The organism is Saccharicrinis aurantiacus (assembly GCF_947489045.1).
Lineage (GTDB): Bacteria > Bacteroidota > Bacteroidia > Bacteroidales > Marinilabiliaceae > Saccharicrinis > Saccharicrinis aurantiacus.
On sequence record NZ_CANLCN010000021.1, the window covers coordinates 1 to 57671 of the forward strand.

The window sequence follows — 57671 nt, forward strand, 5'->3', positions numbered from 1 at the left end:
AAGAAACCCTCTTTAAATATAGACATCATAGATAATGACCATATTAATAAGGCTGCTTAGATCGAACTCACGTTAATATTAGTATTAATCAGGAAGATATTGGCATAACGTTTTATTCGAGTTTTACGTCATATAAGGCATAATTGATTTGACTTTTCATACACGAAATTTCACATTATTAAAACAATTTTATATATAAAAACAAAGGGGATATCCGTTACCAGACCCCCCTTTGAAATCAGCATCAACAAATTATTAACTTATTATATATAACTTAATATACTATCAAGTTATTGTAAAATTCTAAAGATTATTCTGTTTTTAACGATATCGAAGTCGCTTTTAAACCTTCTGACGCAGCAGTAAGTTTTACTTTACCCATTTCGCCTTTTTTAGAACGAACAATGACCAAGGCCATGCCATTAAATACTTTTCGTTCCGAAGCTTGATAAGGCTCAAAACTTGTTGGGTCGCCATTACCTACAGCTAATATCTCAGCGGGACCAGAAATTGAAAATGTTACCTTATTGTGTGTTTTGGGAACCATTAATCCTTTTTTATCGCAGACTTCAACGGTAATAAATGATACATCTTCACCATCGGCATCAATGGTAGCTCTGTCAGCCTCTAATGCAATTTTAGCAGCTGCTCCTGCAGTTTTAACCACATCTGAAGCCCACTCTTTTCCATTTTTATATGAAACCACTTTTAACTCACCAGGTTGATAGGTAACATCATTCCAACGCAAACGGTACTCATACTGTGCTTTCTTTTTACGACCTAATGATTCTCCGTTTAAGAATAGCTCGGCCTCATCGCCAGAAGTATACACAAAAACAGGTGTTACTTCGCCTTCGCGACCTTCCCAATTCCAATGCGGTAAAATATGCGCCATTGGTAATTCAGGACGCCATTTGGCTTGGTACAAATAGTATCTGTCCTTTGGGAATCCACATAAATCAACAATCCCAAAATACGAACTACGTGGAGGAATTTTGTTCCCCAACTTCTTCATTTCCTCCTTAACACGTGCACGTTCCTTTGGATCGGCATAATTTAAAAGGTTGGTTTTATCTTTATTAAATGGAGTTGGCTCTCCAATATAATCAAAGCCTGTCCAAACAAACTCACCAATTATAAAATCGTGCTCATCTTGCGCTTTAAACTCCGTATCGGCAGGATAGCCATTTGGCGATGCATATAATCCATAATCACTTACATGAAACTGACCGCCTACACCCTCGCGTTGAACATCAGAAACAGGGAAGAAATATTCTCCACGTGAGCTAATACTCGATGTAGTTTCACTTGCATAGATAGGTAAGTCAGGGTACTTCTCTCTTAACTCAGCATATGCATGTGGTTTGTAATTGATACCTACCACATCGGCCATTTTAGCCCATCCGCTGAAAAGCGCTTCAGGACGGCTTAAACCAAAACTAGTTGGGCGTGTATCATCCTCTGATAAAACAATATCACGCAAGTGCAATGCTAATGGTGCATCTTGTATTTTTTGAAGTTCAATCATTTCGTTACCTGTACTCCACATCACCACACAAGGGTGATTACGATCGCGGCGTACCATATTGCGTAAATCGCGCTCGTGCCAAGCTCCAAAAAGATGGGCATAATCGTTATCCGCTTTCTTTTTTTGCCATACATCAAAGGCCTCAACTTGCACCATCACACCCATTTTATCACACAAATCTAAAAACTCTGGTGCCGGTGGATTATGTGCTGTACGAATGGCATTGGTTCCAAATTCCTTTAAAATTTCAATTTGGCGCTCCATGGCTCTCACATTAATAGCTGCTCCCAATGGTCCTAAATCGTGGTGTTGACAAACACCATTCATCTTAGTTTTCTTTCCATTTAAAAAGAAACCATCTTTGGTATATTTGATGGTTCTAACACCAAAAGTACTTTCGTTATTGTCAATTACTTTTCCATCCTCTAAAAGATTGGTTTTTAAAGTATATAAATGCGGATTATCTAAATCCCATAAAGTAGGATTTGCCAATGTAATGTTACAATCGCTATCTGCTTTTACTTTTGCACTAGCCACTTTATTGGCACCATCAAAAACCTCGTAAACCAATTGTAAATTATTGCCTTTTCCGTTTATTTCTGTTTTAATATTAACTGTTGCATTGGCATCGTTAACCTCAGGCGTAGTTACAAAAACGCCCCAATGCTCGATATAAGTTTTCTCAGTTGTAATTAACTTTACGTTACGGTAGATTCCACCACCAGGATACCAACGCGATGACTCTTCCTTGTTATCCAAACGAACAGCAATAGTATTTTCTTCGCCTGGTTTTAGGTAATGTGTAAGTTCCAATTGAAAAGAAGAATAACCATAAGGCCACTCGCCAACATATCCGCCATTAACCCATACTTGCGTTCCCGACATAGAGCCGTCGAACTCAATAAACGTTCGTTTATTAGCTGCTGCGGCATCCACCGTGAATGATTTACGGTACCAACCAATCCCAGCCCAAGGCAATTTACCAGTTCGGTTAGGTAAATCGTAACGGAAAGGCCCTTCAATACCCCAATCGTGCGGCAGGTTTAATTGGCGCCAATCGGAATCGTCGTAATCGGCTTCATCCATATTTTTAGGTTCCGCCTTTACTGATCCATCAGGCATTGCACCAAAGCGTGCAAACCTCCAATTGGCATTGAATTTTTTAATATCGCGAGCTGATGCACTAGATAGTACAAGCGTAATAGCGATAAGTGATAATATTAACTTTTTCATTTTTGTATGATTGTAATCTGTATTCTATTGAATAATAGCTTGGTTTATTGGCGCTTCGCCCAAACCCGACTTATGCTGAAACAATAATGAATACTCAATTCATGATTGCTCCGATGTTCTTGATGACAAAAACTAAGGAAAAAACAGCAAGGCTGCTTTTTAAAAACCTTTCTTATTTATAAAAAGAGGCCAGTTAAACGAGGTGCACAATTTGAATTGAATTATAATTAGTCCTCGCCCATAAATTGGTGGTACTCTTCGTTTACATCGGCACCTTTAAATTGTTTACGATCTTTCCAAAGTTCGTAAGTAGCTTTTAGCCGATTTGGATCTTCAGGATATTGACCTTTATCGTCGGTGGATTTAATCCATTTATCCATCATTTTACGGTGCTTTTTAAGTACACTTTGATATTCTGGATTCAGTGCCAAATTATCCATTTGATTAGGATCAGCAGCAATGTCATATAATTCTTCTACTGGTCTTTCATGAAACCAATGTTGCTCTTGGTATGGTGTTAAACGACCTGCCTCATGCTCTGCTCTCAATCCTTCAACAATAGGTTTTCCATCGCGATAGCTAGGTTGCATCATAGTGCGCTCATTTTTTAGGTTACGGATATAACGGTATTTTTCAGTACGTACGGTTCTAATTCTATCGATGGTAAAATCGCAACGGTCGCGTGCTCCAAATACTTCCTTAGCAGCTTTGTAATCTTTGGCAAATACATCCTGTCCATCGAAATATTTTGGTACTTCTAGTCCTGCTAAACCAAGAGTGGTTGCCGAAACATCAATTAAAGTAACCATATCGTCGATAACCGTTCCTGCTTTAATTGAAGGATGGTTACCAAATACCATTAGAGGCACGTGTAAACCGCCTTCGTAACAAAACTGCTTATGACGCAATGATGTTGGACTACCATGATCAGAAAAGAAGAATACAATTGTATTTTCTAATTCGCCATCAGCCTCAAGCTGATTTAAAATCAATTCTATTCTGGCATCAGATCCACGTGATGCATTATAATGATCTGTCCATGGTTTTTGCTGAGATGGAATATTTGGGTAATACGGAGGAAGAGGAACCGCATTAGGAGCTAAACGCTCGCCATCGCGTACATATTTGTAATCTTTTTTACCTCCCATAATCTGAACTTGTCCGAACCAAGGTTGGTCTTTGTCCTTACGTGCCGACCATACATCTTCTGTCCAGGATAAAAAATGCTCTGGATGATTTCCTTGCCAACCATTCATATGATATTTGTAATCGGGTTTTGTTCCAACTGTGTATAAAGCACGACGGTCGTAATCAAAATTATAATCGTCTTTTCCACCATTAAAAGTAAAGTAACCTGCTTTGCGCATTAACTCAGGTACTGTAGTGATATAATCTGGCAAATGAATTCTTAGTTCTTCTGGCACAATTTCACCATCGGTATATCTGCTTGAACGATGCTCGTGTGTACCTATGGTTGTTGAATATTTGCCGGTAATAAATGCAGAACGGCTAGCAGAACAAACTGGTGCCGTTGCATAGGCTCTTTTAAACAAAACACCATCGCTTGCCATCTTGTCAATAACAGGTGTGTGACCGATGTTAATAGTATCGCCATAGCAACCCATATTCGGATTTAAATCTTCGGCAATAATCCAAAGGATATTGGGTTTACGGTTTTGAGCTGAGCTCGATGCAAATGAAAAACTGCTTACGAGTAACACAATGGCTACTCTTAAAATTGTACACTTCATGCTGTTTATATTGTTTATCAATAATTGGATTTTCACTAAGGCTAAGGTAAGTGATTCAGAAAACCAAGGAGTACACAAGGGTACAATTAATGTTCTTTACTGTTCGAGTGGAGGTTAAAACTAGCTTATTAGCCTAATATCATTGAAATTCAGAAGGCTTTACGAACGCAATAAAAAATGCGCAATGCCTAAAAAAGGACATTGCGCATTCGCATATTTATTAGGGATTTATTACAAATTGTTATTTTAATTCTTCACTTAATTCGATATCAATAAAACGAAATAACCCGCATGGAACATCTACAGTTACATTGCTCGGATTAGAAACTTTAAAAGATTTCCCATCTAACAAATCAAGCATTTTAACTGGCTTCACTGTATTAAAAGTGATTTTAGCTTCTCTATCCTTAGGGTTTATATAACCACCATCAATTATCGTTAATCGTAAGTTTTTAGGACCTGTTTGAGCAACTACCCATGCTACATCACCTTCAACTGTTAACGGTAATTTTTGTGCGCCTTCTTCAATATCCTTCTGAATAACTTTATAATATTCGTCGGCAGAATAAGTCTTAGAACCATCGGCCGAATAATATTTGGCACCATCAGTAATGTACTCCTTGGTAATATTCTTATAAATTGGGTGTAACTGATTTACTAAAGCTTCGCGTTTTGCATCTTTCATGGCAAACTTACCTTCTTGCACCGGCGTCATTAACACCATACCATTTTTATAGTTTGGTAAAAAGTTTAATCGGCGATCTTTAACTCCTGCTGCATAGTTAGAGAAATCCCACTCCGTAACAGGAGCTCCGGGCCACGATCCATTCAGATGACTAAACACCATTGGATTGGCTTTCTCCTTTTTTTCATCGTAAAAGGTAAGCCATTTTACATTATGTCCTTCCTCAAGCATATGCTCATCGGGCGGTAACATACCTAAATGCACTGGCGATAAACTCAATAATTCGTTACGCTCAGGTACATATAAAACACCTTTGGCGATTAGTTCCCAAAACAAACTCATATATTCTTGATCAACTACAAAGTTGTTTAAATAACGAGACCCGCTGGCCACATTATATACCATCTGACGAAGGAAGTGGTTGGGAATATCTTGATGTGAGTGCTGACGCATACGATCAAAACTAGTATTATCACGCGCACAACGAGCTCCCCAAGAGTCAACAGCACCACTCATCCAATATCCCATACGTGCTGCAACGCTTAGCTCCATACTTTTATCGGTGGTTTCTTCCATACTTGGCACAAATACATCGGCAAACTCGCCAGATAGCATTCTGTTCCATTGTGGCATATATGCCGGTCCCTGCCAAAAAGTGTGCTTTGTTCTGATATAAATATTTGTATTTCTACCTTGTGCATACTCGGCAAGTGGATAGATATGGTTATTTAATACCCATTCAAAATCTTCGTCGTGCTTCTCTAACTCTGGGAAAATAAATACCGTTTTCTTTCCGTTGGCAGCATCAATAATCTCTTTTAGCGTTTCTAAACTATAGAAGTAAGGATCGTTTCCGTGCCCTCCCCACATAGCAATACCTGGCATTCCATCATATTTTTTAGTAATCTGTGAAACCAGTTCTTCTTGTGTTTTTGTGTACTTTTTGCGCTTATCGCGTTTCTCAACATATTTGGCATTCCCTAATTGGTCACGATTCCAATCCTTAGGATCTTGAGCAAATGGCGAAAAGTAATAATTTAAAAAGATGGGCGATTCATAATTTTTCTTGATATCAGCCACTATTTTTTCTGCTCCATCGAATTTACTATCTGATAGCATGTATACTGGTAATGGATCTCGTTCACTACTTGGCTTTTTATATTTACTTAATTGCTTACGTGCCGTTGCATGGTTATCAAGCATAGCTTGTACATTACCCGCAGGAACAAGTTTCTTGTATTCACTCTTCCATGATTTTGAGTTTAAGTCGATAATATGAATCCCATTACCACCACTCTGCGCACTAGCTAATACTAATTGATTGCTATTGGCATTATACCACATATCGTTATACGAACATTTACTAGCTAATACCTCTGCACTACCAGGTTTCATGTTTGTATCCATAAGAATGATGCGCGTACCAAAAAGTGATAAAAACTTAGTTTCTCCACCTAACTTAACTGCTGCAGTTTGAACCACACGGTAGCCAAAACGATCGAATTGCTTATGTAAAGGTTTAAAGTTGAAGTATTTTTGCGTGTTATCAACCGTATTATAAACTGTATAACCGGCATCTTGAATCATACTGGAAGGTCCAAATAACAACTCTTGATTTCCATCGTTATTAATATCGAAAGGCTCCATGTAACCTTGAGCCTTTTTTGACTTTATCTTTTTTGTACTGTAGGGTTTATCTGCCAATACATCGAACATATACAAGCTACCTGTAGTTTGCATACTATTGTTGGTACCTAAAACAGCCAATTTCACTGAACCATCGGCCAATTTAACCTTGCGCAAAAAGTTTGCAATATGCGTATTTTTTGGCGGCATCTTAATTTCAGTGGCATCGCCAAAGGTTTTCTCTTTTGAGTATGTTGATGACTTAATTTCCTTTACTTTTTTCCCTTTAGCATCTAAATAGAAAATAGAATTTGAATAATCGCCACAAACCACATAAGGTGTACCCTCTTTATGCACCACTGCAATGGCGTACATAGGCGTTTCTGAGTTTTTAAATTGCCACAATACCTTTCCTTTGGCATCTAAACAATACAAGTTTCCATCGGCATTAGCGGCAAAAACTTCATCTTTACCATCACCTGTAATATCTTCGGCCCAAAGCTCGTGATTCATATAACCCGAAAGTTCATTCTCCCATAGCATTTTGCCTTTATAATCGTAGGCAAGTACTTGCCCATCGTAAGCACTAGCTACAATAAACTCTTTATTGCCACCGTTGGCAATTCTTACTTTTGTAATGGTATAGTCTGTTGTAATGCTTTTTATGGCAAAGGTATTTATTGCACTTAGCACTAATATAACAGCTAAAAACACAAGCTTCTTCATTGATATAAATTTATGTTGATAACATTATTACTTATTTAAAACAAAGGTTAGACTTTCTGTTAATAATTAATATCCTTAGCGTTTATAGCATTTACTCCCGAGTAAAATTACGGATGAGTATAGGTATTTGACTAGCTCTTACGTTTTAAACAATAGGATTACTCAGTTCGGTATTTGACTACAAAGTACATTATTGTGGAACATACCTTGAAATCGCATTTTGCAAGGCGATAACACAGTACCTAGAGATTACTTCTTCAATAACTTAAAGCTTTTTACCCAATTGCCATTGTTCACTTTTACAATATAATTTCCATGTGCGAGATAGCTTGGCAAACTGTAGGTAATTTGATTAACAGAAGTGTAGTTTTTACTTTCGATAAGTGATCCACTCATATTGTAAATACTCACAGAAGTATTGCGCTGCATATCTGAGAATTCTATATAGAACTGTCCTGTAGTTGGATTAGGATGAAGCGACACCTTAGTTTCTCCTTTTCCTCTTACACCATCTCCAATAGTTGTGAGATCTTCCTCATCCATTACCTCCACAAAAAATACTTCGTAAGGCTCAAGCGTAGGATTATGCGAAACATAAACCCCATTGAGTACATCTTTACAAGCTGTTCCGACTGAAGCATTTTTTAGCGTAATATTTAGTTCGGCATTGCTTTTACCCACATTTACAACAGAAAGTAAATTGTTTCCGGCATGGTTCTTAATAACCTTCCATATGCATCCTTTATGCCCGCCAGTATTGGTCTCCTCTACAGTAATTTCTGGTTTACTATCCGCATCTAGCTGATCCATGGCTGCAGTATGTATGGCCTCTACTGTACTTTTGTAAATAAGTTTGCCCGTTCCGCTGCTTAAGCTCGATGCCAAATCTCGTTTATACTCATCCTTTTTAAAGGATACCTCATCAATAATAACCGTACCTCCATTATTCAGATAGCTTTGTAAAGCATCAAATTCCGATTGTTTAACAAACTCCGTTTTGTACACTAAAATTGCATCCCACAAACTATTATTTTGCTTGGTGATGATGTTTTCGGTAGCAAAACCGATGGGCACACCTTCAAAAACCATATCCTCATACAACTCAAAAACATCATCCATATGAGTAGGTTTATTTAAGGCAGATGTTTCTGAATGAAAAATACGAAGTGGTTTACGCTGGCGCTGATAGGCCATAACCTCTTCACCATAACTATTTAAATCGAGTACGGTTGATTCTAATTCGTTGGTAACTCTCGGCTGCTGATTGTTAGATCCGCCATAACCTTTTTCAGTTTCCGATTTGGGCGATCCATCCTCGCGACGACACCAAAACCAAGTTTGACTTACTGTTAACCCTTGCGTGTAAGCCAACCAATAGCATGCACGTGCATAGATCGGGTTCATGTATAAATCGCGCGATTTAACGGTTGATAAGTAGTGCGATTCTGAATTAATTACTCCCTTCTCGGGACTGACGGATTTCATAAAATCATAACTCATACTCATTTCGCGCCATTCAAAAGCATAATGCTCTTGCCACTCTGGTGTTGAACCCCACATTTGGTTGTAGGCAGCACCTGCATCATTACCGCAAAACTCGCTCAACTCAGTTAATTGTTCCAAGTTTATGCCGTGCCCACGTTTGTTCTCGCTCCAAAGGTTTGGCATAATTTTAATATGCACCTTGGCATCGGCATCGCTTTTGCGAATTTCGTTCTTCATCCAGGTATACCAATCGGTAACACGGTATTGGTTAAAACTTACCCAATCGAACCACTTTGCAGTTCCTTGCTCAGAATTATCAATAGGAATCTCAATTGTAACATCGTTAAAACTAGTAAAACTACTCCCCCATAATGCATTTAAATCGGCAATACTAGCATGTTTATTACTCAACCATGATCTGAACTTATCTATGGTATACTGCGTAACTGTAGAACTAGCCCAATCGTATTTATCGCCAGTTTTAGTAGTATAAAAATGAGGTTCGTTACACAGTAAGTAACCCAACTCGGAGTATTTTTGCCCAGCCATGTACGGAACTGTTCCATCAAGTAACATTCCCATCATTTCTTTGGCACCCGGGTTATCAATATCGTATTCGGTATAACGAACATCCTTACCCAGATTAAAATCATCGCCATATTTATCAACTGCCCATTGAGGCACATTTTTATGGTTGATAAAATTAAAACCTAAAGTACCACTCTCTTTGCTTGTAAGATCGTTTAAAATCCATTTTTTAATGGTTCCTTCCTCATCTTCAACGTGCGCTGGAGAAATAAAAAAACCATCTAACTGACCATAGTAGTCGCGCAAATTGTGCTCCCCTGCTGTTGCTAGCTTCCAAGTATAATCCGATAAAAATACAGGTTGCCCATTGTAGGTTATTTCATCGCCATTGTGCTCGGCTATTGACCAATCGAAATCAACAAATTCTTTGCGTGTGACTTTACCATTTATTAAATCCTCAGCATAAGCTATTCCGTTATCTAACAGTTTTATAATATCGCCTCGTTCCCATTCTGGCAAATCATTGGCCATTTGCTGGGCCTTATCTTGGTATGCGGCAACAAGCTCAAACATGTTTTTATTAATCGCCACATTCGCTTCATCCCAATCGGAATAGAAAAGAAAAACCTCTGAAGTTCGAATGGCTAGTTTCTCTTTGTGCATATCCAAGCCTTTGGATTCTCCTTGCGTAATTAGAGTTTGTAATTCGTGAATTTTACTTTGTATTTGCTCGGTAAGTGTTTGAGCAGCCATAGTAAAAGGCAATACCATAAATAGAATTAAAAGTGTTTTGTGATGTGTAGTTTTTTGCATGACTATAATTTAGTTTGTGTCAAATATATAGGATGCCTTACATGCATTTATACTCATTAGTTTATTGTGTATACTTACTCGTAAAAATTACGCTCCAATTAAAATAAATCAGTACGACTCTTTATGTATTTAATATAATTAGGGTTAGTTTTGCTCCCCTCATTTTAAACCTCTCAATTATGATTAAACTTTTAACTAATCGCACACTCTATTTCTACCTCCTCCTATCCATTAACGTTTTCACCTCTTTTAATGTTAAATCGCAAGAAACTGCAAATGGCTTTAAAGGTTTATGGTATGCACTGGGGCAGTATGGACCATACGGTGATAAATATTCGGGTGGTTTAGGAACTTATACTGCCAAGCACATTCCACTGGCTATATACTCAGAGGTGGCTGATAGAACTTTCTTCACCTATGCAGGTACAACAGCAGAATCAGAATCTAATCTGCTCATTATGATTTCTTACTTCGATCATAAAACCGGACTATTAGCAAAACCAACTGTAGTTCATAATAAACTAGGAATCACTGATGCGCACGATAACTCAACTATTCAGATAGATTCGGATGGATTTATCTGGGTTTTCATTAGCGGCAGGTATTCTTATAGAAATGGCTATATATACCGAAGTGATATGCCATATAATATCTCTAACTTCACAAAAATAGACGAAAGTTCATTTAATTATCCGCAACCAAAATTTATAAAGGATAAAGGTTTTGCTTTATTATTGACTAACTACATTGGTGGCCGAAAGTTATTTATACGCACAAGTAATGATGGGTATACATGGTCGGCTGACACCAAATTAGTTGACTTTGATGGCCATTATCAAATATCAGCTAATACAGATGATAAAATAGGTTTTTTCTACAATTGGCATAAAAACAAAAATGTTGATAATAGAACTAACTTATACTACATGGAATCATATGACATGGGTAAAACATGGGTTGATATCAATAATAATCCACTAACTATTCCCTTAAGCTCAGTAAGCAACTCTTCACTTGTTAAAGATTATAATGCCTTAGGTTTAAACGTATACTTAAAAGACATTAGATATAACGAAGAGGGTTATCCAATGATACTGTACATTACCTCGCCAATACACATTTCAGGGCCTTCAAATCCTGACCGAAAATGGTTAATTACACAATGGAACGGCACCGATTGGGTACATGCTGAAGTTACAAAAGCCTATCATAATTATGATATGGGCAGTTTATATATTGAAGACGATGGTAGCTATAGAATTGTTGCTCCAACGGAGGTAGGCCCTCAAGAGTGGGGAACTGGCGGTGAAATGGCAATATGGGAGAGTTTTGACAAAGGGATTACCTGGACAAAGTTTTTTGACATAACCAACAGCAGTGCTCGTAACCACACCTATGCAAGGCGACCTTTTTTTACCGACCCTGATTTCTATGCCTTTTGGGCAGATGGAAATACAAAGGCATTTTCAAAATCGTGCTTGTATTACACTAATAAATTTGGCGATGTTTATCAGATGCCCTATGAATCAGAAGACGATTTTCAAACTCCGATTCCTATCGAGGATATAGAAGAAAGCTATCCTCAAATTTATAGTGAAAGTAATTCTGAGTTAAATTCGCCATCACTTAAGATTCTTGATAATGATAAAGTTAATTCAGGGTGGAAAGCCATATACTTCCCTCAAAATGTAATCATTGATTATGGTGAGCAAAAATACTTTAACACCTCGCAATTGATCCCTTACGAAAACCGATCGTATAATTATACCGTTGAACTCTCTACTACTCCCGATTTTTCCGATAGCAATTTCACTGTTGATCGCAGGTCGAACTCTGATAATTTAAATATAGACCATTTTAATACCACATTAGGAAGGTATGCTAAACTAACCATTACGGGTCAAAACCAACTTACCGATAGGGCTATTAAAATTTCGGAGTTCATTCTTGAAGAGAATAACTCTACTAAATCGGCTGATGAATCGGAATCTATTGTTAGCATATTCCCTAACCCTGTATATCAAGATTTCTTTACAATTAAAGGAATAAAACCCGACTCTAACATTACTATTTACACAGCCAATGGTACAAAAATATTCTCCACTAAATCAAATGCAAATAGCATGCGCATTAATTGTTCTGATTATAAAGCAGGAGTTTATTTAGTAGAAATTACTGTTAATCTTCAATCGCACACGCAAAAAGTGATCATCCAAAAATAAGTTCTGAAAATAATTAAGCGGGATGAATCACTTCATCCCGCTTATATCAACTGTATTATTTTTTTCGAATTACTTATCTAACACCTCAACAAAATAAAGCTCATTAGGCTTTAATGTTGGCGTGGTGCTGGCATCAATACCATCAATTAAATTAAAACACTTGGTGCCTTTTTTAGCATTCTTCAATGTAATATTTAAAGTAGCATCCGTTTTACCAACATTAATAATTGATAATACATTATTTCCTTTGGCATTTTTTATACACTTCCAAGTACAGGTTTTTATACCCTGCTCGTTAGTTTCGGTAATGGCAACCTCAGGTGCAAAACCTTTTTCTTCAACTAGCTCCATGGCTTTATCTGCCATTTCTTTAACTGAGTTTACTCTAATTAATCGGCCTTTCCCCTTTAATTTCTTAGTATGTAGCTGACCATACTGGTTGTATTTAAGACTAGCCCAATCAGAAATAATCACACCCCCATTATCAATATAACTCTGTAAAGCATCAATCTCGGCTTCAGTAACCCTTGCGGCACTCTGAATTAAAATACACTCCCACGATTTATTATCCTGATTTTTAATAATTTTTTCAGTGGCAAAACCCAAAGGCACACCATTAAAGAACAGGCTTTCGTAAACACTAAATACTTTATCCATGTATTTACCATTATTTATGGCCGAAGTTTCCGATTGGAATATACGTATTGGCTTAGCCTGACGCTGCATGGCCATTATCTCTTCTCCAAACGAATTTAAATCAATAACTGTTGAGTGTACTTCGTTTACAATACGTGGCTGTTGCATGTTTGAACCCGCATAACCCTTACCTGCCTTCACACTAACCGAACCGTCCTCTTTACGTGGCCAATACCAAATCTGACTTACATCTAACCCCTGTGTAGTGGCTAACCATTGCGTAGCTCTTGCATATTCTGGCTGTAAGTATAAATCGCGCGAACGAACTGTTGATAAGTAGTGCGCCTCGGTATTATACGATATTTTATTCGGGCTAACCGATTTCATAAAATCAAAGCTCATTGCCATTTCTCTCCATTCAAAAGCATAATGCTCCATCCACTTATGTGGCTTTCCCCACATTTGCGAATGAGCTGCCCCTGCATCGTTACCAATAATACCACTTAACATGGTTAAATCTTCAAGGTTTATACCATGTCCACGCTTATTCTCAGTCCAAAGATTTGGCATAATTTTCAAGTGCACTTTAGCATTCGGGTCGTGTTGTTGAATTCTACCCTTCATCCACGCATACCAATCGGTAACACGCTCTTGGTTAAACGATACCCAATCGAACCACATAGGAGTACCTTGCTTTTTAATATTGATAGGAATATCAATGGTAACATCATCAAAACTCGTAAAATTGCTTTCCCACAAAGCATTTAAATCTTCAATAGAAGCATGTTTCTCGCTCAAATACTTTCTGAATTTTGCAAAAGTATACTCCGATACAGGCCCACTTGCCCAATCTAATTTTTTATCGGTACGCGTAGTATAAAAATGAGGCTCGTTACAAAGCATATAACCCAGCTCTGTATACTTTTTACCTTTCATTATTGGTACGGTAGCATCAATTATATAGCCATACATTTCGCGGGCACCCGGATTGTCAATATCGTAAGCCGTATACGTATCCTCACGCATTACAAATCCATCGCCATATTTTTTAGCCGCCCACTTAGGAGAGTTTTTATGATTGTAGAAAATAAAACCCAATTGTCCATCAGGCTTAGCATTCAGCTCTTTCATTACACGTGGCTGAATGGTTCCATCGGCCTTAACAACATGCGGAGGCATTAAAAAATAACCATCTTGCTGACCATGGTATTCCATTAACTCCGGAGTACGGGGCTTCCAAGTATAATCAGCTAAAAACACCGGACGATTATTAAAAGTAATCTGATCACCCTCAACATGCGCCTTGCTCCAATCAACAAGCGGACTAGGCGTACGTTTTACCTTACCCGAAATTAATTTTTCAATATAAGCCGTAGCCTCATCAAGCATAATATTTACCTCACTACGCTCAAAATCAGGAATCATTTTAGCACACTGCGCTGCCGAATCTTCATAGATTGATGTTTGTTTAAACAGTTCAATATTTTCTTCAGGATGGGCCTCATCCCACTTGGCATATTTCAGAAAAAGCTCGGCAGTACGCACCGTCATTTTTTCTTTCTGCACATCAATTTTCTTCTTTTCGGCTTTCTTTATAAGCTTCTCAAGTTTGGTGATTTTTTGTTTTGCATCTTGCTCTAAATTTTGTGCTAAGGTGGTAAAACCAAAGGCCAAAATCCCAATTAACAAAAACAGACTTACTTTCATATAATTCATAAATAGTTGTGTAAATGATTATTTTTTTTCAGAAGCAAATGTTTTCATTTCGCGCCTATTCAACGTACCTAATAGTAAATATAGTGGGTCTATAAATTAATTGTTTGCTGTTTTTTTCAATTTCAAACCATTGCAACAATTTACAAATTTATATGGCGCTAGTCCTGCTATCCGTTAAAGCCTTTATGCTTTGGTTTAAGTTTAGCTAAGCCATGCGTGTGCTCCTATGGTCGCAGCCGCTAGCTAAGCTTCACTATAACCAAAGCACAAAGGGCTACCACTCCTATCAGGGCGCTAAACAACTAAATATAAAACAGAATAAAAGCAGGCAAATCCCTTGCATAAAAAAAGCAGGTCACCTTTGAACGCCAATTTGACTTGCATAAAAAAATAATCCCTCCTCTGAGCTCAAATACAGCTTGCATAAAAAAAGCAGGTCACCTCTGAACGCCAATTTGGCTTGCATAAAAAAATAATCTCCTCTCTGAACTCAAATATAGCTTGCATAAAAAAAGCAGAGCGCCTCTGATCGCCATTTCGACTTGCATAAAAAAATAATCCCTTCTCAGAACTCAAATAGAGCTTGCATAAAAAAAGGTGCCTGTTCCCAAGATTAATTTGGCTTGCATAAAAATATTGTTGCCCAATATTTACATGCGCGAAGTTTTATTCATAGAAGTTGTTTAAAGTTGTCTGGAAATTTCGAGAGTGACATATTGGTTTTCAGTGACAAGGCTCAATTTTTCTTGCATAGCCTTAGCTACGGAATAAAAATTAGCTGAAGTCAATAAAATCAAGATGTTACTCGCAGTTTTTCAGCACAACTTTAAACAACTTCATGGTATAACCTACAACAAAAATGCAACAAAAAACCCCAAGCGACAGAATCACTTGGGGTACAAAATGTGTAATACTATGATTTGATTCTACTTAAATCCTTTATTGCCCTTTACTTTAAGGGTTTTGGCCGATTTTTCATCAGCTTTAACAGCTTCTTTGTAATCGCCTTCGTACTTGTTTTTGATGATTTGCACATCTTTACAATTATCTAACTGAAATAATGGTGCATCAGGGTATAATTGCTCTTGTGTTCCATTCTTTTTAATGGTGTTGTTACGGATGATTAAGCCTTCAGCTCTATCGGCCCACACAATACGGTTATCAAATGTTTCAATAATATTATCTTCAAAAACAATGTTTCTGTCGTAACACTCTGTCTGATCAAATGCCTTACCCAAACGCGGTGTAATATACATTACAGCATGCTCGCTTCCGCTATAGGCCACATAATCAAAGTGGTTGTTGCGGATGGTAACGTCTTCTACAATTCCCGACTCGTACCAATAGAATGTTTCGCCACGGAATAAAATGGCCGACATCATTGATGAAAAATAGTTATCCTCAATCACCGTTTTCAATGGCGTTTTAAGTACTATGTTACGCGCACGGTGGTTTTGAATGGTACAACCCTTTAATGTGAAGGTTGGATTCCAGGTTTTATTCTCAAGGATATCGCCTTTTTTAAGGTTCGCAGGTAATTTATTCTCGAAAGTAATATCAGCAAAATGGTCGTTGATAATTTTTACTGATGCTACTGTGTTTACTTCCTTTTTAGCAGGACTAGGCGTGTGAATAAACCACATCTCATCTCCTTTATCAGCAAATTTAAACCCATACTGCTGGAAGTGCTTTAACTGGTAACGAAGCGTATACTCATCAATCACTTTGTTCACCTCAACATAAGTTCCGTGTACGTTTGTTCCGTCATCAAGCATTTGCTCAAAACGACAATTCTCTACCAGAATATGTCCTTTACAGTTACAAAAGTGCGTTGCATCCGCAATAATAGATACCACGCGCTCTGAACCTTCGCGCACATAAATTCCGCTATTAGAAATAGTTCCCGTATCACAACGCTCTAACAAAAAGCCCATTCCTAAAGCATGGTGAATTGTTATGTGGTCGAAGTGAATGTTGTTACTTGAGCTACAGTGAAATGCCGGAGCATATCTATTTTCACCTTTTGGTCCTTTAAAATTCTCAATATTACCAACCGTTGGAAATTGGTTTTTATGCTCGTAAATACGAAGAACTCCGTTCGGGCGCTTCTCTACTTTACTAGGTCTGCTTGAAAAATCGTAAGCACCATGTGCCACTCGTTTTGGATCTTTTTCAAACTCTAAGTTACTTCCTAATGATGAAAACTTGAACTCATCTATATTCGGAAAAGTAACTCTACCACGTTGTAACTTCCATGAAAAACCTTCTGTAGCTGGCTTAATATCTCTCCAACCCTCTTTGGCATTAACAGCCATTACTTCCCCTTGAAAAAGGAATGGGATATCCCAATCAATGGTGAAATTTTGTGCTTTAACGCTATTGCAGTTTTCAAATACAAATGGAGCAACTTGTCCGTGAAAAATAAACTCAGATCCGTTACCTTCTACCTCAACAGAGTTAAAATCAAAAAACGGAAAAATAATACGTTTGTAACCATTCTCATGATTGGTGATAAAACAATATTTACTGAATGCATAATCAGGCATAAATTTATAGTCTCCCTTTTCGAAAACTAACTTAATATCCTTCTCTTTGGCATTTTCTATGGCTGCACGCACTATGGGAGTCATATCCTTAGTACTATGTTTGATATTGATTACTTCGGTAGCCAGCACCGATGTAAAACCAAATACAGTAAGCATTACTGCCACACTGATTAAAAATTTCAATTTATTCATTTGTCTATTATTTTCTATTTCTTCAATAATCTGTTGATATACCTTTCACTTAGCTTAGTATCTCAAGCTTTTTTTAAGAGCCAACTATAGGTTAACTCCAGTTCCTTGCATAGAATTATCGTGATCCCACATAATAACCCAAGGATCGCGCGTTTTAAGTTGAAATGCTTTTAGTGATTCTTGCATATCTTTTAGCACTAAAGCATATTCTTTATTATCAGCTAGATTAACAGACTCCAATGGATCGTTATCTAAATTATACAACTCAAATTCAGCTCTAAATAGGTAATCTTCTACTTTACGTTTTCCGAAATACTCAATATCATTTCGATAGATTGATTGCCATGTTGACGATGCCCATAAATCAGATGCAAATGGGTATTCTAAACGCCACGCAGTATTCCAAATTAATTTGAAATTGTCTTTACGGTAGGCACGCATCGGGTAATACATGGTAATTTCATGGAAGGTATGTGAAGCATAAATCTCATTCCAACCTTCAGCTTCAGTATCAGTTAATATGTTTTTAAACGATCTGCCATGGAACGATTCGTTGGTTTTAGCACCTGCCATATCTAAAATAGTTGGTGTTAAATCGGCCCACGATATCATGGTATTATTCACAATTCCCTTGGCATCTTGCGTTGGATCTTTTACAATACATGGCAAGCAAATACCCGGCTCATAAACTGTGGTTTTAGCACCTGGAAAAGCCATTCCATTATCTGATATATATATTACTATGGTATTATCAGCCTTACCCGATTCTTTCAAGTAAGTCATTAGCTTACCAAAACCTTGATCGATACGAGAAATACTTTGGTAGTATTGTGCAATCTCTTCACGGGTTTCTTTATTGTCTGGCAAATACTCTGGCACATAAACATCCTTAGGATCGTAAACCACAGTCTCAACACCCGGATAGCCCTCTGGTTTATTACCAAAATTATTAGGCATATCCCAACGCTCAGGCTTAAACGGATTACCACGGTGCGGATCGCTAGTACAGAAATATAAAAAGAATGGGGCTTCTGAATTAATCACATCAACACACTTATCAGCCATTTCAACGGTGTTGCGCTCATCAGCTTCAAGCACAGTATTAAAATGGTATACCGATTCGGGTGCCAAGTGGTATTTTCCGATGCGAGCGGTATAATATCCGTTTGCTTCTAATAAAACAGGAAGCGATTTTACAGTATCAAAAGTACTAAAGTGGTGGTAATCGTGCGTATGTCCGTACGAACCTGTGGCATGACCGAACTTACCAGTCAAGATAACCGAACGACTGGCAGCACAACTAGCACTGGTACAATAGGCTTGGTTAAACATTACACCATCTTCTGCCAACTGATCAAGGTTAGGTGTTTGAATAATATCATTACCATAACACCCCAAAGCATCTTTACCATGATCATCCGATACAAATAAGATCACATTTGGTTGGTTTGCTTGATCTGTTTTTGCTTTGGGTTGAGGTGCACATTGAACCAACAAAACTACGCTAAGAACACTCAATATCTTTATTGCTATTTGCTTCATTTTTATTCTTTTAATTAGTGAGTTTATTGTTAAAACTCTAAGATCCGTTTTTTTTCTAATAACAAAACAACTAAAAGAATGTGGTTCAGCTATCCCCATGAGTTCATGTAATGTACTTTGGCGTAAAATAACTCAAACACAAATACAGAGTACTGAAGAGTATTATTATAACATGTGCTCATAAGTATCCATTTGTGTGATTATTTGTACTGAGCAATATTTTATACATTTTCAGCTATCATAATCATTAACAAATTACTCCAACTGCAAGGTTAAGCGCTAAAACCAACTTAAATCCGAATACTATACAACTAACAATAACAAAACGTCCACCATATTGCTATTATTCACACATGTTATATTCATTCGGTATTGGCTAATATTGGATGTTATAATTTGAGTGTTTTAAAACTCAAACCATCAATTAGCTTAATAAGGTTTAATTAAACTCATATGCAAAAATCTACAATTCACTTCAGCTTTCTAATACTAGCTTTAAGTATTACGGTAAGCAGCTTAGCACAACAAGACCTCCATGTTTATTCCACCGAAATTCCTTGGAGCGAAACAACACCCATTGAAGAGGCTGGTAAGATATATTCTATTACAGAAGCCATTAACTCCGCAAGTGCCGGAGATATTATTTGGGTACATGAGGGAATATATCGAGAAAAAGTGGTGGTTAATAAAAATAACCTTGCCATTAAAAGCTTCGAGAACGATTACGTACTTGTTACAGGCGCAGAAGTAGTTGAAGGTTGGGATGATGCTACAGGCATGCACGAAGGTGTTAAAGTAGCCGACATTTCTAGTTTCAATATTGAAACGGACTACACTCAACTTTTTGCTGATGGCAATATACAAATGATGGCCAGACACCCTAACAATACAACGGGTGATATGATGGACCCCATGAACATAAAAAGTGGGTATGCTCCATTGAGCAATGTTTATAAAGATGCTGGAGTAAATGCTACAGGTCATGCTACTTTTGAAGATACTACTTTGCCAGATGTGGACTTAAGTGGTGGTATTTTTCGCGGTTTAACCGGAAAAATGCGTCAATATGTATACGGAGACATTACAAATAAGAATGGCAATACGGTTTCTTTTAAGGCAATGAATAATGGCGATTGGAAAAATGAAGCTGGCTTCGACAATACGAAGCACAAATTTAGTTGGGGTTTTGTGATGCATAAAAACCTAATTGACTACCCCGGAGAATGGTTTGCCGATGGCGATGAGCTTTACTATTTACCTAGTAATGCGGAATCCTTTGACGATACGCGTATTGAAATTCAGGTAAGAGAGAAGGTTTTGGTACTAAATAATACATCAGGCGTAAGTATTAAAGGGCTACATTTTGTAGCAGGTAATATGGATATACAAAATGCAACAGGCGCAACTATCGAAAATGGTAGCATCCGTTATGTACATCCGCTTTGGATTCCCAAAGGTTACGGCCAGGGCGATAGTGACCCGAAAGGAATTTATCTTAGAAATAGCTCAAACAATACTTTCAAAGATTTACATGTAGCACATTCGTGGGGTAATATGTTCTCGTTAAAAGATGGACAAAATAATAGTTTCCAAAATTGTATTATCGAAGATTTTGGATGGGTAGGTATTTTTACTTCGGGCGTTCATGTTAATACCAGCGATAAAACCAACATCAACAACTGTACTTTTGGCGATGCTTGTAGATTCCAGATTCGAATTGACGGAGGAGATGCACAGGTTAATATTATGGATTGCGACTTTTACGGTTCAATGAAATTAGGAGAAGATGCAGGACCAATAGAAGCTACCAGCACTGGCAAAATAGCAACCATCAACCTAAAAGATAGCGAAATTGCCTATAACAAAGTTCATGATGTAGTTGGGGTTCCGGTATCGAGTTTTAACTATAAAAGAGTGAAAGCAACGGCTTTTTATATGGAGGATGTAGAAAACTACACGGCGCACCACAACCTGGTTTATAATATTAAACACACAGTAGAACACGACTTTGAAATTGAACCTGTTGGTGAGTTTTTGTACTTAGGTCCGCGTTACAATGCCATGCACCTTCCGGTAAACTATTACAACAATACTATTTGGAATGTGGATGAGAATATTGGTATATGGAATATTGAAATTGCCAATTGGGAAGAGTTAGGGATACCTGAAGCTGATAACACAGGAATGATAGACGATGGTCATTTTGTGAATAATATCTTTATGAATGGTCCTGGCTATAAAATATCGTACAACAGACAAACACTAACCAGCACAGGAGGAAAAATAACGTGGGAAGAAGCTCCTGCCGGATCTAGTTTATCAACTCATGATTTTAACGAATATGTAGAACATTGCGCAGAGTGGGGCTACCATTTTAATCCGGAAACCAACCAGTTTTTAGATTTTGACGATGCTGCCAATAACTTTGTAGATGCTGCCAATGGAGATTTCTCTTTAAAAACAGGTTCTGCAGCTAAAGCCTCAGGTACTGAATTAAGTGGCTATACCAATTCGGCTACACCCGATTGTGGTGCCTTAGAAGGTGGCGATCGTGTTTTAAATGCAGGTGCTACTTTAACAATACCAAACTACAAAGAGGTAACTGAAATTATACCTGATGAAGACGATACTGACAATGCGGTTAATCCCATCATTAGAGATAATACTGTAGTTTACCCTAACCCTGTTGCAGATGTTTTATACATAAAAAATGCCTTAGTTAATTTTGATGCTTCAGCACTTCACATTTATTCTGTGTCAGGAAATAAAGTAAGCATCAACCAACAAGTTCAGTACGCAAATGGTGTGCTACAAGTAGATGTGAGCCAACTAGCCACCGGACTATATTTTGCACAAATTGATAACGAAGGTGAGGCTTATCGCTTTAAGTTTATCAAGAAGTAATGATACAGAGATGCGTTAGTAACTTATAATTTAACAAAAAAGGCAGAAAGACTTGAAGCGTCTCTCTGCCTTTTTTATAAGATAATTATTCTTTACTCAGCAGTATCAGTATACTTTTTAGCCGCTTCTGATGCATATTTACCTGGAGTTACGCCATAGCGCTCCTTAAATAATTTACTGAAATGCGCACGGCTTTTAAAGCCAGTCATTATATAAACCTCGTTAACCGATAAACCTTGTTGCACCAAAAATTCTGCTGCTTTAGAGATTCTGTATTTCTTCATCATCTCAAACGGAGTAGTATCTGTTAAGGCCTTCACCTTTTGGTAAAAATGAGTTCTATTCAGATAAAGCTCCTTGGCAAACGAATTCAAATCCAAATCTTGGTTATCCAAGTTCTTTTCAAATAGGCCATATAATTTCTCAAGAAATATTTGATCGTTTGAATCGGTACCTTCTTCTTTTTTAAGCGTAAGCGGAAAATCAATTTGAAAACGCTCTCGTAGTTGTTTCCTATTTTTTAATAACGATTCGATGCGCGATACTAAATGCTGTGCATTAAATGGTTTTTTAATGTACGAATCAGCTCCATTTTTAATCCCCTTTATTTGATCTTCCATGGCAGTACTTGCTGTTAACAGGATGACCGGGATATGGCTCGTTTTTATATCCGACTTAATATTTTTACATAAATCAAAACCATTCATCTCGGGCATTAGCACATCACTAACCACAATATCAGGCCACTCACTCTTCATGGCATCTAAACATGCCTGACCATTTTCAAAACCTTTCACAATAAAGAAATGCGATAACACATCCACAACAAAGTCGCGCATATCAACATTATCTTCAGCAAAAAATACTGTAATATCAGATAAATCTGCTTCTAATTTTATGTTTGAAACATCTACCAAATCAAGTTTACTTTCCTTGAGTTCTGCTTGTTTATCCTCATAAATAATTTCTTCCTCAGCCTCTAAATAGCCCTGCTCAAGTGCATCACTCACAATAGGCAGGTCAACTACAAACGAGGTTCCTTCACCTAAGGTACTGGTTACCGAGATATCGCCATAGTGCATAGCTGCCAATCGCTTTGAAAAAGCTAAGCCTATACCCGACCCTCCGGTATATTCAGAATTCTCTTTACGAGATTGGAAAAAACGCTCAAAAATAAATGGCACATCATCCGCATGTATTCCTTTACCTGTATCGGTAACCGCCACTATTAACCTCTTTCCCTCTACCCTATATTCGATGGTTATTTCGTCTTCGCTTTTTGTGAACTTAAAAGCGTTATTTAGTAGGTTATTAAAAATTTTCTCCAGCTTATCCTGATCTGCAAATACAGTAACTTCATTTTTAGGACCTTTTGCTTTCAACACCTTTTGGTTGCTTGTGGCCATAAACTCAAAGTCTTTCAACACACCGTGGATAAATGTATTAAACTCAAATTTCTTAGAGTTCATAATTAGCTGATTGGCATCAGAGCGCTGAAAATCGTGCACCTGATCAACCAACTGCGAAATCTTTTTGGCCTGACGCTGCACTAAAACTAGTTTATCAGCAATATCTTGCTTGCCTTGAAATCGTTTCACCAAAATATCTATCGGCCCCGAAATTAAGGTAAGCGGCGTTTTAATTTCATGCGATATATTTGAGAAGAATTGCAATTTAGCAGTATTTACCTCTTTTACCTTATCTTTTTCAAACTGCTCTAGTTCAAGATTATGTTTGAGCGACTGAAGCCTTTTAGCATAAACAAAAACCACAATAAATATTAAACTAAACACTACAAAATAAAGCATTAAAGCCAAATTTGATTTCCAAAACGGAGGCAATACTTTTATATTTAATTCAATCGGATCTGTCCATAAACCCATTGTATTTGAGGCAGACACTCGCAGTATATAATCTCCAGCAGGCAAGGCACTGTAAGATATCTGACGTTGATTAGATGGAACCTCAACCCACTCATCGTTTACTGGTGATAATTGGTATTTAATATGATAGTTCTCAAAATTTGAAAAGTGTAATGATGTAAATTCAAATGAAAAAACGTTCTCATTATCCTTTAATTCTATCGTATTTAGCTTGTTTAAAGGCTGATCAAATAAAACTCTATCGTTAATTGTATCTCCACGATGAATATCTTGGTTTAATATTTTAATACTAGTGAGTTCTAGCTTGGGCAGATTATCTTCCTGCGGAATTTCGGAAGGCTTAAAATAACACAAACCTTGCATGCCTGAGAATAACATCAATCCGTTATCAAGTACATCTGATGCATACCAAAAATCTTCGAATGGCAATCCATCAGAAACATTAAATTTGCGGAAGTACTTATCTTTTGTATCAAACTTATTTAGGCCTATATTGGTAGCAATCCACAGGTTGTATTCGGCATCATACAATATAGATTTTACTACGTTGTTTGATAAGCCATTTTTTTCGGTGTAAGGCACAAAGGTAGCCTCCGTTTCACTATCTATAACTTTACAAATACCACCACCTTCGGTACCTACCCAAAATTCTTTGTTGGGCAATCGTACAAAAGAAGAAACAAAAGCGCTACTTAAAGAATTTGGATTATTAGGCTCAGGTTTAAACTGCTTCATCTTCAGTTTTGACACCTTTCTCTGTGTGGATACATCCACTCTAATAATTCCATTAGTATGGGTACCTATCCATAAGAAATCATAATGCGGATCCATATATAATGTGCGCGACCTGCCTAAATCTAAATCTTTAAATAAAGGATTTTCACTAATGCTTTCTACCTCAATTACGGTACCTTTTCGATTTACTGATATGCGAAAAGTACCCTCCATTGATACAAACCAAATATCACCATGCCTATCTTCTTGAAACTCGTAAACCCTATAATTTGATGGTATTACGCTACCATCTTTACACTTTACTTGCTCTAATTCTTTTCTATTATGCCTTACTCTGCAAAACCCTCGTTTATTATTAAACTTAAGCCATACATCCCGCCTTGAATCTACATAAACTGAGGTTATGGTTTTACTTTCTTGTTCTGAAATGGCAAAAGGCAATGGTTCAAAACGATTTCGTTTTACATTAAATAGAGCCAAGCCTCCTCTACTTGCTGTTAAAAAGATTCTATTCTGATCCAACCTAGCAACACTAGTAACGTTATTGGCCTTTAGTCCGTACTTATCTTTTACTTCTGTATTATATAAATGAAATGGATTCTCTTGTAAATTAAATCGATATACTCCTTTATCATACGAAGCTGCCCAACAGCCATAACTTGTATTGGGCAATATTTGACTCATCCGCAATAAACTATTTTTGGGCTTAAAACGCGATGTTTGATAGGGTTGACCTTGCGTGAAGTTTGAGCAATTATTAACATGTATAATTCCCTGACTTAATCCACTCATCCATAAGTTCCCAAGTTTATCAATAGATAAATAGTTCAATTGATAATCTGAAAATGCCTTTGATTTAAATTTAAATTGATAGGAACCAGCTTCTTCAATAAACGACATAATAAAAACCCCACTCATTGAACTTACAATAAGCTTATTATCATATTTTACTAAGTCATAGGAATTCCAAACTCTATCACCTAATATTCGGGTAAACTGTTCGGTTTTAACATTAAATAAAAACAAGCCCTTGTTACAGGTAATTACGTAATTATCCGCATCTAATGCTATACCACTATGAAACAATGCTTGTTTGGTATCTTCAACTCCTAAGGGGCTATATTGCTTGATGAAATTATACGATTTATCGAAAAGTAATATCCCCGATTTTTCAGTAGTACATATTATTTGATCGGAATTTGGATTAATTATGATCCTTCGAATTATAGGTCCGTTTAATTTGTTCCCCTTCTTCTTGTTTGTATAAATTCTTTTAAAGGAACTTGTATCATAATCAAACATCATTAAACCTTCATCGCTCCCTATTAAGATGTTGCCTTGTTCATCTTCGGCTAAGGTTCTAACTCGGTTACTTGTTAATAACTTATTATGTATGGTGTTTTTATAGGTGGTAAATTTATAGCCATCGTATTTATTTAGGCCTTCGAAGGTTCCAATCCATATAAAACCACGTGAATCTTCAAGTAAAGAGGAAACGCCATTGTGCGACAAGCCATTACTAATGGTAAGCTGGGTTGTTGGAACCAGCTCTTTAGTTTTGGCAATAAGCTGAATTGAAAAAGATAGGATTAATAAGGCGGCTAGAAAATACTTATCCCTCATTGCATTTTTTATTGAGTTGAAACGCAAACATAATGAAAGAATATTAATTATCTAGGCTAATTCTTAATGGATGTTAATGGTATAGAATTACGGAAATATAGGTGTAGTAACTTTGTTAGCTGATTTTTTAAAAAGAAATAGTATCCTGCCCATTAACAAGCAGGATACTTATAATTTGAAGAAAAGTAAAGCACCTATTAAGATTCTCTTTACTTCCAATTTGTATTAGTTAATTTTTATAACACCCTCGCGAGTTGGTGCAACAGGAATAATCTTACCATTTTCATCCCACTCTAATTTATCTACGCAAATAGAACGTTTGAAATTGTTTTTAGAGAGGTCTTTAGTGTGGTAAAACACATACCATTGTCCTTTATACTCCACAATTGAACCGTGCGAAGTTCCTGAACTAACCGACTGCATTACTTTTCCTTCGTAGGTAAATGGCCCCATTGGATTGTCTGCACTTGCGTAAACCATAGTGGCATCCTTGGCCCATCCGTTTGCATAAATCAAAAGGTATTTTCCGTCTTTTTTCAGAATCCAAGGTCCTTCGCCATAAACACCATCGCCACCATTACTGATCTGCATTCCCTTGGGATCTCCTTCTCTTGGTTCGCGCCATAACAAACGGTTTCCTTCCTTATCGTATATCTTAAGTTCCTGAAGCTTACCATCGCGCTTAATCATATTCTTTTTAAGCTTTACTACACGTGCCTCTCTACAACCAAAATACATATAGGCTTGACCATCATCATCTATTAAAATAGTTGGATCAATTGGCTCAGCTCCTGCAAAAGGCTCTGCAATACCATCAACTAAGGGCTTTCCAAGGACATCTTTAAAAGGACCTTCGGGTTTATCGGCAACAGCCACCCCTATTTTCTTGCGTTCAACTGGGTAATAAAAATAATATTTACCATTACGCTCAATACAATCTGGCGCCCAAGCCCATTTTTCGGCCCACGAAATATCATCTAAAGAGAATATTTTACCATGATCTGTCCAGTTTACCATATCGGTAGTTGAGAAACAAGCCCAATCTTCCATATCAAAATACTTGGCATCATCTCTATCATGTGATGAGTATACATACAAGCGACCGTTGAATACACGTGCCGAAGGATCCGCCGTAAATTTATGCGTAACAAAAGGGTTTTGAGCTGTGGCTAATGCGGCTATCATAACTAAGCCGACAAGATTTAAAATGCGTTTCATTCTTTGAGTTTTATCTGTATTTGATATTATAATTTAAAACTCGAAGATATAACATCTATACCCTACTCCCCGCCAAGAATAAGAAGTAATAGAGGGGTTAAATTAAATATAACCCCTAATATTTATTAAGAAAGAAGAATATTGAATTGTAAACTAAATTATTTATCCAAGCCAATCATATTGAATAAGTATTACTGCAGCTTTGCAGCCCTATTTACCTGTTTGCACTTCAAATATTATTGCATCATCATTATAAATCATTGCAATTTCATCTTGGTTTAAATCCCATTGTCAACAAACCTTATTTATTTTTCTAACCTTATTGGCTACTCGCTAGGTGTAGAAATACTAATGGTTAGTGTAAAGGGCATTTGTATACCTTTTATACTAACCATTAGAGTGTTTTATTCTAATTGAGAAGTGTACATAACTCGATAGAGCTGCAAATCACCCCAACTAATCAAATTCTCAACGATTATTTATTTAACTCGCTTAATAAATTTAGTAGCATCATAACCTGGTTCTTTATTACTCACTTCCTTACTCGGGTTATAATGACGCATTAGCACGTTAAACTTTCCAGTTTTATTTCCTTCTCTAATTGGAATATTATTGGCTTGTCCATCACACCCAAAACGCAAAGTAATGGTTCCGTCTGCGTTTTTAGTTGGATTCATTTCACTTGAGATATTCGCTACATCATTGAACATTCGTCCATCGGCATTGTAAACTGTAGCTGACCAAAATGATAAATCTTTCGGATCAACGAAAGTCATTTCGTAACATCCATCGGCTTCGAAATATGGACTCGTTTGATAAATATTATCCTCAACCATAGCGCCACCCCAGCCTCCGGCACATCCAACGTAGTTCATGTAGGCCGTTTGTCCACTCTCAGCATTTCCAAATGCTTTAGATTGATCATAGCCATCACTAAAGTCTAGATTCCCAGCTTTGTCTATTTTTTTAAACGATTCCATATCCCATTCTTTTACCACAAACGGAGTAGCACTGCCTGCTTCAATAATCAAATTGCGCCTTGCAGCATCTTCAAGAGCACGAACAATAACAAAAGCGTGAGTAGTTTTAGCGGTGATTTTATGCCTACCAGAGCCATAGATCATTGGCTGAGTCTCGTGATTCTCATCACAAATTTGAAGAGACACATATTTGTCAGTTTCAGGAATAGTAACAAAAACACTATCACTCGACATATCTATAACGGATACTGAATAGTAAGTATCTCGATTCATTCTAACAACAAATTGTTGTTCAGGAATACTTGGCGGTACAGGCATCTCGAAAAAAGTATTGATTGCTCCTGCTTTTTTCAGAACTGCGCCAAGACGCATGTTTGTGTATGCCTGCGGGAAATTATCCTCAGTAACAATTGTTGGAGATGATTTAGTTGATACTTTTTTATCTTTTTTAGAAGATTGACAAGATGTAATTAACACTGAGATGAAGATTACAAATAGTAATTGATTAAATTTTTTCATAAAGTTTTAGTTTTATATTAGTTAATGATTATAACGGTTCGTAAGCCAATTTGAAAAGCTAGAGCTCTAAAACCCAAATTAACAGAAGCTTTTGTTTAAACTATAAATTTATTCTTTTGTTTAGCCGAATCAAAAGTTTTGACGACATTAATAATATGAACCAAACTCAGAAATTTATATTGACAGCCTATTACCTTTATTTGTTAGCAGTTCGTTATTTCTTTATCTCAATAATAATAATATTTTTAGTTCTTGCTGATTCAATAATTATTTTGCTTTTAAGCTCCTCTTTTATAGGTAGTTTTTGATAATATGCAGATTTCTCAGAATGGATTGGAATAATTCCTTTTGTCGGATTTACAAGATTGCATACTTCCGCAAGACAGTCAGCCGAAGCGTGACCACTTGTATGTATTTTTCTAATACTTGGAAACTGTTGAACAAAACCTAAATATCTTTTATTACAATGTTTGCTTTTAGGATTGATATATTCTTTCCACATAGAATAAATCAAAATGGTGTTTTCTTTTTCAAGTAATGGTAATAAATGATTGGTGTAGTTATTAAACTTTTCAGTTGGACGAACCAACATACAGCAACCTTTATCCTGAATCCATTTTATTAGTTTACTATTTTCTTTCCAAAATGTATATGGCTCTTTGAAGTCAAATAATGGACTAATTTTTCCTGCTGATTTAGAAAATATCTCTAATACACTCTTTTGAAAGTCATCACAAACAAACGGTCTATCTTTTATTTCCTTATTTGCAGTGTGAAAGGTGGCCAACCTTTCCATATCTGTAGATGAACATAACACAAACACATTTTTGTATTGTTTCATTAGCTCAATTACCTCTCTTTTTAACTCATTTTCATGTCGTACTTTCTCATCTAATCTTGAAAGCATAGTTCCTTCAGTAATTAAAAAATCAATCCGTCCTTTATTAAGAATTAGCTTTTCTATAGTTGGAAGTAAACCTTTACTCAAATAACCGTGGCCTCTAAAATCACCAGTGTGTAAAATCAGTAATCCATTAGCCTCTATTAAAAACATATAAGCATCGTATGCAGAATGACTTACTAAATAGGGTGTTACTTTAATATTTCCGATTTTAATTTTTTGTTTAGCTTCAAAGGAATACATTGATTCTAGTTTTTCAATTTCCTTTTTAGAAAGTTCCTCGCGTCCTTTAATGAAAACAAGTCGTCGATGCTTACATAATGCCACTTTCTTTGCAATTGCACCAATATATTGGGGAACTGAATCAGGTACAAGTTGAAATAATCCTAAATGATCTCCGTGATAATGAGTATAGAAAATCGCATCAATGTTTTTTGTAAGTTCGTTTATTGCATCTAAATTGGCAAAACTATCCTCAATATTACCTTCTCCATCGGGCAGGTTTTGTCCAAAATCGATAAGAACTCGAGATTTTGATGTCGCAATTTCAGTTATGCAACCTCCAATTTGATTAATGCCCCTATGAACTATTACTTCCATTTAATAAACTCAAAGTCAATTTCGTTATCTGCCAACAAGGATTTAATTGCTTCTATGCGTTTTGTCCGACCTAAAGTAACTTTCTTATAGGTGTCTGCAATTAGTAATTTAGGTGTTTCATTAATTTTCCAATCAGTCTGTGAAATAGTAACCAAACCCAAATCTTTTTTTACGGCGATAAGTTTTTTGTAGTAAACCTCTAATTCATCTTTATATTTAGTTATGAAACTCTTGTACATACACATTTGCTGTATGATTTCTGGATTTTTAGGATTGCGTTCTTCATCGTTTCTAAGTCGACTGTCTGAGATACCTTTCAATTCTACAAATGACAAATAACCATCTTTTAATTCTATCAAGTCAATTCTTAGTTTCCCAATTTCTTTATCTTTATTGAACTGAAATTCAGAATCGATATATTCAGAGTTTTGAATTATCATTTCACCTTGTATTCTTTTCTCTGACGGATGTTCATGGTCAGCACTTCTTAAAGTGCTTTCGATATTTCCTTTAATCTCAGCAATTTTTTCTTTATCAAATATCTTAGGGCTAATAGAGATATAATCATCTTTTTGAGGTTTAGCAACTTTTAAATATTTGTAATGTATTTCTAATATAAAACCATCTTTGTATTTAATTTTAGCAAGTGAACCTCCTAAATAATAAACATTGATATAGTTATCTTTTCTAATTTCTATATATAACTCTTTATCTTCAAGCATTAACTTCCACCATTCAGGTTGCTTCTCTTTTATTTTATTATAAATTTCGGCATCTAATTCAAGTGTCGAGAAAGTTCCTTTATTATTCATTTTCCTGCTCTGTTTTATCTTTATTTTACTCAACTACCATATGTTTGGTATAGCACCCACGGCGTCAATATAAGTTTATAGCTGCTATTTTAACGTTGATGAAAATAGTTAATTTAATTTTATGTTCAGGCGCTTATGTTCTATTTATATTGATGCTAAACTAAATGTTATTGGGTAAAATACAGAGATAAAGCCACCCGTACTGGCTATAGGAACATCCGTACTAAGTTGGCACCGTCCGTACCGAGGGTGAGCCTTCCCTACGCGAGATATAGAGGTTTTTGTCTAAAAAGGGTTACTGGATTTCTGTAGAAAAAAACTTCTATTGGCAGTAGCTTAATAATCAACTTGCAAAAAGAGACTTTACATTCTGTTTAAAACTTCGCCCAATAGGCAATACTGCATCATTATTAACAATAAGTTCGTCAGAAGAATATTTAGTTATATGATTATTATTTACAATAAAGGCACGATGAATACGCACAAAAAACTTAGGTAAACGGGCTTCAATTTTACTGATGCGCTCCTTACTTTTTAACTCCCCCCCTTTAGTATGCAAAACAATGTAATCGCTCAAACTTTCAATATAGAATATATCGGCGTAAGCCACATTAACCTTCTTTCTATTGCTAACAATCTCTATTAAAGCCTTACTCTCTTTTTTCTTCTCTGATTTTTGTTGATCAATAACTTTAGTAGCATTGGATAACTGCTTGTACAATAAAAATGAAGCAACTGCAAAAACAAACAGATACAAAACCGCGAACAATAGCATGGTATCTGAAGCATTTGGCGCTATGTTATGAAAGTTGAAGTTTGCCAACCAAATAAACGAAAACAAAATAAGGTATGACTCTAACAACAAAGATATGGCAATGGTAACAGCACTGTATACCGAGAATTTAAGGTATTTTCGGGTAAACAAATAACGCGGCACTAAATAAAAATTAAAGAAATATACCACAGCTATAACTATTGGCGATAAAATGGCAACATAACAGAATGCGGCAAATACATTTCCCCACGAATGTCCGAACAAAAAGGAAATTGAAATAATAACTACGGTCCAAAATATTATATGGTATTTTAAGCCTTTAATTTTTTTAATCATTGATAGTTTGTTTTGTTAATTTCTGGGACTAAAATATATAAAATGGCTTAAACAAAGGGATACAATACGGATACAACACCTGAACAACAGTTTTCGACATTGCTAAAAATACACACATCGCCTTACTTTGTTTCAGTATTAATCATTTAATTTTAAAACATGAAAGAATTATTTTTTACAGGAGGAACACTGTTTATGTCGGCCCTAACTATTATGCTATTAATTATTATTGGTACTGGTGCGTATATGCTCCTACTAAAACCGCAAGATAAGGTTGATGAAAAACTAAGTTTGATTAAAATATTCGGACTAATAGCGCTTACAATTGGTATACTGGGGCAAGTAATTGGTCTTCATCAGGCATTTAGTTACTTGGGCGAGGTAGGCAGCGTAGAACCTAAGGTGATGTATGGCGGAATAAAAGTATCCATGATACCAACCATGTATGGAATGGTGGTGTATGTGGTTTCGTTAATCACTTATTCGGTTTGCAAATGGTTTAATTCTATTAAAGCATAACGAAACGGTATAAAACAAAACCTACAGCACCCACAAAATTAAGAAGCGGATTTTTAAATAAACGTATTGGCATTTTGGCTTTGGTTATGAATCAAGCTAAATGCCAATATGCAACTAACTGTATTGGCATTGTTTCCTTCATGTTAACATGGATATCGTTCCTTTACAATCAAATACCTAGTGTAATCAAATCCTTTACCTTGTGATAGATGAGAGTAGCTTTAATACATTCTTTCAATTCTAATGCTGGTATGTCCTGATTTAATTGAAAAACGATGGCTCGCTTTCCTTCATATTGAAATTTACGATCAAATACTAACCTAAATGTATCCACTAATCTACTGGTACATTGAAAATACATTGCATATTGCTCAGATGTTTTTTCCTTCCAATCCATTCGTAAAGTACTACCGTTTTTAGTAACAAAACTAGGCTCACCCCATTTTAAAGTTTCTTCTAAAACCAAAACCTCTGCTGTTTCTTCAGCAGTTTCTATTACCAATTGGCGCAAGTATCGCATTTTACCCTTAACAAAATCAGGATAGTTAGCATAAACGGCTTCTACTTCTGGGTCTGTTTTCAATTTAAAATTGCCCATAAACTTGTTTTTTTTAGCACATCCTTATTGTGCTCATCAACTTAAATAACAAGTAATCTAAACAGATGTTTTTACCTTTTACTAGATGCACCTACCGCATACATCATCAAACTCTGACACAATGCCCTTAAGTAAAGGTAAAGACACCTAAAATAATTTGAAGAATTTACTGTGAAGTAAAGTCTATTTATTGAAGAGATAAATGCAAACAAAGGTTAAATCTATTTTTACATGATAAAACACTCTTTACACATCTTATGAAACAAATTTACTTTTTCATTATTTTTTATGCAGCCTCAAGCTTATTGAACGCAGCACAAATCAACTTTCTTTCCTCTGATTTTTATGGTTTTGAGGATGGAGGTACCGCATTTTGGATACAACATAGCGAATGGAATATCAGCACTGAAAGAGCGGCTGATGGCACTACCTATTCGCTAAAATATAGCAGCGAATCGGCCCTTACCGATGCGAAAAAAGCACACGGTGGCAAAAATGGCAGTAGCATAAGCTTAGAAGCGGGTACTTATACTCTGAAAATGAAAGTATGGATTGAGGCTAATGCTGAAGTTACGGCTTTTGATTTTGCCTTGAAAGAACCCTGGAGTAATCATACAATTGACATTTCATCCTTAAAAAGAGAAGAATGGGTAGAAGTAAGCAAAACACTAACGCTTACTGAAGATGCTATTGATGCAGAGTCTGTAATATCGGTAAAAACTAATTACGAAGGGAAAGGCACATTTTATATAGACGAAATACAAATTTGGGGCGAAGGAGAAGAAATTGTGGATCCAGAATATATGCCATTAAATTCGAGCATTAAAACCATTGATGATGCCAAACTGAGTTTGCCACAGGGCGTTTATAACATGACTGTAAAAGTACTTACTGAGGATAATACAAGCATCTCTAAATTTTACACTCAAATTGATGAGCCATGGCTTACAAACGAATGGGAAATAAAAGATCTAGAATCAAATCAGTGGGCTGAACTAACACAAGAGCTTATTGTAGATAAGGATATTGACAATGCTTCCTTTTCCGTTTTTGTAAGTAATCATCCTGATTTTGGAGGAGGAAAAGGCGCATTTTACATTGATGAGATATTGTTTGAATTTGAAGAAGAATTAGGTACCGAAACCATTACAAAGCTGAATGTAAGGGTGTATCCGAATCCGGTAAGGGACTTATTAAGCATTGAGTCAGACCAAGAAGTCTCTGTTAAAATGTATAACCTACATGGTCAGTTACTTAAAGCAACAAGCACCACATCAACAAGGCATCGCATCAATGTATCCGATTTAAAACAAGGTATGTATTTACTTCAAGTTAAATCAGATAAGGATAGCGTTGTTAAAAAAGTTAATGTGCGCTAACACTATCATTTAAGTAAGAAAATAAGCAACTCTTTTAGAAAAAATAGAAAAATGACAATACATATAAAATCGATATTTACTGTTTTAGCTGCTGTGTGTATGCTTTTTGCCAATGCACAAGTAAAACATAGTTACACCTTCGATAACGACGAGGACCAATGGAGCAGTAAGAATGCAAACCTATGGTCGCATACTTCAGATAAAAATGATAATGGCTCCTTTAGTTTAAGCTACAAAATTGGCGACGAGTTAACTTTTGAATCAAAAGCAATTCTGAGTTTAGATACGGAACTACATACCGTTATGAAAGTACGTACCGCTGATTATGATGGCACCGAAGTTATTATAGCTACAGATTACGACGGTACGGTGTTGGCAATAGGTTACAGCGGAGCCATTTTATGGAAGAACAATGTAGGAGATGGTATAATGAACCATGATATTTGGTGTGCCGATATAGATGGCGACAATAAAGACGAGGTACTTGTGGCCAGTGCCAATGGTAAGGTTTATTGTTTAAATAGTTCGGGTAAAGAATTATGGCAGTTTAAACCTTACGACACCCAACATTTAACGCCTATGTATGCCGTTTGTGTGGTTAAAGATGCTACATTAACACCCTATGTTGTTTGCGGAAATTTTGATACCAACTGTTATTACCTATCTGCCACAGGAGAATTAGTGCAAACTTTGCCTTCTAACGATTACTCACAAATAAAAGCGTGGGGAAATAATGCCCCTGATAACTATTACCATTATGCCAACTTTTTACGTCCTATCCCACAGGCCGATGGGTCGGATGATTTATTGATGCATGCAAGCAATAACCATATGCAAAATAATGGTCACCTATATTTATTTAAACCCTTAGCTGCCATGCCTTACAAATCTATAACAGATGTAAATGCTGCTACAGTAATTGGTGAGGTACGTGTTGAAGATCCGGATAAGGATGGTACTTACGAAGTGTTATTGGGTACATCAGGACTTTCAACTCAATCCATAACACGCATAAACTTATCAACAGAAGATTCGCACAGACATACACTAACCAAAATAGGTACGACATCATATAGAGTAAGTCAAGGTATCACAATCCCTGATGGCGATAGTTATCAATACTTGATTTTAACAGGATCATACATGGTTCTATTACCCTCTGATTTAGATGAGAGTAAGGAAGAAAAAATATTTGGTTTTCATTGTTACAATGATATTTGGAAGGATAGCGAAGATAGACTTATTCTTGCCAGTAGTCAAGATGGCGGCAGTGCCATACACATTATTGATACAAAGGATGAAAACTGGAAAGATGAATTTAGTAAATTATCACCTCCGGGTAAAATTGCTAAAATATATGAGAACGAAGGCATATGCCGTGCAAACCTCGCTGCATTTGAAAAACCATCTTATCAAAAAAACAGTAACACCGTTTATTGTTTAGAAGGTTCTGATGACCCGGTAGCCCAGAAAATCAAAGCCAGTGAGAATAACGACAACCCTATATTTTTAGATTATTACTGGCATAAAAATCTGGCTCAAGATAAAGATGATTGGGACCATGCCATCATTTATGCTGATAATGAAACGTACCTAAATAAAAGAGATGCGCGCATAGACTATGTACTTACTGAGTCGGAAATTCTTGATTTAATCACACCTGGTTTCGCAGGAAATCCTGGCGTTTCTTTCTGGGGAGGACATGGTAACGACCCTTTGTACTATGGCCCCGAAACCTTAAAAAAGGTAATGGATTACGGAACGGCTGATGATGGCAAAAAAACAGTGATGATTTATCCTGAAATGAATGGATCGAGCACTGACTTTATACAAGTTATGGATGATCATTTGTATCCATTAGCTGAGCACGCACTCACTAATAACTCTAATATTTTTATTCGTAATAAAGATATATTTTGGCAAGGTGCCGTATATCTTCCTGCATGGTCTAGATTAGTATCGGGCGAATATTCATCGGTTTTTACAACCGGATTAGAAGAAACTACTGATAAAACACAAGATATGAGTATTGTGGGCCGAATGGGCCTTTGGGCTTCAGGTTCGGTTGACAATTGGGGCATGCGCTGCTCTAGAGATAACCCTAGTTTTGACAGAAGTCGCCAGTTTTCGTACCAAAGATTAAACAATCATTTTTTAAGAACAATGGTATATAGTATGGCCAATGGTTCAAGCTTTTTAAATGTTACCTATGCTAATCCTGAGCATCAAACTCTGGCTTGGGAATTGGTTTGGAAAGGTGCTCTTTATGTGCCACGTAGAGATGAAATATTAAGCATTTCGCCCGTTCATATTAGCATACACGAACCAGATGAACACTATATCCACCAAGGTGAAAACAACAAGTGGAATACTTTTTACGACAAAGAGTATGAAGAGAATCATCCGGCCGTATTTAGTCATTTAAATGGATCGTGGATGGGCGCTCCTGTTACCCCTTGGGATTTCTCGAGTTATGCCTCTGGAGCCAAAGATCGTCGCCAAAACTTTATTCCGCAATACCACAATGGTACTGTATTAATAACGCCCGTTCAAAATGGTCCCTTGGCTGATGCCGATGCCCCACGTGGAAAAATGGCAGACAATCTTCATCCCATTTATAAGGATATAATGACTGAGTACATCACAAATGGTATCGATTACTTATCCGAAACTGGATCGACCTTATCGTCGGCAGATACCTATTACGAAGTTGTGAAGTCTGAAATTGAAAAGGGCGCTGAAAAGCTACCTTTAACCATATCTGGTGACAATGTAGCCTGGGTTGTTGCGCAAGTAGGTCCTAAACAATTACGTTTAACGCTAGTGGATGCTGGTTACATTAATCCAAACGACAGAAAAATTAAGGTAAACTTTCATACGGTTACTCCAGTAACCATGACAGATATTTTAAATAACGAAACGTTTTCAGCCTCATCTGGCTCTGTGGAAGTAGAAGTGCCATGTGGGTGGTTTAGGTTTATTGATATAGAATTAGATACTGAATTATAAATACAAAACAACACAAAACATAAAAAGGAAGCCAACTGTTGAGGCTTCCTTTTTGTGTTTACAATGGGTAGATTATCAATACTACCATTTCACTTCTTTGGTCTTTAGGCCTTCTCCGCTAAGGGTCAATTTTAATTCCTGAGCTACGCTATTGGTTCTAATAATAGCCAAGCAACGTCCTTCGTAAGTCTCTCTATCAGATTTATTGGTATTGGATACTGTGCAACGCATATTGCCATTGTGTATACCAATTATTTCAGCATCACCCTCAAGGGCAAAATGGATCTCTTTTTCGGCATACCTTACGGGATTTCCTTTTTTATCTACTAACTGTAATTCTACATGGATAATATCGTTTGCCTCTAAATCAGCACGATCAATATTCACTTCAATATTACGCGCTTCTTGAGCTGTTTTTACAACATGTTCGCACACCTCTTTTCCATCCACCAAACCAACAGCTTTCAGTGTTCCCGATTGATAGTTTAGTTTTCGCCATTTCATAATCCAATTGGGAATATCGGCTAGCTTTTGATTGCCAATCAACTTATTATTTAAATACAAGTTTACCGATTCGCAATTGGTATAAGTAACTACATCTAATTTATCACCATCAGTATAATTCCAGTGCTCATTCATTGGCGGCCACCACCACCTGCCCGAAGTAGAAAAATCATCGGCATCGCCCTCATAAACTTCAATATGTACCATGGGTTTATCACTCCAGAATGCCTCGTACAAATACGATTGCTCTTTACGAAATGAAGCCATATCAAGCAATCCACAATCAATCCCGGTTTCCGGAAACTTTTTTGATTCGCCTAAGTAATCAGCTCCTACCCATAGAAAAAGACCCATATTTTGAGGGTTTTCCAAAACATCTAACCAAGGACTACGCTCAATATTGGCAAAGCGTTTTTCGGGTGTGCTATTAAAATAGGTATAGCTCTCGGTACTCACATAGGGTTTACCTGGATTTTGTTCGTAGATGGTTTTACACCATTGCTCTCCGTAATTAAGCGCTATTAAATCCATATACTTACAGGTTTCTATAATATCATTCACCTTCTTATCCACTGGTCCATCCTTTGAGCGCTCCATACCTGAAATAATTGGTCTTGTAGGGTCGATACTACGCACAAAAGAAGCATAATTACGAAGTCCATTATTTTGAGAACCTGAACCCGGAGAGTGATTCTCGTTACCCACACTCCAAATTACAATAGAAGGATGGTTTCTATCACGACGAATGGTTTGTTCGTAATTCCTTTTCCACTCAACACTAAAGTTTGGATCGCACATAGGAATATTATAAAACCAATACCCGGGTGCATCCTTTTTGCGATAAGTTTTATCCCACTTATCCACAAACTCAGCCATTACCAGAAATCCCATTTTATCGCATAAATCTAAAAACTCTGGCGAAGCGGGATTATGCGCAGTACGAATGGCATTACAACCAATCTCTTTCAGATTTTTTAAGCGACGTTCCCATACCTGAATTGGTACAGCTGCCCCTAAAGGACCTGCATCATGATGCAAGCAAACGCCTTTCATACGCATATTTTCTCCATTGAGGAAAAAGCCTTTATCAGCATCAAAACGCAGGGTTCTAATCCCGAAAGTACTGGTGTATTTATCAAGTAGTTTTCCATCTTGCTTAAGCAAGGATTGAGCGGTATATAAGTATGGCGTATTTACCGACCATAATTCGGGGTTATCTACTTTTAAGGTTTGTGCAGCATCTTGTGTTCTGTAACGCCCCACCTCAAGCTCAGAAGTTGTTTTACTTACTTCTTCGCCATCCTTATTATAAATAACGGTTTCGAGGGTTAAGTGCTTTGCCTCATCTAAATTTTCGATGGCGGTAGTAATGTTAATAGTAGCTGATTTTTCACTTACCTCGGGAGTTGTAATGGAAGTTCCCCAATTACTCACATGGGTATTATTACTGGCGCTTAACCACACATTACGGTAAATACCCGATCCGGTATACCAACGGCAATTTGGCTGTATAGCATTATCTACTCGCACCGCTATGGTATTACTTTCGCCATGCTTAAGCAACTCGGTAACGTCGTAATAAAAACTAGTGTAGCCATCGTGCTGCGTTCCCACAGGGTTGTTGTTAATCCAGATGGATGCATTTTTATACACTCCATCAAACTGCAATTCTATATGCTTGCCTTCAAAATGTTCAGGAAGCACAAAATGTTTGCGATACCAAGCAATACCTCCTGGCAAAAAGGCATTTCTGCCCGATAATTCTTTATCAAAATCAGCCTCAATACTCCAATCGTGTGGTAAGTTTAATGAGCGCCAATCTGAATCGTCAAAATCATAGCCTGCATAATCTACACTATCGCCTAGTGTAAATAGCCAATTATTATTAAACGATTCTTTAATTCGATGACTTTGTTGTGCGCTTAAACTATTTAAGCATAAGAGCAACGTTACAAATGAAATAATTCGCATAGGTTTTATCATTATTCAATAGATGTTAATTTATAACACTATAAAAATCTTATAATTCATCTCAATAATTGTTGCTATGGGTAAATATATTACCTTCTGCAGTACACAAAGAGAATATTACTATGCGAAAGCTAATTTTATACGTCGTATGAGGTAAGTAGATTTTGCTATTCCTTAACAAAAAAAGCGCACCAACCATAAAGGCCAGCACGCTCTAAATTAAAAACTAATACGAATTTTTGATATTTTTAAAGCTTTGGGATTATGTTTTTAGGGATATCCAGCTTTCTATCATTAGCTCCTTTGGCAAAATCGCTTATGTTATAGGTATTGGCTTTTGACCAATCACATTCTACACGCTCATCGCCAAGTACAATGTTGCCTAATTTTTCTCTGAACCACTGTGCTAGCTCTTTGTACTCTGGTAAATTGGCCACATTATTCCTTTCCAATGGATCATTTCTTAAATCGTACAATGTTAGTTCAGCTTTCTCAACAGGACAATTTAAAGCCCATTTTATATTTTTGTTTAAGTCGGCCTTATTACCTGGACGAGTGCGCATTGAAAATGCAAAATCTTTGCTATGCATGTAGGCTCTTGGTGAGGATACCAAATGTATTTCTCCTAAAATATAATCGCGCTTCTCCTTTTTAGTATTCACAAATTCGAACAGATTAATCCCATCCAAATAAGTAAACTCTTTTTCTGCGATATCAACTCCTCCTGACGACAGGATGGTTGGAGCTATATCTACATACTCTACCATTTGTTTTTTAATCAATCCAGCTGGCACTTTCTTTTTATCCGACGAAGCCATTATAATGGCCCCTGCTGTCGATTTTTCCCAAGGCCCAAATTTAGCTTCTATACCCTGCTCGCCAAGATGCCATCCATGATCGCCAACAGTAAAAACTATTAAATATTCTTGCTTATTCTTTTCGCAATAGGCTTTAAAAGCATCCACAGCATCGCCAATTAAAGCATCGCCGTAGGCACAAAAAGCATAATAATCTTGTATCGCTTGTTGCTTCTCCTTCGCCGTCATAGCAGTCATACTGAGGCGCTCGTGCAATTTCACTAGTGAAGGTGGCATTTTGCTTAGTTCCTCATCATCAAACTCAGGAACTTTATAGGTAATATCTTTAAACTGATCTCTGAACTTTTTAGGTGGTAATACTGGTGTATGTGGTAGGTGAAACCCTAAATTAAACATCACAGGCTTCTCAGGGTTTACTCCTTGGGTATTTTCTCCCCACGAGTTTTTATAGGTGGTATTTTCGTTAGATAAGAAGTTTTTAAATTCTTGAACCACTTTTCCATCAACAGTTTCACCGGCAGGCATCGGGTTAACCCCACCAATAATAAGCGACTTCATGCCTTGTCGGGCATACGATCTTAGAATATCAAACTCCTCTTCAACTTCTTGCTTAGTTTGAATCTCCTCTGCAGTTATATCGCCATACTTATTTTTCACATAATACTCCTTCAATTCTCCATCTGGATAGAGAACATATTCTTTGTCGCCCAAATTGGCTCTTTTACCATTAACTTTTCCGAATACCGGAGCCTTCCAAAAATCGCCAATCATATGTTTCTGCAAACCATTTTTAAAGTGCATTTTATAATTATAATGACCCGCATCGTAAAAACCTTGACCTGGGCCCCACTTATAAATATAAGCATCTCCCTTACCAAATACAGCGGTAAAATAACCTTCTTCCTGGAGAATTTGAGGGAAGGTAGGTTTCACAAAATCAGGATTCTGATGAGATTGCTCAAATGAATAATGTCCTTGTCTGTGCGGATATCTCCCTGTTGCCATTGAACCACGAGAAGGGCCGCAAGCTGGAGAATTACAATAAGCGTTGGTAAATAAAATACCTTCGCTAGCCAACTTATCAATATTGGGCGACGAAACGTAACCTAACTTACTTTCCGATTGGCCTGTTGTAGCCTTATTAAAGCACTCAAGTGCATCTGAACGGTGATCGTCGGTTACTATCCACAATATATTGGGCTTATTTTGTGCAGTCATTGCCGACAAACAACTAACAAAGGCTATTAATAAGAATTTAAACTTAGCTATATACATTGTTTTCTCTTTAAATATTAACAGTCCAAATATAGAGCATCGGTAATACACAAAGAGTTGAGTGTTTATAAAAATTAGATGGGTATACCCATTTTAAATTGTGAATATTGTATAGAATTTATATAGACAAATCCCCCAAACAAAGCTTATAAGCATTTACTTGGGGGATTGTTTATTTTTAATTACAATATCGTATCAAGCTCCTAACAAACCCTAAACGACTTTATTTCCAAACACCTCCAGAATAAGGCCAATGCGCATTTTTCACACTCTCGCGTTTTAAAATTTCTTCTCCTTTAGCAACAATATCCGGATGCTTTGACGCAACATCGTTCTCTTCGTAAATATCGTCCTTCATATTATACAGCTCTGTTTTGTAGTTATCGCCATAACGAACTACTTTCCAATCATCCATTCGTACTGCTTGACGAAAGCCTTTTACTGAACGTCCTTCTTGAATTTCCCAATATAAAAACTCGTGTTTTGCCTGCTCTTTACCCGTTAATAACGGTAAAAATGAAAGACCATCTGTTTGCTCAGGAGCTTCGATACCTGCCACTTCTGCCAATGTTGGCATCAAATCATAAAAAGCAGCCATATGATTACTTACCGATGGCTTAATAGTTCCTTTCCAATAGGCAATGGCAGGAATACGCACGCCACCTTCGTACACATCGCGCTTATGTCCTTTTAATCCACCCGAACTATTAAAGAAATTATAATCGTGATGGTTTTCGTTCTGCGGACCATTATCACTTGTAAAGAATATCAAGGTATTCTCTAACTCTCCTTTGGCCTCCAGTTTCTTCATTAATTTCTCAATTAATCCATCAAGCATTGTAATACGCGCTGCATGACGACGCTCTATTTCAGGCCACTCTTGCTGGTGCTCCTTATATAAATCAGTCTCGCTTAAGAAAAACTCATGCGCATGTGGTATGCGGTACGACATGTACATGAAAAATGGCTTATCTTCCTCCTTATTATCAAGGTAATCTAAAGCAAAGTTTGTTCTGAAATCATCTAAGCAAGAATGCTCGTTATAATCGTAAAACAGAGAATCTTGTTGCCCGTTGATCCAATGCATTCGCTCATCAATCATTCTACCATCGGCACCTTTACCCCACTGCTCTTGTACAGCATAATCGAAACCACGACCATGTGCCCACGTAGAAATATCTTCAGGTACACCCAAGTGCCATTTTCCAATCATAGCGGTTTGGTAACCTGCACCCTTAAGCATCTCTGCAATGGTAATTTCCGATTTTTTAAGAGCGATTCTGTCCCACTTACCTCCTTCGGTATCACCTTTGTTTCCTCTAATATTAACATGTCCGGTATGCATACCCGTCATTAATACAGCACGCGATGGAGAACAAACTGAGGTACCTGCATAAAAATTAGTAAAGCGCATTCCGCCAGCAGCTAATTGATCCATATAAGGCGTTTTAATTACCTCTTGCCCATAACTAGTGAGCTCACCATAACCCAAATCATCGGTTAATAAAATAATAATGTTAGGTTTATCTGTTTTTGGCTTTTGCTTGGTAACTGTTTCTTTGGGATTATTACACGCAGAAAAAAGCAGCACTAAAGCTAGTAAATACAAGTTTTTCATTTGATAGTTTTTTTAATGATTACTCAAATATCTATCCTTTGAATAAACCTCGGCAAGTTGTGAATACAAAACTTGTGCGCACTGGTAAAACAAAAAAAGGGATACTCTTACGAATATCCCTCAAATCATTTTTAACGGTAAATTACCTACAAAATATATTTTTTATGAATCTGCAAAAAGCACCACCTTGGGCTTGTTCAATTTTCTTATTTATCTCAGCCTGATCGCCACCTAAATCTAGCTCTTGCCAAATCTCGCCCCAACCGTAAAAACCGCCTACATTTCTATCATCAATAAATAAATCAGCATTTACTTTACGACTGACTTTATTTACTTCAAAAACCTCTTCAGGATAGCTTTTATTTACGGCATAAAATTCAATGCCCTTTTTTTTGCAATAGTCTACCGCGGCATCTAATTCCTTGCCGGCCCTGTATGTCCATAAAATAAGCAAATGCCCTTGGCGTTGCATTTCTCTCATAGTTTCAAAAGCAAAAGGCATATCTTTTCCTATAGCAGGAAACTTATGCTCAACAATGGTACCATCAAAATCAACTGCAATAATCATAATTAGTGTGTTTATAGGTAAAGTTTATTACAACTTAGCTTGTTCTTCTTCATTTAACTCTAAGTCGGTTGCAATCCTATTTCTAGTAGGAGCATGTATAATAAATAGCACAAAAATTACACCAAACATATACATAAACGATTTGTCGGCATTTAACAGGTATGCGATTATTGAAAGTAAACCTACACCTTCTAAAACAGCTATTCGCACAATAAACGCAGTGCGAAAATGAGTTAATCTTCGGCTCAATTCCCACTCTTGAGAAATATGCTTAATCTTTTTATGATAGAACAAGTGGCTAACAGGAATCCCAATTAATAAAGCCATAATTACCATAGTTTTAATGGTATAATTACTATCGGGCGAAAATGCCTCAACAGCTCCGTTAGCCCTTACAAAATACATGGCAAAAATGGCCATAAGCGTAAGCGCCGACATAATAGCAATATATATAAGATTAAGTGTGGTTCGTTGTTTTTTAGGTGTGCTCATTTAAATATGTATGTGTTAGTGAATTTACTTATGCTTTAATTGCGATGAGAAAGTTTGTTGTGTAAACTTATAATGTTTGCTCAAAAGGCAAACGATTAATTAATGATCGCCCTAAAGTAACCTCATCGGTATATTCTAATTCATCGCCAATGGAAACGCCGCGTGCAATTGTTGTAATCTTTACATCTAAACCATTAAACTTTCGATATAAATAAAAATTAGTTGTATCCCCTTCCATGGTTGTTGGCAGTGCAAAAATAAGTTCCTTCACTTCTCCCTTTTCCACCTTCTCAATTAAAGGCTTTATGGTTAAATCATCTGGTCCAATACCATCCATTGGTGAAATAATTCCTCCCAGTACATGGTAAATACCAAAGTATTGTTGGGTATTTTCAATGGCCATTACATCTTTTACATTCTCAACAACACAAACTGTTGTATGGTCTCTTTTTTCGCTTGCGCAGATATTGCACACTTCAAAATCGGAGATATTAAAGCACTCTTTACAGTACACAATTTCCTCGCGAAGCTGGCGTACCGACTCGGCAAAACGAAAAACGTCTGCCTTATCTTGCTTCAACAAATGAAGTACAAATCGCAGGGCAGTTTTACGGCCAACACCAGGTAAAGAAGAAAGCTCCTTTACGGCATTCTCAAATATTTGCGAAGGATAATTATCGGCGTGCATAGCTCTTAATTTTTATTTTTAAAGCACCCAAAGTTATAAATACTTTTAACTTTACGCACGCTTATCATTAGTTCATTAATTTTCTATCAGAAGTCAGCAGTTTATACTATTTCAGACTGAAGGATGGAGTTTTAATTCAACACTAATTAAAGTGAATTAATGGTAATAAATTATATACGAAGCAATCTATTATTTTATATCACATGAGTCCGGCACAAACAGGTTTAATTGTAGCACTATATTTTTTAGTATTGATGGTTATTTCATTCGTTACAGGAAAGAAGAATGATAACAAAACTTTTTTCTTGGGCAACCGTCAATCGCCATGGTATATTGTTTCCATTGGAATGATTGGAGCCAGCTTATCTGGGGTAACTTTTATTTCTGTACCAGGATGGGTTGGAGCCACGCAATTCACCTATCTTCAAATGGTGGCAGGTTACTTTTTAGGCTACCTAGTAATTGCTCATGTTTTACTTCCTGTTTATTACAAATTAAACCTTACGTCGATATACACTTATCTTGAAAAACGCTTTGGTACTTGGACCTACAAAACCGGGGCTAGTTTATTTTTAATTTCGCGCACTATAGGAGCCTCTGCCCGCTTGTATTTAATGGCGAACGTATTGCAGCTAAGTTTATTTAATGCTTTGGGGATTCCGTTTGCCATAACTGTGGCCATTACCATATTGTTAATATGGCTATATACTTTTCGTGGTGGTATTAAAACCATTATATGGACTGATACCTTGCAAACTATCTTTATGCTTACCTCGGTAATAATAACCATTATATATATGGCAAAATCAATGAATCTTGGATTTGGTTCTCTGGTTGAAACCATTAATAATAGTGAGTTATCGCGCATTTTTGTTTTTGACGATTGGAGCTCAAAACAACATTTCGTAAAGCAATTCTTTACAGGTGCTTTTATCACCATTGTAATGACTGGTCTCGATCAGGATATGATGCAAAAAAACCTATCGTGCAAAAATATTAAGGATGCAAAAAAGAATATGGTTTGGTACGGTTTTGCTTTTGTACCAACTAACATTTTATTTTTATCATTAGGTGCACTACTGTATATATTTGCCAATCATCACGGACTTACTTTACCTGAACGATCAGACGATTTATTTCCGATGGTAGTAAATAGTGGACTGCTACCTGCTGCCGTTGGTGTATTTTTTATATTAGGATTAGTTGCTGCTGCTTATAGTAGTGCTGATTCGGCATTAACATCGCTCACCACATCCTTTTCAGTAGATATTCTCAATCATAACAATAAAGAAATTACAAAACGAACACGAATAGCTGTTCACATCATGTTCTCCATTTTACTTGGAGTAACCATTATCTTATTCAGAGTATTTAAGGCAGATAGCATAATAAGCACAATATTCGATTTAGCGGGCTATACTTACGGTCCACTGTTGGGTTTATATGCTTTCGGTTTATTTAACAAACTCCAAATTAAAGAAAAATGGGTTCCACTTATTGCAATATTAGCACCTGTTATCACTTGGGTTTTAGCATTTAATTCGCTTAATTGGTTTGGATTTTCGTTAGGATATGAAAAATTAATGCTGAACGGGTTGTTTACTTACCTAGGTTTATGGATTATTACAAAATGAAAAGGTTAATAGCCTTATTTAAAAACTTTGCGTCCTATAATTATACTGAATGTTAGAAATAAAATAAGTAGAATTATATTTCCAGAAAGATAACCATAGCCATATTCAGTTAGTCTTTTCATATCAAAAATAAGTATTCTTAGTGTTTTAAATAAAAACACAAGACTAGCGATAATCGATATTATAAGTAGAGTCTTTTTCATATAACTAAGAGTAGTAAATTGATTAAATACTAATGTGAGGTAAACCCACACTAGTACTTAGAGATTCTTATTTTTTTACTGTTGTTGTTGTTGGTGTATAAATACCAAAAGTAACAGCTGAGACAAGTCCATTTACAAATGTCTGAGTTGTTGTAACTTCATAATCTTCCGAGTCTCCAGCCATATCTTTACTATTCGAAACCCCCACTGGAGCTAAGCCAAATATCACATAATGGTTCCACTCAGTAACCTCTTTACTTCCTTGTGCTCCATCTCCAACTACTGAAGTGTAAGTATAACATGATGACATTAAAAATGTACAGGTCAATGCAACACCCATTACTTTTAAAAATCCTTTTTTCATTTAATTAAAATTAAGGTTTATTTCTCCTACTCTTTATGCTTTTCGGATACGCAGCATTATTTCACTATTTTTTGAATAATGCAACGCAAAAAAGTACAATAATAGCGTACTAGCAAAGAACTTTGATATGATTTAAATCATGGTAAAAGTTAGGCATTTGACACACACCTAGTTAACCATTTTGGAAATACGATAACGAACTATTTACAACACCTTAGAAGTAAAATATTACTTTGTTTATAAAAAAACAATTCACCTTTCTCATAATAGAATAATTGTTTCTACTAGAGATATATGACAAATATTTTGCTATTTTCAGCAATCAAAAATTAATACAACAACCTTTAATGATCTATTATGGCTGAGAATTATTTCAAAACCTACCCCAATAAAGATGGTTTCTTTAAAGAATATGGTGGTGCTTTTATACCTCCTGTTCTAGAGACTGAAATGAAGAAAATTACGGATGCCTACTTTGCAATTAGCAAGTCGCACGCTTTTATCTCGGAATTACGAAGCATCAGAAAACATTATCAAGGACGACCGACACCGGTATATTATTGTAATCGCTTAAGCGAAAAATATGGTGGCAGAATTTATATGAAGCGCGAGGATTTAAATCACTCGGGCGCCCATAAATTAAACCATTGCATGGGCGAAGCTCTATTGGCAAAGCACCTTGGTAAAAAGAAGTTAATTGCAGAAACTGGTGCTGGGCAACATGGTGTAGCATTAGCAACTGCTGCAGCTTACTTCGGTTTAGAATGTGAAATTCACATGGGCGAAGTTGATATTGCTAAAGAGCATCCTAATGTAGTTCGAATGAAAATATTAGGTGCCACTGTAGTTCCGGTAACACATGGTTTAAAAACACTTAAAGAAGCGGTTGATTCTGCTTTTGAGGCCTACCTTAAAGATCCGATTAACTCAATTTATTGCATTGGTTCTGTAGTTGGTCCACACCCTTTCCCAATGATGGTGCGCGAGTTTCAGCGTGTAGTTGGAATTGAAGCACGTGAGCAGTTTGTTGATATGACAGGAGAGTTACCGGATAAAGTAGTTGCTTGTGTTGGAGGAGGTAGTAATGCTATTGGAATGTTTTCGGCATTTTTAGAGGATGATGAAACCGAATTGTATGGCGTTGAGCCAGGTGGTCTTTCTCTCGAACTAGGAGAACATGCCGCTACCATGACTAAAGGTGTACCTGGAATGATTCATGGTTTTAAATGTTATAACCTTCAGGATGAAAAAGGAGAGCCTGCACCTGTATATTCTGTTGCTAGTGGCCTTGATTATCCTGGTGTTGGACCTGAGCATAGCATGCTTAAAGACCTGAACAAAGCAAACTACGATGTTATTAATGATAAAGAAGCGATTGATGCTTTTTATGAATTAAGTCGTTTAGAAGGTATTATTCCTGCTTTAGAAAGTGCCCATGCCGTTGCCTATGCAATTAAATTGGCGCAGAAGCATCCACAATCTTCAATATTAGTTAACCTAAGTGGTAGAGGAGATAAGGATATTGATTTTGTCGTTGATAAATATGGTTTACCAGATTAAGTAAACACTCCAATTTATATATAAGAAAGGAATCCAAATGGGTTCCTTTTTTTGTTACAAACTTAACTTATCAATAATAAATTGTTGAATTGGATATTTACTATCGTTCTCCTGCACATCAGTGAAACAGTAATATTCCACATTCTTTTTCTCCAATTCTTTTGCCATCACCTTAGCATGTTTTTTATGATGAAATATGATATTAAAATCCTTTGGGAAATTTCCTTTTAAGGGGTTTAAGAGATAAATAGGTGGATCATTCTCATCAACCATAGTTAGCATATCGTATTTTGCAGCAATCTCCTTTCTATAAGGCTTAATACTTTTTTTATCAGGATATCCATAAAAAGTAGCCGCATAATTATAAAACATTTTATGCTTTAAGGTTTGAACCGCTCCTAAATAGGGTATGAATTTTTTCCATTTGTATACATCATAAGTTGCTTGAGTATGTATAGCACCCGCGCAAACAATTTTGGTTGACTCGGCTTTAAGTCCTTGCGCATTCACATCAGCTAAATCTTCATTTAAAGCAAAATATAGGCTAGCTCCTGCACCAGCAGAAACCCCATAACAGGCCACTTTTGTTTTATCAATATTATACTGATCTGCATTAAACTTAAAATACTGAATCGCCCTTTGTACATCATCTAAACAGACTTGAACACCCAGTGAATCATCTGATTTATAAAAACTATAATTTATTGTAGCAAATGCAGTATTGTTGCTCAAGTAATATTGGATTTCATCCTTTCGGTCGTAGGCTTTTTTCTTATCGCCAAACTGAAAACCTCCACCGTGTATAAAAATAACTAATGCCACAGGTTTAGTACTCTGTGGCATTATTATATCAAAAGTATTTCGTTCGGCTTCGCCATATTTCTGATCAAGTAATTGCGTATAGTCGTTACTCTCTTTTAGTTGCGCTATTGCAGAGAAAGATGTAAATGCAAACAATACAAGTACCAGGTTACGCATAACTTCAATTATTTTTCAATCGTTAATCTTTTAATAAATAGATGGAAATTTTTGTGGATTAGCCTCCCCCATTATCTCATAAATAGCCTCGTAAACATCCTCTGCACTAGGATTTGAGAAGTAATCACCATCGGTACCAAAAGCAGGTCTATGATCCTTAGCAGTTACTGTTTTAGGAGCTGCATCTAAATATCTAAACGCGCCATGATTTTCAACAACTTGCTGCATCATATAACCCGTAGCGCCACCAGGTACATCCTCATCAAAAAATACAATTCTATTGGTCTTTTTAATAGATTCTAAGATAATTTTATGAATATCAAATGGCAATAAGGTTTGTACATCAATTAACTCAACAGATATGCCCGATTCTTTAAGCTGATCTACTGCCTCTTGTGCAATACGAACACACGAACCATAGGTAACTAAAGTAACATCGCTTCCCTCACTTAGAATTTCAGGTACGCCCAATGGAACATTAAACTCACCAATATTATTTGGTTTTGGTTCTCTAATTCTATATCCATTTAAGGGTTCAATTACCAAAGCAGGGTCATCAGATTTAACCAGTGTATTGTACATACCTGCTGCTCTGGTCATATCGCGAGGCACACAAACATAAACACCTCTTATGGAATTAATAACCATACTTAATGGTGAACCCGAATGCCAAATACCTTCTAAACGATGCCCACGTGTACGAACAATCATAGGTGCCTTCTGTCCTCCTTTTGTACGATAACGGAGTGTTGCTAAATCGTCACTCATGGTTTGCAAACCATAAAGTAGATAATCGAAATATTGAATTTCTGCTATTGGACGAAGCCCCCTTAAGGCCATACCAATACCTGTTCCGATTATGGTTGTTTCTCGTATTCCTTCATCCCAAATTCGATATTTACCATGTTTTTTCTGCATGCCTTCGAGCGATTGATTTACCCCTCCAAGAACACCGGTATCTTCACCAAATGTGACTAACTCAGGAACTGATGCAAATAAATGATCAAAATTTTCTCTAAGAATTTCGCGCCCAGGTACCTTTTCAATGTCAGCTTCATAAGTAGCAGGTACAACAGGTACTTTTATTGCTGCAAATTCATCTTCGGCATATAGCCTGTCGTTATACATTTCATAGGCCTTCTCTCTGTAATCAGCAATCCATGCTTGTAATCTATTCTTTAACGAACCATCAGCCATGCATACTAAACACGACTCACGAAGCATTTTACGAGCAGAGGAAAGAATATCCTTTCTATTTAAGGCCAATGAGCTCTTAAGCTCTGCAATAATATTTTTTATATTACTGTTGTTCAACTCAACGCAAGAACAATCGCGGGTATCAATTATTTGTAATAAAGAGTCGCGTTCTGCTTTTAAAGTAGATTTAAATTGTTTCAGAGCATCCTTTTGAGCTTGCTTGGCTTCATTGAAAGCATTCTCTTCTATTTGAGTTAACTCCTCTTCTGTAGCAACTGCTCTATCCAGAATCCACTCTTTCATCTTAACCAAACAATCAAAGTCTTTTTCCCACTCTAATCGTTCTTCTGATTTATAACGCTCGTGTGAACCCGATGTTGAATGACCAATGGGTTGCGTTAATTCATCAACATGAAATAAAACAGGAATATGGTCTTTTCTACAACGTGCAACGCCTTCTTCATATCCTTGGCAAAGACCTGCATAATCCCAACCTTTAAGCTTATAGATGATGATTCCATTTTTATCTTTGGCCCCTTTTTCAAAACCTTTTAAAGCCTCCGAGATACTTGCTTTTACAGTCTGAACTTTTTTAGGCACCGAAATTCCATAACCATCATCCCAAACAGACATTGCAATGGGCAACTGATGCACTGCCATCGCATTCATGGTTTCAAAAAAATGTCCTTCAGAAGTACTGGCATCACCAATTGTTCCGAAAGCTACTTCGTTACCTTTATCACTAAATTGAGTATGATTTTTAAGTGCCGGACTTTTACGGTATAATTTTGAAGCAAAACCAAGGCCAACTAAACGAGGCATTTGTCCGGCTGTTGGTGAAATATCTGATGAAGTACATTTAATATCTGCAATATTCTTCCATGTACCATCACTGTTTATGGTACGTGTTCCAAAATGATTGTTAAAAGAGCGTCCTCCATTATCTGGATTTATGCTCTCGTCTGTTTCGCCATATAAAGATGCGAAAAAAGCAAAGGGAGTTGTCATCCCTGCTGCTAACATAAAGGTTTGATCACGATAATACCCCGAACGCCAATCTCCATTTTTAAATTGTTTGGCCATGGCAATCTGGGCAACTTCTTTGCCATCTCCGAAAATACCAAATTTGGCTTTCCCTCCCAACACTTCTTTACGGCCCAATAGGCTTAAGTGTCGACTCAGGTATCCGATATGATAGTCGTGTAGTACCTCAACCTTAAATTCATCAAAACTAATTCCTGTATTTGATAGCATTCTTTTAGACTTTTAAAATAGACCTAGACTTGAGTCTATAATCCCATTTAATTTACCTACAAAATTAATAAGAATAATTCTAAATAAGCTAACTATTATCATGTACCTTTTCGCTATAGATTGAAACATATATTAAGGTGCTTTGTTTATTAAATAGATAAATAATATGTAGTTTTGCACTCATAAAATATAGCGAAATGTTTATAAAAGTATTATTAGCCAGCATTGTACTAATTGCCATTGTTTTTGTTTTAATGGCTATTGGGATATTAATTAAAAAGAATGGTAAGTTCCCAAACTTGCATATTGGAAGTAATAAGGAAATGCAAAAGAGAGGGATTTCTTGTGCTACAACACAAGATCGCCAAGCTAGAAACAACAAACTGAATATTCAGGTTAAGCCACTTCATTTTGACGAAAGTGGAGAAAGCCATTCGTTAAGTTGTTAATAAATTAGTCTTTAGTTAATAGGTTTTAGCGAACACTGAAATAGACTAATTATCTTATAAACAAAGGGGAGTTAGAAATTTAACGATTTCTAACTCCCCTTTGTTTTTATTATTTTACAATATACTCTTCAAACCCTGAGGTATATTTTACTTGATTATTTCCATCGGCATCAGCGTAAATAAAATAAGCCTCAATACCTGATAGGTTTTCAATCATTTGCATACTTTCTTCCACTCCCATAACCATACATGCGGTTGCATAGGCATCTGCTAACATGCAGTTTGGAGCTATTATTGATGCGCTTAAAAGGCTATGTTGCACAGGATATCCTGTAAAGGGACTTATGGTGTGTGCATACTTTTTTCCATCTTCAATATAAAAGTTACGATAGTTACCTGATGTGGCTAAAGCAACTTCTGATATTGAGATTATATCCTGCAAGGGACGACTTGAAGCCAACTTATCGTCTATTGGCTTATCAATGCCTACCCTCCATTTTACGCCTTTTGTATTTACACCGCCAACGCAAATTTCTCCACCAATTTCTACCATGTAATTATTAACTCCGTGGTCTTTTAATACATTAGCAACCACATCAACCCCGAAGCCCTTGGCTATAGCAGCGGCATCTAATTTTATGGCTGCATCTGTTTTTGATAAGAAATTATCTTTTAAGGTTACTTGATGCATACCAACATGACTTAATAACTCTTGTATTTTTTCGTCGGTAATATTATCACGTTTTTTAAAGCCAAAACCCCATTCATTAACCAATGCACCCACAGTCATGTCAAAAGCCCCATTTGAATGCTTGTAAACATCCTCTCCGGCTAAATACACAACCTTCATGAGGCTATCAATTTCAATACCGCTGGCACTCTTATTGAAGCTACTAATGATAGAGGTATCTTTATAGGTTGATAAGGACCAATCGACGGCATTTAATGCCTCACTGATGGGTTGAAGTAAATCAGTATTCTTAGTAGGCTGATAAATAATATGATAATAGGTCCCAAATATAGTTCCTTCTATCTTTACATATTCTTTTGCTTGCTCTTGGCAAGAAAGGAATAATAAAATGATAGGAACTAATAGTAATTTAATCTTCATTGTATTGCTTTTTAGTCTTGCGCAAAGATAAACTAAAAACAAAAAACCGATACTATTAATATAGTATCGGTTTTTAATCTTGTAATATTTCTTTGTTAGTTACAACCTGCTGCGGCGCGGGCTTCGGCCATTACACGCTTTGCAACATCTTGCATAAATATCTTCGTATCATTTATTGTAGCTGATTTTAAACTATTTGTAGATGCAACAACACATTCAGCATCCTGCAATATTTGATTAATAGCATCTTCACAATCATCATCAGTGCAAGTATACTTTTTATCATTATAAAGATAGTACCCATAGCTATCGTTAGCGCAATAAGTTGCATCTATTGAACAAGTTGTAGGCGTATCAAAACGTTCGCAAACATCTTCACTATCTTTCTCACAAGCTACAAATACAGTGGCAAGTAGCATCATTAAACTAATTGGCAATAAAATAACCTTCTTCATTTTGTCTTTTTTTATGATTATTGAACTCATCAATTTATTATTCTCCTTATAAAATACCTATTTTAATATACTTCATTAAGAATATCTTGAAATTCTTTTAAAGTTTTATTCCCTTTATAAACCCGATCCTCAATAATAAAAGTTGGAGTAGATTTGACTCCCAACTCCTTTAATATTTCCTTATTAGCATGAATATACGCTTTGTTATTATTATTGGTTCTACAACTTGCTATTGCTTCATTTTGTTGAGAAATATACTGCATTAGATCGTCATACTCAATAGTATTAACCAGATTAAAATCATAGATAAGCATCTCATGAAACTTCTCATATTCACCATACCTGTATATACATAAAGCGTCGCTATATACATTTAACTCATTTACTTTTTCAGAAAGTGGCACTAGCTTAAGAACGACTTTAACATCACTTTTGTTGTGTTTATTTCCTACCAATGTTGGTAATGTTTCTTTAAAAAACGAGATACAATGTGAACATTTATAATTACCAAACATGATTATGCTTATTTCGGCAGCATTATTTCCAAACACAATATCATTAGCTTCTTGAGTAATTTTAGTATCAATGCTTAATTTCATCGGGTTTTCACCTTGAAAATAAGTGACAAGCTTTAATACTAACAAGGTCAATACTACAAATGATATGATGTACGAAATAAAATGCGTTTTACTCATATTCATTTTACTCAACCCCAGTTTCAAAATTCACTAGCTTAGGGAAAAATATAAAATTAAGTGCACCTTGCTGAGCTCTTATTGTCTTTTTCATTTTATCCCTATCTTTTTTCTTATCAAACCATGCCTTAGATCGACCTTCGATCATACGCGAAACTAGATATAAAGATGTTCTTCCTTTTGTAGCATCATCCTGCTCAAACCCATTTTCTTTGGCTTGTTTTGCAAGGTTTTTCTTAGACTTACTAGCTAAAACTTCACCTAGAAAAACCCTAATATGATAGGAATAATCTTCTTTAAAACTAGACATCCCAAAAAAGTTGGCATCAAAAGAAGAAGACCTAATTTCAGTAGATGGAACGTACCATTTATTTTTAAAAATAAAGATCTTACTATCTAGCGTACTAAACTGAAGATTATCTAACCCCTTCAATCCAATCATCGGAATATCTTCAACATCCTTAACTGCTTGCACATTTATTAGAGAACCCTTATCTAAATGAAGATTCCCTTTTACTTGCAGAGAATCATAATTAACTTCATAATCCTCCCCAAATATTACTCGACCATCCATGTGTGACGAAAGAATTCCTGTTACTTGCTTACTCGTAATAAAGGGCTCTTCTCCTTCATCCAAATATTCGTGAAAGTCATCGAAATCAGTAAACAGTTGCTGAATATCCATTCCTTTAAGATCCAACTTATATTGAGCAACAGAATATGTTTCACTCCCAACCTCATATTTAGCAGAAGCAACCATATCTCCGCCAAAAGCTCTTACTTTAAATCCATCTGCCACATAATAATCTGGTTCTACTAATACTTTCGAACTCATATCTTCGAATATAGCTTTGCCATATTTAAAGCTATTGACCCCAACCTTACCTTGGAATTTATAAGTCCATAGCTCCTCTTCTTCAGACTTACTTGATTCATTGTTATCAGAAGAATCTTCTTCAGGCATAAATGCAGTTAAGAATGCATAATCAAGATCACCTGCGTTATAATTCCCTTTTACAAAGATGGTATCTGCATTATTTAAGAAATAAGCGTTATACAAATTTGCGATACTTGCAGAATCAACTGCAAAATCAATAGAATTATAAGTACCCGAAGTTTTGTTAAGGCTTAATAGATCATCATTATATTCAACTTGAGTTGTTAAATTATCAATTCCTGCTAAACTATCTAAAGTATGAACAGTTAAACTCTCCGTTTTAACAGATAAGCGACTATCGCGCAATAGCAAATCAACACTTTGATCAACAATAGAATCTATATTAAATTTACCCGCGGAAATAAATGAAGCTACAACCTGCCCTTCCAGTTCAGTAACAAGGGTATCCGGAATCATGGGTTTAATTTCATTTAAATTTAAATCAGTATAGGCTTTCAACCAATACTCACCAGAATTTATACTCGCTAAATAACCTGAACCCCCAAAATTACTAGAATTATTTAGCTCTAGTCTAAATGTATCTATATTAAAGGTCATGTTATCCACATCGTAAATGCTTCCTCTATATTTAGTACCCAATACACCATCAGTTATATCAACATTATATTCTGGAACTTTTACTTTTAGTTCTGATAATTTAATATCACGGTTAATATATTTAAGCTTACCAGAAAGATTTTTGATTTCTGGAACCGAGTCCATCTTGATACTAATATTATTTGCATTTAATCTTAATACTGATCTTTCAATAGCATACTCAATATAATCATCGGTAATTGAATCGGGCAATACCCCTGATGTTTGCAACGAAGCATATACTTTACCATTCATTTTTTGCACCATATTATCCGGCACATAT

Annotated in this window: 35 protein-coding genes (1 of these 35 running past the window's edge); 8 read left to right on the plus strand and 27 right to left on the minus strand. The window is 36.3% G+C overall.

The features are described 5' to 3' along the window. Positions 1-310: 310 nt before the first annotated feature. The 4 genes from galB to QMO11_RS18535 form a co-directional block, all read right to left on the minus strand. Complete coding sequence (galB, locus tag QMO11_RS18520; RefSeq protein WP_282039108.1) at positions 311-2761, minus strand: beta-galactosidase GalB; 2451 nt, start codon at positions 2759-2761, stop codon at positions 311-313. A 227-nt stretch (positions 2762-2988) separates the two neighbouring features. Beyond that, positions 2989-4512 (minus strand): sulfatase family protein, encoded by a 1524-nt coding sequence (locus QMO11_RS18525; RefSeq protein WP_282039109.1) that lies wholly within the window; start codon positions 4510-4512, stop codon positions 2989-2991. 241 nt (positions 4513-4753) lie between these two features. Further along, complete coding sequence (locus QMO11_RS18530; protein ID WP_282039111.1) at positions 4754-7549, minus strand: outer membrane protein assembly factor BamB family protein; 2796 nt, start codon at positions 7547-7549, stop codon at positions 4754-4756. Between the two features lie 249 nt (positions 7550-7798). Then, the gene (locus QMO11_RS18535) at positions 7799-10375 is read right to left on the minus strand and encodes a T9SS type A sorting domain-containing protein (RefSeq protein ID WP_282039113.1); all 2577 of its coding nucleotides are present in this window, start codon (positions 10373-10375) and stop codon (positions 7799-7801) included. A gap of 179 nt (positions 10376-10554) precedes the next feature. Between QMO11_RS18535 and QMO11_RS18540 the strand changes: the two genes are divergently transcribed. Next, positions 10555-12597, plus strand: a complete 2043-nt coding sequence (locus QMO11_RS18540; protein WP_282039114.1) for a T9SS type A sorting domain-containing protein — start codon at positions 10555-10557, stop codon at positions 12595-12597. 69 nt (positions 12598-12666) lie between these two features. Here QMO11_RS18540 and QMO11_RS18545 read toward each other — a convergent pair whose 3' ends face one another. The 3 genes from QMO11_RS18545 to QMO11_RS18555 form a co-directional block, all read right to left on the minus strand. Then, positions 12667-14949 (minus strand): beta-galactosidase, encoded by a 2283-nt coding sequence (locus QMO11_RS18545; protein ID WP_282039116.1) that lies wholly within the window; start codon positions 14947-14949, stop codon positions 12667-12669. A 926-nt stretch (positions 14950-15875) separates the two neighbouring features. After that, a complete protein-coding gene (locus QMO11_RS18550; protein WP_282039117.1) occupies positions 15876-17687 on the minus strand; it encodes a right-handed parallel beta-helix repeat-containing protein in 1812 nt (603 codons plus the stop codon). Positions 17688-17771: 84 nt separating this feature from the next. Then, positions 17772-19229 carry a sulfatase family protein gene (locus QMO11_RS18555; protein ID WP_282039119.1) on the minus strand — a complete coding sequence of 486 codons (1458 nt, stop codon included), beginning with the start codon at positions 19227-19229 and terminating at the stop codon, positions 17772-17774. Positions 19230-19682: 453 nt separating this feature from the next. On the opposite strand from QMO11_RS18555, the gene QMO11_RS18560 reads away from it, so the two are divergent. Beyond that, positions 19683-22133, plus strand: a complete 2451-nt coding sequence (locus tag QMO11_RS18560) for a T9SS type A sorting domain-containing protein (RefSeq protein WP_282039120.1) — start codon at positions 19683-19685, stop codon at positions 22131-22133. Positions 22134-22225: 92 nt separating this feature from the next. Here QMO11_RS18560 and QMO11_RS18565 read toward each other — a convergent pair whose 3' ends face one another. The 6 genes from QMO11_RS18565 to QMO11_RS18590 all read right to left on the minus strand — a co-directional run bounded on the left by QMO11_RS18565 (position 22226) and on the right by QMO11_RS18590 (position 32515). After that, positions 22226-26374, minus strand: coding sequence for a hybrid sensor histidine kinase/response regulator transcription factor (locus QMO11_RS18565; protein ID WP_282039122.1), 4149 nt, complete (start codon positions 26372-26374; stop codon positions 22226-22228). A gap of 225 nt (positions 26375-26599) precedes the next feature. Next, entirely contained in the window at positions 26600-27592 is a 993-nt protein-coding gene (locus tag QMO11_RS18570; protein WP_282039124.1) for a family 43 glycosylhydrolase, read from the minus strand. A gap of 479 nt (positions 27593-28071) precedes the next feature. Next, positions 28072-29091, minus strand: coding sequence for a DUF1254 domain-containing protein (locus QMO11_RS18575; RefSeq protein WP_282039125.1), 1020 nt, complete (start codon positions 29089-29091; stop codon positions 28072-28074). A gap of 214 nt (positions 29092-29305) precedes the next feature. Beyond that, positions 29306-30592 carry an MBL fold metallo-hydrolase gene (locus QMO11_RS18580; RefSeq protein ID WP_282039126.1) on the minus strand — a complete coding sequence of 429 codons (1287 nt, stop codon included), beginning with the start codon at positions 30590-30592 and terminating at the stop codon, positions 29306-29308. Continuing rightward, the gene (locus QMO11_RS18585; RefSeq protein ID WP_282039128.1) at positions 30583-31404 is read right to left on the minus strand and encodes a hypothetical protein; all 822 of its coding nucleotides are present in this window, start codon (positions 31402-31404) and stop codon (positions 30583-30585) included. Before QMO11_RS18585 ends, QMO11_RS18580 begins: the two co-directional genes overlap by 10 nt. Positions 31405-31747: 343 nt before the next feature. Further along, the gene (locus tag QMO11_RS18590; RefSeq protein WP_282039129.1) at positions 31748-32515 is read right to left on the minus strand and encodes a LytR/AlgR family response regulator transcription factor; all 768 of its coding nucleotides are present in this window, start codon (positions 32513-32515) and stop codon (positions 31748-31750) included. Positions 32516-32674: 159 nt separating this feature from the next. Here QMO11_RS18590 and QMO11_RS18595 point away from each other — a divergent pair, with 159 nt between their 5' ends. Then, positions 32675-33034 (plus strand): MotA/TolQ/ExbB proton channel family protein, encoded by a 360-nt coding sequence (locus QMO11_RS18595; RefSeq protein ID WP_282039131.1) that lies wholly within the window; start codon positions 32675-32677, stop codon positions 33032-33034. Positions 33035-33203: 169 nt separating this feature from the next. Here the strand turns inward: QMO11_RS18595 and QMO11_RS18600 are convergent, their stop codons facing one another. Continuing rightward, positions 33204-33632: a DUF1801 domain-containing protein gene (locus tag QMO11_RS18600; protein WP_282039132.1), complete on the minus strand. Its 429-nt coding sequence runs from the start codon at positions 33630-33632 to the stop codon at positions 33204-33206. A gap of 257 nt (positions 33633-33889) precedes the next feature. Here QMO11_RS18600 and QMO11_RS18605 point away from each other — a divergent pair, with 257 nt between their 5' ends. Next, positions 33890-35011 carry a T9SS type A sorting domain-containing protein gene (locus QMO11_RS18605; protein WP_282039134.1) on the plus strand — a complete coding sequence of 374 codons (1122 nt, stop codon included), beginning with the start codon at positions 33890-33892 and terminating at the stop codon, positions 35009-35011. Between the two features lie 51 nt (positions 35012-35062). Beyond that, positions 35063-38020: a hypothetical protein gene (locus QMO11_RS18610; protein WP_282039135.1), complete on the plus strand. Its 2958-nt coding sequence runs from the start codon at positions 35063-35065 to the stop codon at positions 38018-38020. 81 nt (positions 38021-38101) lie between these two features. Here the strand turns inward: QMO11_RS18610 and QMO11_RS18615 are convergent, their stop codons facing one another. The 6 genes from QMO11_RS18615 to recR all read right to left on the minus strand — a co-directional run bounded on the left by QMO11_RS18615 (position 38102) and on the right by recR (position 45954). Continuing rightward, positions 38102-40495 carry a glycoside hydrolase family 2 TIM barrel-domain containing protein gene (locus QMO11_RS18615; RefSeq protein ID WP_282039137.1) on the minus strand — a complete coding sequence of 798 codons (2394 nt, stop codon included), beginning with the start codon at positions 40493-40495 and terminating at the stop codon, positions 38102-38104. Between the two features lie 248 nt (positions 40496-40743). Further along, on the minus strand, positions 40744-42588 hold the full coding sequence (locus tag QMO11_RS18620) for a sulfatase-like hydrolase/transferase (protein ID WP_282039139.1): 1845 nt from the start codon (positions 42586-42588) through the stop codon (positions 40744-40746). Positions 42589-42811: 223 nt separating this feature from the next. Continuing rightward, positions 42812-44206: a sulfatase-like hydrolase/transferase gene (locus QMO11_RS18625; RefSeq protein ID WP_282039141.1), complete on the minus strand. Its 1395-nt coding sequence runs from the start codon at positions 44204-44206 to the stop codon at positions 42812-42814. Positions 44207-44348: 142 nt separating this feature from the next. Beyond that, a complete protein-coding gene (locus QMO11_RS18630; RefSeq protein ID WP_075601939.1) occupies positions 44349-44774 on the minus strand; it encodes a BT0820 family HAD-type phosphatase in 426 nt (141 codons plus the stop codon). A gap of 27 nt (positions 44775-44801) precedes the next feature. Then, positions 44802-45266, minus strand: a complete 465-nt coding sequence (locus QMO11_RS18635) for a hypothetical protein (RefSeq protein ID WP_075601938.1) — start codon at positions 45264-45266, stop codon at positions 44802-44804. 67 nt (positions 45267-45333) lie between these two features. After that, positions 45334-45954: a recombination mediator RecR gene (recR, locus tag QMO11_RS18640; protein ID WP_282039144.1), complete on the minus strand. Its 621-nt coding sequence runs from the start codon at positions 45952-45954 to the stop codon at positions 45334-45336. A gap of 203 nt (positions 45955-46157) precedes the next feature. Here recR and QMO11_RS18645 point away from each other — a divergent pair, with 203 nt between their 5' ends. Next, positions 46158-47588 carry a sodium:solute symporter gene (locus tag QMO11_RS18645; RefSeq protein WP_282039146.1) on the plus strand — a complete coding sequence of 477 codons (1431 nt, stop codon included), beginning with the start codon at positions 46158-46160 and terminating at the stop codon, positions 47586-47588. 270 nt (positions 47589-47858) lie between these two features. Here QMO11_RS18645 and QMO11_RS18650 read toward each other — a convergent pair whose 3' ends face one another. After that, positions 47859-48155 carry a Bor family protein gene (locus QMO11_RS18650; protein ID WP_282039148.1) on the minus strand — a complete coding sequence of 99 codons (297 nt, stop codon included), beginning with the start codon at positions 48153-48155 and terminating at the stop codon, positions 47859-47861. 357 nt (positions 48156-48512) lie between these two features. Between QMO11_RS18650 and trpB the strand changes: the two genes are divergently transcribed. Next, complete coding sequence (gene trpB, locus QMO11_RS18655; RefSeq protein ID WP_282039149.1) at positions 48513-49715, plus strand: tryptophan synthase subunit beta; 1203 nt, start codon at positions 48513-48515, stop codon at positions 49713-49715. A gap of 54 nt (positions 49716-49769) precedes the next feature. Here trpB and QMO11_RS18660 read toward each other — a convergent pair whose 3' ends face one another. Together QMO11_RS18660 and QMO11_RS18665 are read right to left on the minus strand one after the other, a co-directional pair. Continuing rightward, positions 49770-50693, minus strand: coding sequence for an alpha/beta hydrolase (locus QMO11_RS18660; RefSeq protein WP_282039151.1), 924 nt, complete (start codon positions 50691-50693; stop codon positions 49770-49772). Positions 50694-50723: 30 nt separating this feature from the next. Beyond that, on the minus strand, positions 50724-53144 hold the full coding sequence (locus QMO11_RS18665) for an alpha-ketoacid dehydrogenase subunit alpha/beta (protein WP_282039152.1): 2421 nt from the start codon (positions 53142-53144) through the stop codon (positions 50724-50726). Between the two features lie 197 nt (positions 53145-53341). Here QMO11_RS18665 and QMO11_RS18670 point away from each other — a divergent pair, with 197 nt between their 5' ends. After that, positions 53342-53593 carry a hypothetical protein gene (locus tag QMO11_RS18670; protein ID WP_075601931.1) on the plus strand — a complete coding sequence of 84 codons (252 nt, stop codon included), beginning with the start codon at positions 53342-53344 and terminating at the stop codon, positions 53591-53593. A 109-nt stretch (positions 53594-53702) separates the two neighbouring features. On the opposite strand, the gene QMO11_RS18675 is transcribed toward QMO11_RS18670, so the two are convergent. The 4 genes from QMO11_RS18675 to QMO11_RS18690 all read right to left on the minus strand — a co-directional run. Further along, entirely contained in the window at positions 53703-54704 is a 1002-nt protein-coding gene (locus tag QMO11_RS18675) for an FAD:protein FMN transferase (protein ID WP_282039154.1), read from the minus strand. Between the two features lie 95 nt (positions 54705-54799). After that, positions 54800-55159 carry a hypothetical protein gene (locus QMO11_RS18680; protein ID WP_282039155.1) on the minus strand — a complete coding sequence of 120 codons (360 nt, stop codon included), beginning with the start codon at positions 55157-55159 and terminating at the stop codon, positions 54800-54802. A 62-nt stretch (positions 55160-55221) separates the two neighbouring features. Then, entirely contained in the window at positions 55222-55854 is a 633-nt protein-coding gene (locus tag QMO11_RS18685; RefSeq protein WP_282039156.1) for a thioredoxin domain-containing protein, read from the minus strand. 7 nt (positions 55855-55861) lie between these two features. After that, positions 55862-57671, minus strand: the 3' portion of a protein-coding gene (locus tag QMO11_RS18690) for an AsmA family protein (protein ID WP_282039157.1). Its footprint extends 1199 nt past the window's final position; the window shows 1810 of its 3009 coding nt (coding positions 1200-3009); the start codon falls outside the window, past its right edge; the stop codon is at positions 55862-55864.

Excerpts from the sequence above, each read along its gene's own strand:
- trpB (WP_282039149.1), top strand. The coding sequence starts at position 48,513 with ATGGCTGAGAATTATTTCAAAACCTACCCCAATAAAGATGGTTTCTTT.
- QMO11_RS18580 (WP_282039126.1), bottom strand. The coding sequence starts at position 30,592 with ATGGAAGTAATAGTTCATAGGGGCATTAATCAAATTGGAGGTTGCATA.
- QMO11_RS18650 (WP_282039148.1), bottom strand. The coding sequence starts at position 48,155 with ATGAAAAAAGGATTTTTAAAAGTAATGGGTGTTGCATTGACCTGTACA.
- QMO11_RS18625 (WP_282039141.1), bottom strand. The coding sequence starts at position 44,206 with ATGAAAAACTTGTATTTACTAGCTTTAGTGCTGCTTTTTTCTGCGTGT.
- recR (WP_282039144.1), bottom strand. The coding sequence starts at position 45,954 with ATGCACGCCGATAATTATCCTTCGCAAATATTTGAGAATGCCGTAAAG.
- QMO11_RS18555 (WP_282039119.1), bottom strand. The coding sequence starts at position 19,229 with ATGAAGCAAATAGCAATAAAGATATTGAGTGTTCTTAGCGTAGTTTTG.
- QMO11_RS18645 (WP_282039146.1), top strand. The coding sequence starts at position 46,158 with ATGAGTCCGGCACAAACAGGTTTAATTGTAGCACTATATTTTTTAGTA.
- QMO11_RS18525 (WP_282039109.1), bottom strand. The coding sequence starts at position 4,512 with ATGAAGTGTACAATTTTAAGAGTAGCCATTGTGTTACTCGTAAGCAGT.
- QMO11_RS18665 (WP_282039152.1), bottom strand. The coding sequence starts at position 53,144 with ATGCTATCAAATACAGGAATTAGTTTTGATGAATTTAAGGTTGAGGTA.
- QMO11_RS18595 (WP_282039131.1), top strand. The coding sequence starts at position 32,675 with ATGAAAGAATTATTTTTTACAGGAGGAACACTGTTTATGTCGGCCCTA.
- QMO11_RS18675 (WP_282039154.1), bottom strand. The coding sequence starts at position 54,704 with ATGAAGATTAAATTACTATTAGTTCCTATCATTTTATTATTCCTTTCT.
- galB (WP_282039108.1), bottom strand. The coding sequence starts at position 2,761 with ATGAAAAAGTTAATATTATCACTTATCGCTATTACGCTTGTACTATCT.
- QMO11_RS18605 (WP_282039134.1), top strand. The coding sequence starts at position 33,890 with ATGAAACAAATTTACTTTTTCATTATTTTTTATGCAGCCTCAAGCTTA.
- QMO11_RS18670 (WP_075601931.1), top strand. The coding sequence starts at position 53,342 with ATGTTTATAAAAGTATTATTAGCCAGCATTGTACTAATTGCCATTGTT.
- QMO11_RS18530 (WP_282039111.1), bottom strand. The coding sequence starts at position 7,549 with ATGAAGAAGCTTGTGTTTTTAGCTGTTATATTAGTGCTAAGTGCAATA.
- QMO11_RS18560 (WP_282039120.1), top strand. The coding sequence starts at position 19,683 with ATGCAAAAATCTACAATTCACTTCAGCTTTCTAATACTAGCTTTAAGT.
- QMO11_RS18565 (WP_282039122.1), bottom strand. The coding sequence starts at position 26,374 with ATGAGGGATAAGTATTTTCTAGCCGCCTTATTAATCCTATCTTTTTCA.
- QMO11_RS18620 (WP_282039139.1), bottom strand. The coding sequence starts at position 42,588 with ATGTATATAGCTAAGTTTAAATTCTTATTAATAGCCTTTGTTAGTTGT.
- QMO11_RS18610 (WP_282039135.1), top strand. The coding sequence starts at position 35,063 with ATGACAATACATATAAAATCGATATTTACTGTTTTAGCTGCTGTGTGT.
- QMO11_RS18570 (WP_282039124.1), bottom strand. The coding sequence starts at position 27,592 with ATGAAACGCATTTTAAATCTTGTCGGCTTAGTTATGATAGCCGCATTA.
- QMO11_RS18540 (WP_282039114.1), top strand. The coding sequence starts at position 10,555 with ATGATTAAACTTTTAACTAATCGCACACTCTATTTCTACCTCCTCCTA.
- QMO11_RS18685 (WP_282039156.1), bottom strand. The coding sequence starts at position 55,854 with ATGAGTAAAACGCATTTTATTTCGTACATCATATCATTTGTAGTATTG.
- QMO11_RS18615 (WP_282039137.1), bottom strand. The coding sequence starts at position 40,495 with ATGCGAATTATTTCATTTGTAACGTTGCTCTTATGCTTAAATAGTTTA.
- QMO11_RS18660 (WP_282039151.1), bottom strand. The coding sequence starts at position 50,693 with ATGCGTAACCTGGTACTTGTATTGTTTGCATTTACATCTTTCTCTGCA.
- QMO11_RS18550 (WP_282039117.1), bottom strand. The coding sequence starts at position 17,687 with ATGAATAAATTGAAATTTTTAATCAGTGTGGCAGTAATGCTTACTGTA.
- QMO11_RS18630 (WP_075601939.1), bottom strand. The coding sequence starts at position 44,774 with ATGATTATTGCAGTTGATTTTGATGGTACCATTGTTGAGCATAAGTTT.
- QMO11_RS18600 (WP_282039132.1), bottom strand. The coding sequence starts at position 33,632 with ATGGGCAATTTTAAATTGAAAACAGACCCAGAAGTAGAAGCCGTTTAT.
- QMO11_RS18535 (WP_282039113.1), bottom strand. The coding sequence starts at position 10,375 with ATGCAAAAAACTACACATCACAAAACACTTTTAATTCTATTTATGGTA.
- QMO11_RS18635 (WP_075601938.1), bottom strand. The coding sequence starts at position 45,266 with ATGAGCACACCTAAAAAACAACGAACCACACTTAATCTTATATATATT.
- QMO11_RS18680 (WP_282039155.1), bottom strand. The coding sequence starts at position 55,159 with ATGAAGAAGGTTATTTTATTGCCAATTAGTTTAATGATGCTACTTGCC.
- QMO11_RS18575 (WP_282039125.1), bottom strand. The coding sequence starts at position 29,091 with ATGAAAAAATTTAATCAATTACTATTTGTAATCTTCATCTCAGTGTTA.
- QMO11_RS18545 (WP_282039116.1), bottom strand. The coding sequence starts at position 14,949 with ATGAATTATATGAAAGTAAGTCTGTTTTTGTTAATTGGGATTTTGGCC.
- QMO11_RS18585 (WP_282039128.1), bottom strand. The coding sequence starts at position 31,404 with ATGAATAATAAAGGAACTTTCTCGACACTTGAATTAGATGCCGAAATT.
- QMO11_RS18590 (WP_282039129.1), bottom strand. The coding sequence starts at position 32,515 with ATGATTAAAAAAATTAAAGGCTTAAAATACCATATAATATTTTGGACC.